Raw genomic sequence first — 56983 nt, forward strand, 5'->3', positions numbered from 1 at the left:
ATGACTTTGATGTCCATAATGTAAAAAAAATAGATAATGAAATACTATTAATAGGTAAGCCTTCTAGAAATGAAGTCCAAGTTGTGGCAATCCATATAAATGATATATTATCAAAAGATAAAAGTACTGATGACTTTCTTTTTAGGTTAACCACAGAAGGGGGATACGAAATAGATTATCTATATAGTTCCTATGGTAACCCCCAATATGGTAAAAAAGAGATTACAAAACCAGATTCTATATCAATTCCCAATAAAGAAAATAATTTAGAACAACTAAAAGAAGAAAATAAAAAATTAAAAGAGAAATTATCTAAATATATCCCCATGGAAAATAAGAACCTATATGCAGATAAGTGTACTAATGGTGATAATAATATCCCCGATTTAGAATATATGCTAGATAAAGGAGAAAGTATCAATCTAACCTTTAATTATAGATCTAAAGACTATAATCGCCCACTATATCATCCATATTGGAAGAAAAACTATACCAAAGGAGTAGTCTTTTTACCTAAAAAAATTTGCGAAAACCTTTATAATATATTTAAAATTCCCAGTGATCCTAAAAAACAGGCTAAACTATTTAATAGCCTAGCTTTCTTTGAAAATTATAATGATATAGATGAAGATAAAATTGGTTTTCTCGTATATAACTTTAATATAGAAAAGGGAGTTGTATATGATAATAATATTATATTTTTAGGCACCCCATCAAGGACTGGGGCACAAATGGTTTCCTTTAGTAGAGAGATGTTAACTAGAAGTAGTTATAGTATTAGTTTATCGAGTCCTGATTTTAATGAAGTTGGGTTTATTGGTATTGAGTTTTAGAAAAACACTTTATTTTTCTTAGATAGGTTGACCCTCAGTTTTGGTCATCCTAGTATTATCAGAAGAATAGTTACAAATTGATTAGTCCTCTATGTATTGTCTGCATATCTAGCTACTCCATTATAAGAGCTAAAAGATGTTATGGTACCAATTTCAGCAAGAGTACCACTACTGATAATAGGCCCGATACCTGGTATAAAAATAAGAGAGTTATATTCAGTAGTATTGTTACCTTTAATGGTCTTTTTCAATAGCTTTATCGATTGTTTTTACTTCATTTTCTAAAGCTTTAATAATATTGAAGAAAGATACAACTGGTACATTTAAAGGTTCGTATAGTATTTTCTTTTAAAATTTTCCCTTGACATATTACCAAGTTGCTTTTTTTACATTTATGTTATAATGATCAAGTATATTTATAACTTTTTTAACGTAAAAAAGACTCGGATATATTCGAGTCTTAAAAGATTTAAAAAAACTTATTAAATATAACACAAGTTAAATTCTTTAGCATTTTGTTGATTTGTTTCTTAAATTATTTTTTAATAAAATTAAATTTAGAGGCTTTTCCGATAATAAAAAAGATACTTAAACAACATATCAAAACAACAAGATTCATAATAATTGAAACACCATAAAAACTATTTTCAATGAACTTTATTGCCTTTATAGGAAAAAATACTATTGGCACTATATTAACATATGTATTCATACCAGTTGTTCCATCCACTATTCCAATAACCCAGTTTACAGGTGTATGCTGATTTATATTAGAATAAAGAAGTTGGGCTTGAAAAGCTGTTAAAGAAACATATGTTACAACAAGCACTATAAGACCTATTATTTTATTGTTTAAATACTTTATTAACGATATTAAAGCTAATAATAAAGATAAAAAGCATAAAATTGAAATAAATTTACTTATTGTATAAAGAAAAGCTAATTTAATTGGGGAATTAACAGTATTTGGTTGTAAGAAAATCATATATCTAATAAACTCAATAAAAAAGTATCCCATCATATAACATGTAAATACCGCGGATTTCATTATAAGAACTTTATGTCTATTATTTGAAATCATGTGTAATAAGCAATCCTTTCCTAAATAAAAGAAAGAAAAACACTCGTATGTAACGAAAAGTACTATTGCTATCCAAGAAAGCATTTGCCAAAAAGAATATACTGTGTCTGTAATACCTACAATAGGTATTACGTTAAAATATTTACAAGTATCAAGGATAACTTCTATACCCAATAGAGCACCGAAAAACTTGCTATATTTAATAAATTCTGTTTTCCAAACTGTCATTTTAATTTCTCCTTAAAGATTTTTTCTAAACTCAAATTGTTATTATGTTTTAAACTTTTCACACTTTCATGTAATACTATTTCTCCATCCTTAATCATTATAACTTCATCAAATAAGGATTCCACATCACTTATTAAATGTGTACTAATAATAACAACACTATTAGGATATCGTTCTTCCTTGATCATTGTCATTATATCATCTCTAGTAAGGGGATCTACTGATGCTAAAGGTTCATCAAAAATATATACATTTACATTTCTGCAAAGAGCGAGAATCATATGTATTTGCTCTATCATGCCTTTAGAACATTCAGCTATTTTTTGTTGGGGACTTAATTTTAACTTTCCAAATAACCTAATAGCCTTATCATAATCAAAATCATGAAATGCATCTGAATAATATTCTATAGCTAACTTTAATGTCATAAATCCATATAAAAATGGTTTATCAGGTAAATAAGAAATTTTTCTTTTATCTAGTCCACTTATTGTTCCTCGATACTTGTTAATAAATCCAGTTAATGTAGTTAATAGTGTAGTTTTCCCCGCACCATTAGGACCAAATAAACCAATAATAGAATTATTTATATTTATATTTATGTTTATATTTTTTAAAATATGAGAACTCCCTAATTTAACATTTAAGTTATCTATTTTTATCATAGCTTTACCTCATTTCTGAAATTAAGTAAAACATAATAATTATTATGTTCTCCCCTTTGATAATCACTACTTATGAACAAAGAACCAAGGTCCTATTTACATTTAAAATTTAGGTTTATGATTACTTTGTATCAATAGATGTCACTGTGGTTACAATTTTACAATATTTATTTTTCGATTTAAATCCCTTTTACATATTTAACCTTTGAAATGTAATAAACAAAATGTTTATAATGAAGTTAATTAATTTAATAACTTGTAGGGTATATGTTGTCTGTTTACTTATAATCGAGTTACTACAAAATAGAATAATTATTGCCGTTTTTTAACTCTCATAAAACCAGAACTACACTCCCCGTTAGCTCTCTTGCAAACCATGGATCCGACAATCTACCTGACAAACATAAAAGAACACATTTAACTGTGTTCTTTTATGTATTACATATTCATTTATATAATATACCTATTTTCACAATAAAACTTTCTTTATTCTCTTCTATCTCAAATAATCCATCATACTTTTCTACCATATACTTCACATTTTCAAGCCCAAAACCATGATTTTCATTATTATCTTTTGAAGTCATATATTTCCCATCTAATCTTAATCGACCTCCTTTTTTACTGTTAGTTAACTTTATAATTAAGTATTTGTTCTGTTTGTACATTTTAAGCTCTATATATTTGTTTTTTGTGTTATGGCATGCCTCTATAGCATTATCTAAAATATTTCCTAGTATTATTGACATATCTACAGGGTCAATAGTCATACTAGCAGGTAAATCTATACTAAATTTCAACTCTATATTTTTTCCCTCTGCCACTGATAATTTATAATTTAATATAGCACTTATAACTGGATCTCCAACAGTTACTATGTTATTCACTTTCTTTATAGACTTTATAAGCTTTTCAGTATATTTTGTTAGCTCTTCTATATTATTTTTTTCTGCAAGAGCATGTATACATCCTATATGGTGATTGAAATCATGCCTTTGGGCCTTCAACTTATAAGCTGTTTCTTCCATTCTTCTTATATAATCTACCTGTCTTTTATATTCTTTTTCTCTTATTTTCCACTGAATTTCTTTATTTGAATATTTAATAATTTGTCTGATAATTGTTAATGTAACTATAGTAAATATTATCATAAATAAAAAGATGATTTCTAATTGGTACTTACTAGTACTTATGATTTTAGAACCTGAGTATATTTTTAAAATTAAAAACATAAAAACAATGTTAATCATCAATACAACTATTATTTCATATATGTATATTTTTTTTATTCTGAAACTTTCTATTTTCATTTTCTCTAAAAATTTAATAATTATAAAGTACAATACTTTTGTTATTACTTCTAATGCTACTCTATGGGGTGTCCGTCTATTTACAAGTATTATACCCATATTAAAAACTTTTTCAAAAACAGCTATAAAAGAAATCTCCATAAAGGCAATTCCTATACAATATAATAGTTCTAATACAATAAGTTTAAATAAATGCTCTTTAAATATATGATATTGAAATAATATAGATATTCCTATCATAATAAAAAAGCCTAGTATACTAGGTACTCCTAAAATTATATTAACTATATGTATAGTTAATGCTTGAAAAAATATTATACTTATAATTTTACCCTTACTATTTATTTTTGGAATTAAAAATACTGATAAAAGCATATACATTAGCCCTGATTCAATTACATTTACAATAAAGTCATGCAGCAACCACAAGATAAACATATTTATTTTCCCCCTAGTTGAAAATCTTGTGAGATAAGGTGTTTTTTACCTCACTAATCCACCTTTTACTTACAGGAATATTATACTTTATATCCTTCATATGTATTTCTCTGTTTTTATATGAATCTATTTTATCGTTATTCACTATAAAACTCTGATGACATTGGGTAAAATTATCCATATCTATATTAGCTTTTAATTTTTTAAGGGTCATATAAAACTCTATTTCCCCATTTTTATGAACTAGTTTAACCTTTCTAAGAATTTTTTCAAAATAATATATATCATCATACTTAATCTTTCTTATATCTCCCCTATTCTCTATAACAAATTCTTTTTCCTTTTCTATTCTATAGTATATCTCTTTTAGTCTATTTAAGACCTCAATAAATATATGTTTAAAGTCCTCATACAAAACTGGTTTCATTAGATAGTTAAATGCCCTTACCTCAAAGGCTTTAAGGGCATAATCTTTAAATCCTGTAATATATACAACAATAGCATCTTTATTTATACTGTTTATCTTTTTAGCTAACTGAACCCCATCCATACCTTTCATCTCAATATCCAAAAAAAATATATATGTATCTTTTATACTTACTATATTATCATTAACCTTTTGTAACAACTCTTCTCCGGTATTTGAATTGGTTATATTTACTTTGATATTTATTTCTCCTGCTACTTTTTTTATATAACGATTTATAGTGTTTACTTGTATATTTTCATCATCACATACAACCACATTGTAACTCATTGTGTTATCCCCCTTTTGAATCTTTATAATACTATTTTAACTTATTTCTTGTCATTTTTCTATATATATCCAAATTATTCTCCATAAATATTTAAAAATATATTTTAATTGCTATATATCATTCTTAAGCTATAAAACCCATTTATTCATGCCGAAACCCTACTTTTTACATAACAAAAATGTTGAATTAGAAATCCCTTAATACATAAATAAAAAAATAGTTAAGAATCTATACGGGCTTTACCCATTCTATTCTTAACTATTAACCCTTAACTATTAATTGAATTTAAAACTGTTTTCTCTGCTAAGCTATAATCTTGTTTCTCCTTCATTGTATCAATAAACAAATTATATGTATCTTCTATGATATTTATCTTATCCTCCGCTATCCCTTCCTTTATCATCTCCTCTTTGGCCTCTTTATGGGCCTTTTCATAGAGATAAAAGGGGATACCATCTATCTCTGGGGGCATAAAGTTAAATCTATAGTGACAGTTTAATCTAAACTTATTTATATATTCTATTAGCATTTCCTTATCAGTCATATTTACTTCTCCTTAGTTATTTATATTTTTTACTTTCTTAAGTCTAAAAAAGTCTTCCCTTTCCTTTTCTTCAAGGGTTTCCTGTATAAACTTTATTCTATCTTTATATTTTGGTATTTGTATTTTTTCTAAGGCATTGGCCCTCTTTTGAGTTTTCTTTATTTCTATGGCTAATTTATAAACTGAGTTTTCCACTTCAGCAAGTTCGTATATAAGGTATCTTACTTCCCTAAATTTGGTTACTGCTATATCTAACACAGGATTGGTTCTGAAAAAACCGTATTGGGTGTCTAGTTTGTCTTTTTTATATTTTACATTGGGGATCTCCACACCCATTATACTCTTTAAAAGTATTTCATGTTCCCCTTCCTTCATTATGGATAGGGCTAGTTCTTCTACATTATTTACTCCCATGGTTATATTAACAAGTTTTAGGGCTTCATAGGCATCATTGAATTTTTCTGATACCTTGCTTTGTATATCCTTAGCTTTATCTATTAGGGACATCATTTCCTTTATTAGTACAGTTCTCTTTCTATCTAATAGTTCAAAGCCCTTTTTAGAAAATTCTAGGGAGCTTTTGCTTTTTAATAGATTTGCCTTTGTTGGAGAAACTTTTTGAGATATAATAAACCACCCCTTTTGCCGAAGCGGAGCTTCGGAATTGTTAATTTTTTATTGTTAATTGTTAGTTTTGGTGGGTCAAGGTTTTTGCCTTGGAACCGCTTTCGGAATTTTAAATTGTAAATTATAAATTAGTTTTGTTTCATGGTTTAGTTTTGGTTCTTTAGTTGTTTTATTATTCTAGGTTTATTTTCGGTCCATTACCGCCACTTTCAGGGCGGCGGACTGGGCATGCTCAGTCCCTACGTCTATTTAAAGAATAAATAATAGATAATAAAGAATAAATGTTGTGCAAAGTGGCCTAAGGCCACTTTGTTCCTTATCTATTCTTTATTCTTCATTCTTTATTCTTTATTCTTTGCATTTAAAAAATCTGGATCTATTCTATCTAGTTCATCTTCAGGTAATATCCTTAAAAGTTCCCAAGCTAAGTCTAGGGTTTCATTTATGTCCCTATTTTCTTCGTGACCTTGGGTTATGAATCTTTTTTCAAATTCCCTCCCAAAATCCATATATTTTTTATCGGTATCCGATAGGTCGTCTTCCCCTATTATTTGGGATAAGGCCCTTACCTCTTGAACTTTAGAATAGGATGAAAACAATTGATTTGCTACATCGGGATGATCCTCCCTTGTAAAGCCTTCCCCTATTCCATCCTTCATAAGTCTTGATAACGATGGTAATACATTTACAGGGGGATATATATTCTTTCTTGACAATTCCCTACCTAATACTATTTGTCCCTCGGTTATATAACCGGTTAAGTCAGGAACTGGATGGGTTATATCATCGTTGGGCATAGTTAGTATTGGTATTAATGTTATGGAACCTTTTCTATCCTTGAGCATTCCCGCCCTTTCGTATAGTGATGCCAAATCAGAATAAAGATATCCTGGATATCCCTTTCTACTGGGAACCTCTTCTCTAGCGGAGGATATTTCCCTTAAGGCTTCACTATAACTGGTTATATCGGTCATAATAACTAGTATATGCATATTCTCTTCAAAGGCAAGATATTCAGCTGCAGTTAATGCACATCTAGGTGTTGTTATCCTTTCAGCTATTGGGTCATCTGCATGATTTATATACATAACCACCCTATCTAATGCATCGGATTTTTCAAAGCTTTTTCTAAAAAAGTCAGCATCATCATGTTTTACCCCTATGGCCGCAAAAACTATTCCAAAGTCATTGTCTCCCTCGGAACTTATTTTAGCCTGCTTTACTATTTGGGCTGCAAGTTCGTTATGGGGTAGACCATTACCTGAAAATATAGGTATTTTTTGTCCCCTTATTATTGTTGTAAGGGCATCTATTGATGATATCCCTGTCTGTATAAAGTCCCTTGGATATTTTCTAGCCACAGGATTTATAGGTCTACCGTTTATATTATGCTCTTTTCCTCCAAATATTTCTCCCCCATTATCTATGGGCTGTCCTATACCATTAAAGGTTCTACCTAATATGTCCTTAGATAAGGATAGTTCAAAGGGACTACCGGAGAAACTAACGGAGGTGTTATTTGTTGATAATCCTGTTGTACTTTCAAACACCTGTATTATAACCACATCTTTTTCTATTTTTATAACTTTACCTGTTTTTATACTTCCCTCTACCTTTATCTTAACAACTTCTCCATAGGATACATCTTCTATCCCTGATAGTTGTATAAGGGGTCCTTCTATTTTATCAAGTACTAAATACTCCTTTTTCAATATATCACATCCTACTATTCTGAGTATTTTCTTTCTAGTGAATCATAAAAACTATCTATCTTTTCATTTATTTTATCTATTTTTTCTAATTTATCATTGGGAATATCATATTTCATTTTTATAACCCTATTAAATATTTCATCATTTCTAACTTGGGATATTGGTATTCCCTTATTTGTTGCATCATTACTTCTATTATATAAATGTTCTATGGTTTTTAACATTTTATATTGCTTTTCTATTGGTACAAAAGTATCCTCTTTATGAAAGGCATTTTGTTGTAAAAAACCTATTTTTATAACCTTAGAGATTTCTAATATAAGTCGCTGATTATCAGGTAGGACATCTTCCCCTACTAGCATAACTATTTCCTGTAATTTTTCTTCCTCTTGGAGTAATTGTAACATTCTATTCCTCACATCTAAGGCATCTTCACTGACATTGTCACTATACCAACTATCTAAGGTTTTAGTATATCCACTATAACTGGTAAGCCAATTTATGGCAGGGTAATGTCTAGAGTAAGCCAGTTCCCTATCTAGGGCTAAAAATACATTAACAAAACGCTTGGTATTCTCCGTTACCGGTTCTGAGAAGTCTCCTCCAGCTGGGGATACTGCCCCTATTATGGTTACTGAGCCTTCATTATCATTTAATGTATTTACATAACCTGCCCTTTCATAGAATTCTGCCAGTCTAGATGGTAGATATGCAGGATATCCTTCCTCTGCAGGCATCTCTTCAAGTCTTCCCGAAATTTCCCTTAGGGCCTCTGCCCATCTTGATGTAGAATCGGCCATTATGGCAACATGATAACCCATATCCCTAAAATACTCTGCCATAGTTATCCCAGTATATATACTGGCCTCTCTGGCTGCCACAGGCATGTTTGATGTATTTGCTATAAGTATAGTTCTTTTCATAATAGGTTCATTTGTTTTAGGGTCTATTAGGTCAGGGAAGTCCTCTAAAACCTCAGTCATTTCATTTCCCCTTTCACCACAACCTATATAAACTATGATATCTGCATCGGACCATTTTGCCAGTTGATGCTGGGTCATTGTCTTTCCTGTTCCAAATCCTCCAGGGATAGCCGATGTACCTCCCTTTGCTATTGGAAAAAACATATCAAGGACTCTTTGACCTGTTATAAGTAGTTTGTCTATGGGTATTCTTTCCTTTACCGGTCTAGGATTTCTTATGGGCCATTCTTGATACATTTTTAGTTTGTGATTTTTATTGTTTTTATCCTCTAGCCTTATAAGTATCTCTTCTAAATTATACTCTCCATTCTCCTTTACTTCTATGACTTTTCCCTCTTTATGTGGTGGAACCATTAGTTTATGATCTATTAAACTAGTTTCTTTAACTACTCCATATATATCTCCTGGCTTTAGGTAGTCCCCCTTTTTTACATCGATGGAAACTTTCCATTTTTTATCGGGATCTATTGATAACAGACCTATTCCCTCTGGTATAAAGTTATTTGATATTTCATTTATTTTTTTAAGGGGTCTTTCTATACCATCAAACATATTCCCAATCATTCCAGGCCCTAACTTTAAAGACAATGGTTTTCCCGTACCAATAATAGGCTCTTCTACCCTAAGACCTTCCGTTTCTTCATAGACTTGAATTGTTCCTATGTTTCCATCTATTGATATAACCTCACCTATTAACTTTTTTTCTCCTACCATTACCATCTCTCTCATTTTAAAGTTGGACATGTTTTCGCCCTTTATAACCGGGCCATTTATCATTGATATTATTCCATTAGTCAATGGCATCACCTGCTTTTTCTAGGGCATTATATAATATATTTCCTATTTTCTTTTTATTGTCTTCTATTTTACTCTTCATAGTATCATCTATCCTTACTGATTTATTACTATTTATTATTACCCCACCCCCTATTATATCCTCATCTGTGATCTTTGCTTTTACATTATAACCTTTATCCATTAATTTCTTTTCTATAGTATATCCGTATTTATTTTTATCCTTTTCCGTTAAGTAAACATATATATCTTTATCATCTAAACCAGACAGAGAATCTAATATATTCTCTAATAAATAGTCTTTATAGTCTTCTTTATCTGTATATATTCTGGCCTTTTCAGTAACATCATCAACTATTTTATCTAGTAGCTCCTTTTTCTTTTCTAATATGTTTTTTTTAGCATTTACATTGGCTTTAGATATCATTTGCCTTTTCTTTATTTCAGCAGACTTAACCTTTTTATCTATTATATTTTTGACCTTAGCCTGTATTTCTTCTTTATGACTTTCTATTATTTTTTGATTTTCCTTTTCTATTTCTTCTAACTTTTCTTGGGCTTTTTTCTGTTCCTTTTCAAATACTAACTTTGAAAATGTGTTTAACTTCTTTTCAATGGTAATCATTACACTCACCTCATATATTAAGACCTATGGACTCTTTTATGTATTTAGTTATAAAATCACTATCATCACCAAATCCATGTCTATCGGGAATGGTAACTATAAGGGGGAAGTCCCTTTTAGTTTTTAATGTCATAACTTCATCTTCTACTTTGTTATGTATGTTTTCTGTTATTATAATAATACCTATATCCTTATGATTTACTAATTCCCTTAATTTTTGTAATATATCATCTCTTTTCTTTACAATAACTCCATCTATTCCACCAAGTCTCATCCCTACTACAGTATCTCTGTTATCACTTATTAAAAAGGACTTCATATTATAACCTTCCTATTATAAGTATTGATACTATAAGTCCATATATAGCAATACCCTCGGCAAGACCAACAAATATCAGGGTTTTACCTAGTATCTTAGGATCCTCTGACACTGCACCTAATGCTGATGAACCAACGGCACCAACTGCATACCCTGCACCTATTGTTGCAAGCCCAGTAGATAGAGCCGCTGCTATATAACCAAGCCCCGATGATGAAGCCGCTGGTGCAGTTGCTGCAAACACAATCTTAGGTGCTAATGTTATTATTGCCATAGTAAGTAGAGGAATGAATGTAAATAGATTAAATCTCAATATTTTCTTTAATTTAGATTTATTAGTTTCCATTTCTCTATATAGTAAAAATAAACCCGAAGATATAGTTAATATAACTATTAATGTTGTTGATATTGTTATAAAAGTCAATTAAATCACACTCCCTTTTTATTAGAGAATAAAGAATAGATAATAAAGAATAAATATTGTGCAAAGTGGCCTAAGGCCACTTTGTTCCTTATCTATTCTCTATTCTTTATTCTCCATTCTTTCCTTTAAATTTTCGTTGCTTCAAATTCCTTGCCCTCTCCTTTATAATACTTACTAAATAACTCATAATACTGTAACCTTAGTCCTTGAATTGCTACTATTAAACCCTCTAGACCTATTATTATTATGTTTCCTAATATTAGCATAAATATGCTCCCTAAGTTATTTCCTATAAGATTTGCTATTGTTTCAAAGGCTATAAAAAGGCCCACATGGGTTAATGCAAATGCTCCAACCCTTATAAATGATACTGTATTACTTAACATACTAAGTAAAGTTTCTAATATGTCAAAACTACTCTCTATATAATAGCTTGATTTAGACTCATGATATAATGGCCTTTTATTAAATATAATATTTGTTAAAGGTTCCTTTATAATCATTGTAATAATGCCCAATATAAGTACTGGTATTAAAGCTATATTAGGTATATTGATTGTAACTACAAAGTTTTTAACAAATATAAATAAAAGGGTTAAATAAAATATAAGCCCCGTTATTCCATTTCGTCCAAATAACCCCTCTTTATAATCTTTCTGTTTTAGAGAATTTATTATACTATATAAATAACTTACAAGGAGTAAAAATACACCTATTATTATTGCCCCTATTAAAACTTTATTTATATTTTCAAAGGGTTTTATTAAAAGGGCCGGCAATATATGTTCAAATCCAAATAAACTGCCATAAAGGCTGCCAAAAACCATAGAGCTTATTCCAAGTCTATTTAATATGGAGCCTATTACTACTGACTTATTAGTTTTTTTCAGTATATATCCTAATATAAATAGTACAAAACCTTGACCCACATCTCCAAACATTGCTCCAAATAAAAACATATATGTTATACTTAAAAATGCCGTTGGATCAAGTTCATTATAGGACGGTACCCCATACATTTTAACTAAATATTCAAAGGGTTTAAATAGCTTTATATTATTAAGTTTTGTAGGGGGTTTAAAGTTGTTTTCCCTTTTATCTTCTCCTTTAAACATTATTATTAAGTTTTTATATTTTTCTAATCTTTTTCTTATTTTTTCTTCATCCTTTTTAGATACCCATCCCGATAAGTAAAAAAAGTGTTTAGTGGACACAGTATGCTTTTTTACTTTAGATACCTTTTTCTTCATAATTACTTTACTATAACACTTGTCTAAATCATCTTTATATTTTTTCTTTAACCTTGATAATACTTTGCTATTATCTTCTATTGCCTCTTCTTTTTTTATCTTTGTTTCTTCAAGCTGATTTAAAATATCCCTAGGTTTTCCAGTTAACTCTTCTGGGATATGTATATTGTGAAAGTTTAACGATCTTAATATCCTTTCCGTTTCTATCTTTAATTCTGCTGGATATATTACTAAATACACATCATCTTTACTACTACTTCCTGTATGAATTACTATTGCAGAAATATTCTCATAATTTCTTCTAAGTTTTAGTTTATCCTCCTTAGCTAATATACCAAAGCTATAATCAAAGTATTCTAGGTTCCTAAGTTCTTCTATATCTACATCTAAATCTGTTACATGTTTAAAGTTCTCATAAAACCTATTTATTTCACTTATATCATTCTTTAATCTAACTATTTTATCGTGATAAATTATTAATTCATCATATATTTCATCTAAGCCAGTGACACAATCTTTTAAATTATAACCTTTATTAACATGGTTTATATTAAAGGTGAATTTATCATCGTATATTTCTTTTAACTTATTTATTTTTTCTAAAATGTCATCACAGTTATCGCATTCATTTATGGGCTTTATATAGTTCATTTCAACTAATTCATCAACATTTTCTTCCGATATATTTAAGGTAAAGTTACTGCTTTTTATTTCGTTTAAAGCATTTACTATATCAACATTTCCCATAAGTACTATGTCTTTAGATATATCATTTATATATTCTTTAACCCCCACTATATTCATCATTGACATTTTTTCTACTGCCATTTATAAATCACTTCCCTTTAACCGCCTTACAAGATATTTTTTTGCTTCCCTTTTATCTAGATCATATCTAATGGCTTCAATTGTAGAAATTATATCCCTTACTTCAAATTCCAATAAATGCATATAGGCTATAGACTCTATTATGTCCATTTTTCCTTTACGATAGTAATCTTTAAATTGAAAATACAAATATCTCTCTATCCTTCTTTCCATAAATAAATCCACTGTATTCTCATTATCAAATAAGAAGCCGTATTTTCCATCTACGATTTTTTCCATTAATTCTTTTTCATTATCTGAATAGCATAACTCTTTTATATGGTCATATCTCATAGAAGATCCTTTTACTATAATGTAATTTATTAATTCCTCAGATGACAATTTATAAAATTTAATGCCCCTATATATCCATTCAAGATTTAGTAAGTCTATATTTTTACCTAATAAATCCTTAAATATTTTTTGATCATTTTTATCCAATTTAGAACTCTGGTCATATAGAGACTTAAAATAGTATCTGTCTAGTCTCATTTCCATATAAAATGTGAGTTTTCTTCCCTCTTCATTTAAATAGGGTTTTAGCATATCATAATAGTTTGTATCCTTAAGGTTTTCAACAAATTCTTTTATGTCTTTACTTTTGGATAGCTTATCGTGGTCCACTGTGCTATATATCCCTGAATATAATACTAATCCCCGTACACTCTCTAAATCTTCTCCCCTTATAAGGGTTCTTATATATAGTTTTAAATCTTCTATTTCATATCTAATAAAAAGTATTCTAAAAAGCTTTCTATATTCATCTGTAAAAAAATGAATCAATTTTTCATATTGATTTACTATATGCTTTTTAAGGAGTAACTCTAGTTTATCCCTATGTATATCTTTTATATCAACACCCCTTAATACATTTTTGTAATAGGTTTTATTCTTAAGATACTCTGCCACTTCACCAACTGAATCCTTCATTATAAGGTTATTAAAATCTTCAGCTTTAAGCATTTTTCCAATCAAAACCCTTACTTTAGTGTTTATTGAAGCAAAACGGGTTACATTAGACAAGTTATACCACCCCAATTAATTAAATAATTCATTAAATACATTATCCACTATCTTTTCTCTATTAATAGAAAATATTCTATCTAATATATTATGCTTTTCTTTATTGACCTCTAATATACCCTTTACCCTTTCTTCTCCTTCATTAATAATCCTATTATATTTTTTTGATGCTTCTTTTTCTGCCCTTTCTATCTCTTTGTGTTCCATATCATCTAATTTTTTATTTAGTTTTTCCCTATTTTCTTCTATTTTAGTCTCTAAGTTTTCTTTAACTTCTTTAGCCTTTTCGTCTATCTTTATAACTTCATTTATAATATGTTCCAAGATTTCACATCCTTTTTATATTATTATTTCAATAGATAATAGTATATTATGTCTTTTACCCAAATATAATTCTTTTATGCTCCTTAATGCCTCCTAAGTTCTTACTGTTATATTTATGCATTTCTATATTTCTTTGTTTATTCCTTTATTTAGTATTTGTTTTTTTGCAAAAAAATAAAAGGACAAAGGTCCTTTTATTTATTATTTTTTAAAGTCTCAACATATTCCATTTCTTCCCCATCATAATTATTATATCTAAGTTTTTTAAGTAGCTCTTCTTTACTTTCCTCCGTATTTTCATCAATATAAATTGAACTTTTCTCTATATTAGTTATCTTCCAGTTCTCATCCTCTTCTCTAAAGGTATACATCTTATTTATAATCTCCTCTTCATTATCACCATAGTCCTTTATAATATTAGAAAAGATATATTTAACATTTAAATCCTTGTCATAATATACTTTAGATATTTTAACTTTAGAACTATCATATAAAAGTTTCATTCCATTTTCTAAGCCTTTGAAATGCTCTTTATATTCCTTTAAGTCTTCTATTGATTTTCCCTTTAAGTCCTTTCCCTTTATTTCTTTCCCATCTATCATGAAAAATGCTGTATCATCGTTTTTATAGTTATAGTCCTTAGATATTATATCATTTATTGACTTAATATAATTATCGTATGTTATTTGAAATGTATCAAATAGATAGTTCTTTTTCTCTAGGGTTTTTATATTTCCTATAAGCTCATCCTCATTGTTACTTGTAACTTTATCTCCACAACCTACTAGAATAAAGATTAAAATTATAGATAATATTAATATTTTTTTCATTATTATCCTCCTTGTGTGGTTTTTATTGTATTAATTTCATTATATCACCATATTATAACATTTGCAATTATCCATTAAATCTAAATACTATATTAATATTTAAAATAATATTATATAATAGAGTTGGGAGATTAGGAATCTACCCAATAACCATAAAGCTAAACTAAATAGACCTAAACTAAAATTACTTTATAATGGAGCTGTTATTTTGGGTAAATTAAATAATAGATTTAAAAAGTCATTTTTTATAGTCAACAAAATATATCTTCTTTTAATAATATTTTTTCTCTTTATAGCCAATGCTGCATTAGGGTTTATTGGATTTTTATTTACTTTAGCTACTTATATAATAAATATATTTAAATCTAAAATACCTATTGAAGTCAGTGGAGATTTCCATTATGATACCCACGTTTATAAGGTTACAAATAAAGAAAAACTGAAAATGGATATATGGTATCCCAATAAAAATAGTAATAGCTATCCTGTAGTATATTTTGCCCATGGTGGTGGCTGGATATCGGGATTTAGGAATCAGCCTAACAATGTATCATGGTGTAAGTTTTTAGCATCAAAGGGCTTTGCTGTTGTATCTATTGATTATAGGTATGGGTTAAAAAATCATATGGAAGATATATTATTGGATTATAGCCATGGATTAAAGTTTATAAGAACAAGATATAAAGAGTTAAATTTAGATATTAATAATATTATTACCATGGGTTTGTCGGCAGGGGGGCATCTAACCCTACTTTACAGTGCCTATAACTCCTATAAACAAACTAGTAATATGAAGGGTATCAAAGGGGTGGTGGCATATTATTCCCCATCGGATTTAACAGACATATTTGATGACGATAATAAGTCACTTTTTGCTAGATTTGCAACTAAAAAAACATTGGATGGAGATCCAAAGGAAAATATAGACCTTTATAGGTTATATTCGCCAATAAATTGGATATCTAGTAATATGGTTAAAACTTTAGTTGTCCATGGTAAAGAAGACACTGTTGTTCCCTTTAGGTCCTCTGTAAAACTTATTAACAAATTTAAAGATTTTAATATTGATTATAGATTTTTAAGTCACACTAAGGGTGACCATACATTTGAATTTAAATTAAAGGATTATAAAACGGTTAAAATTATTGAAGAAACGGTTAAATTTATGAGGAGCTGTATATAAGATGACAATAAGTTTTAAATATGAAAAACGAGATATCAAATATTCCTCTGGCTATATTTTCAAGGGCAAACACTATAGATGTAGTTATATAAAATATAATACATTATATAATAATCCTGCTCCAGGAACGGAACATGTTGAACTTTATAACTTTCATCCTAAGGGAGATATTAAAGCATCTACTTTAATTCTTCATGGTTTAGGTAGTAGAAACATTAAGTTTTTATTGTGGATGGGTCCCCATCTTGCTTCAGCAGGGGTTAATGCAACTGTATTAATATTTCCTGGAAATCATACAAGGGTTGAACATGGTTCTGTGAGTGGTAAAAGCTTTTTATACCCTGATATTGACGTTATGTATAGGTTTTGGGAACACTCCGTGGTTGATGTTATGTCCTCTATAGATTTGTTAGAGAACTTAGGCTTATGGAAGGACAACAATTGTCTTTTAGGATATTGCCTTGGAGGGATGGTTTCATCTATGGTTTCTGCTATAGATAAAAGGATAAATCAAACTATTTTTATGACAGCTGGAGGACATATTCCTAAAATACTGTTTGAATCCCCTGCAACTAAATTTGTTAGAAGAATGTATAAGAAGGGATTTAAAGCTGATAATTATTTAGATAATAAGAAAAAATTATATGAAAAATATAAAAAAGACTTGAAGATAGTTAATAAACTATCATTAAGTAAGTTATTAAGTAATGATACTATTCACCCTTTGCTTAAAATAGATCCCCTATCATACTGTCATTTACTAGATGAATCTAGAGTCACAATAGTTGATGCATTATTTGATAGGACCCTACCCCTTGATAGTAGAAAGTCATTATATAAAAGGATAAAGGGTTCAAAAAGATACATAATCCCAATGGGTCATGTTAGTTGGTTACCCTTTGAATATTTACTTGCAAAATATATACTACATAAGGTTAATATATATGATAAACAAGCTAAGAAGATGTTACTTACTAAGGAAAAGATAGAAGACCCCTTAAGCGATGACTTTAAATAGGAATACTTGTCCTATTTAAAGTAGTCTTTTTGCCTCTATCATTCGTTGAACTGCAGTTATTATAACAATAGTGGCATATATATATGTTATTATTCCAATATAGCTATTTAAAAGGATCATTAGAGTAAATAATATAAATCCTTCCGTTCTTTCAGCTATTCCTGCTTGATAGTAAAAACTCTTTATTCCCTTTTTTTCTGACAGTGCCCCTACTGTTAAAAATACAGTTATCGATAATAATATGGAACACATTAGTATAAGAAGATTAAACCTTATATCAGGATATCTTAACGATAACCCTATTATTACAGACATTTCAACTATTCTATCAAAGGTTATATCCATAAGGGTTCCCCATGGGGTTGGACTATTTGATTTTCTTGCCATAGCACCATCCACTGCGTCTAAATATCCTGATAACCATAATAGTATAACTGACATTATATTTTTACCATAATATATAAAAAATCCCGATGATATACCTATTAAAAATGCTATAAAGGTAACATGGTTTGCATTTAAATTTAATTTTAATAATAATTGTGAAGTTTTATTTATTATTGGATTTACATATTTTCTTCCATGGGTATCTAACATTTATATTCTCCTTCTTCTATAAATATTATTTTTTCTTTGTTGGGACTTAATAATATACTATCTCCTTTACGTAATTTAATATCTTCTTTACTAATAACATCTATTATTGTATCTTTTACCTTGACATCTATATATAATAGTCCTTGCCTAAAGGATATATCCTCTATTATACCCTTTAATTCCCCATTACCTATGGTAAATGTCTCTGGCCTTATTATTATATAACCTTTTCCTTTACCCTTTAACGTTATCTTAAAGTGATTACTTATAAAAAAACCATCATGAAATCTTCCGTAAAATATATTATTTATCCCTAGAAACTTAGATGTATATATGTTATTCGGGTTTTCATATAAATCTCTAGGAGTTCCTATATCTATTACTTTGCCATTATTCAATATAGCCATTTTATCAAATAACATATATGCTTCATCCCTATCATGACTTACAAATACTATTGTGGTTTTATATCTTTTATGAATATCTAGTATTAATTTTCTCATATCATCCCTAAGACTTGGATCAAGGGAACTAAAGGGTTCATCCATTAATATTATTTCTGGATTAGTCACTAAAGATCTAGCTATTGAGACTCTTTGTTTTTGCCCCCCACTAAGGGAGTCAATCCTTCTATTAAAAAAACCTTTTAATCCAACTATCTTAAGGATATTTTCTACCTTTTCTATTCTATCTTTCTTATTTTCCTTTTTCATTTTAAGACCAAATTCTATGTTTTCTCCTACCGTCATATGGGGAAAAAGCAGAGGATCTTGAAATATAACAGATATATTCCTGTTTTGGGTAGTTTCCATAGTTATATCAATGTTATCTTTATATATTTTACCTTTATCCACAGATGATAAGCCTGCTATTAGGTTTAGTAATGTTGTTTTTCCACATCCAGATGGTCCCACAATGCCAAAAAATTCACCCTTTTTTATTATTAATTTATCCACATTCAGTTTAAAGTCTTTCTTATAGAACTTTTGTATATTTTCTAGTGTTAATGTATACATAAAGTTATCTCCTTTTACCTTTATTATCTTTTTTATAATTATAACTTATCCCCAGTTATTATAAAATAGTAGTTATAAACTGTGGATTATATTGTTTTATGTGGATAAGTTATAATTCTCTATCATTAAATGATAACTTTTTCTTTAGAAGTAATGATACGACAAATAATAACACTAAAAGTAATATAGATATAACAAAACTAGTGGAACCTATATCTGTAGATTTATCTCCAACATTTGTATAAACAAATATCCCCGGTATTGTCCCTATTATAGTTGCAGCTAAAAAATCTTTATATTTTACATCTGAAAGCCCGGCACCATAGCTTATTATGTCAAAGGGAAATAAAGGGATGAGCCTTAACACTAATATGATAAAAAATCCTCTTTTTTCTATTATCCCTCCTATTTTAGATATATCCTTTTTTATAAATCTATCTATAAACTTCTTCCCCAGTATTCTTGTTATAAAGAAGGATAAACTAGCTCCAAATAATGCCCCTATCATTGTATATATAAACCCTTTAAATAAACCAAATATCATTCCACTGGATATAGCTAATATGGAATCAGGAAATAATGTTAAGGGTACCAATGTAAATAATATTATATAAACTATAGGGGATAAAACTCCAAAGGAAGTGACATATTCCTTTATATCACTGGCCGAGTAGCCCTTTAAAATGTTATTCTTATTTACTATAAATATTATAGCTCCTAAAATAACTATGGTTAAGATATATTTAATTATATTAGTACCTTTCTTCATTTTCATTAACACCTTCTATTATTTTTTTACCCCTATATCTATTTATCCACTTAGCTAATGTTCCTTCATTAACCTGATCAAAATCTATATATATATTATCATTAAATATAAGATCAATGATATGTATACCCTTTTTCCCTGCTTTTCTCATAGATTCAACACATTCTTGGCAATAGGAGATAATATACTCTGTCTTAGCCATATTTGCCCTTCTTTTCATTTGAGTTATTGATATATCCTTATTTGTAGACCTTATCATTCCTCCAGAGCCACAACACAATGTTTTCTCCTTAGAGTATTCCATTTCTTCTATTTTAAAGCCTAAATACTTTACTATATTTCTTACTGCTTCGTGAATCTTAGGTTCATTCCTTGTTGCACATGGATCATGGATACTAAACACAATACTACTATCTTTACCTATGCCCTTTATTATCGTTGGTAAGCCTATCTCATCTATAACTTCCCATAATGTCTTCACCCGTAAACCTTTACTATTTTCTTTTATTGTTTTATAGCAGTTTTCACAGGCAACTATAACCTCTTCTATTCCATTTTTAACAAACTCATTATTCACTATATTATAATATTTATTAAACTTATCTACATCCCCCATGGAATATGTTGGGTTTCCACAACAATTTAGCATTATTCCAATGTCCATTTTTTCTTTTAGAAAGTTATAAGCCTTTATAATTATCTTAGGATTGTAGGCGGTTAAACTACAACCTGGGAAAAATACGGTTTTTGTGGATTTTTTTATTCCCCTTATGTTTGTGGAAAAGACCTTAGAAAAACTATTTTTTTGATGGAATCTAATGGGTCTATAATTTAATTTTTTAAGATTCTTTTTATCTTCATTAACTATATATTTTCTTAAATCTAAAAAAATATCCTTCAAACTTATACCTTTAGGACACACCTCACCACAATATCCACATAATGTACAGGAATAGGGTATTATTTGATTTATTTCTTTATTGTTTATAATGTTCTTAAGTAAATCCTTAGGATTATTAGTAAACTCATTTAACATAGAGCATCCTTCCATACATTTATTACAACCAATACAGTTTTCTTTAGAATACTCTAGTTTTTCTAATATATTATTATTTAATTTCATAATCTCATCCTTTAAAGCTTAACTTTAGATTTTTTATTCCACATACTTTTAATCATAAATATTAATATAGATACTGCAAATAATATCATAAGGCCGAATACAAACATTTTAGTTCCACCGGTTAGCATACCTCCAACATAGGAGTAAATAATAGTTGCCGGTAACTGACCTAATCCTGTAGCCCAAAAGAAAGACCAAAATCCTATCGATGTAAGTCCGGCTCCATAACTTACCACATCAAAGGACATAAAGGGTAACAATCTTGCTATTAGGATTGCATAACTGCCATATCTTTCAAAAAATTTATCAACACTTTCAAGGGATGTTTTACCTGCAAGTTTCTCCACTGAGTCCCTTCCTAAAAATCTAGCTATATAAAAACATACCACTGCCCCTGCCATGGCGCTGGACCATGAGAGTATAGCTCCTTTTACCCAACCAAATATGGCTGCATTGGAAAATGTTATTAAAAAAGCTGGTATTGGAGCCGCTATTGATTGAAATATCATAAGTAGAAAGGAAACTACAGGAGCCCATATACCGAAGGATAATATATATCCCTTTATTATATCAAGATTTCCTGTTGTGCTGGCCATTTTAAATACCATAAAAACCTTTTTTATAGTGGTATTTATGGGATCAATAAATATACATATAGCCACTATTACTGCTATTATAGCTATCCTTATTATAGTTTTTTTAATTACACTATTTTTCACAATCTATATCCTCCCTGTATCATCAAATAAACCCTATATATTAATTAAAAAGCCCTTCCAATAGTGAAAGGGCTTTATTTTACTCAGCTAAAAGTTCATCATAGGACCAACCAGCTTGTCCATTTTCTAGTATATATAATCTATCTTCACTTATATCCTTTTCCTTTAAATAGTTATATGTTCTTTCTGCACCGCCACCGCCACGGGGACATACTATAATAATAGGATTATCTGAAGCTTCTAAATCCTTCATTATGTTATCTAGTTTAGCCTTATCTGTATCTTCTTTTACTGGATATGCATTGGTTTCTATGGCACCTTTTATATGATGCTTATCAAAATCCTCTTCAACTTGAATATCTACTATTAAAATATCCTCATTACTTTCTATAGCTTCTTTTAATTCTTCTTGAGTATAGTAATTAAACCCCTCTTTTTGTCCAGTTTCTTTACTACATCCTGCAAACACTAATGATACTGATAATAATATTAAAATTACGCTAAGTACTTTTTTCATCTCTATTGCCTCCTTTTTATTTTGTCCAAAGAAAGTATAACAGAATGATAGCCTTATATGAAATAGATTGTTTCTATTGTTCCTTATTCATTTATAGATATTTCTTATAGAAAACTTTGTTTGGAAATTTTACCTTTTCTAATTTATAATTAAGATAGGGGTGATTTCATGGCAGTGTATTATACTGATATATATAATAATGTTAAAAGTTTTAATCCTAGGGATTTGTGGAATGATAAAAATATAAGTTTCAATAATGTACAGTTGATTTTAAAAGATCAATGGCAGTTTCATAAAGATACACTCTATATAGGTAAATCTTCAGATATAAATAATAATATAGAAGAAATATCTATGCTATTAATAGATGATACCAATTATGATGACCTTTCAAATAATAATTTATTATTATTTCCCTTTAATACAAATTTACCTTCACTTTTTAATACAGTTAATGACCTTTTTAGTACTAACTTAGATATTCTTAACAGTTCTAATATTCTATTAAATGCTGTACTTAAAAATAAAAGTCTAGATTATCTTGTAAAAACATCTTCTGACTTATTAAATAATCCAGTAGTTCTTATAGATACAAGTTTTAAGGTGATAAGTCATTCGGATATAAATGATATAACTGACCCATTATGGGTTAATAATATTAATTCTGGATACTGTTCCTATGAGTTTATCGCTGAAGTAAATAAAATGGATTCAGTAAAAAAATCTCCAACAAATGAAAATCCATTTTTAGTAACTTGTAGGGCAAATGATATAAAAAAGTTAACAAGTAAGATATTTATAGATAACAAAATGGTAGGTTATGTTATTATGCTAGAATGTAATGAAATAATAGCATATAAACACCAGAAGTTATTAAATATAGTAAGTAAAGTTCTAGCCGATGAATTAAAAAAGGATAAATTTTATAAAAATATGAGGGGTCTAATGTATGAAAAACTTTTAGTTGATTTAATAGAAGATAAGATCAAGGATAAAGATATAGCAGTTGAAAGAATTAAAGGTTGTGGATATAACTTTAATAAAGATTTAGCCCTTTTAGCATTGGACTTATCGGACTATAAGAATAAAGGTCATAGAAATGATTATCTAAAGGACTCTATTGATAGTATTTTCCCAATGGGTAAATCTATATTTTATAATGGCTATATATTATATCTGATATATATTAATGATAAATTTATAGAAACTAAGCTAAATAAACTAGAGCAGTTTATCAAAGAAGAAAAATTATATGTTGGTATAAGTGATACATTTGAAAATTTATTAAATCTAAATCTCCATTATAGTCAAAGTATAAATGCTTTAAAGTTTGGTAAAAGATTTGATAATAGTAATGTTTTTTATTATGGTAACTATAAATTACATCACCTATTAAGTAATGTCAATGACAAAGACTTAACTAAATATTGTCAACCCGAAGTAATAAAACTAAGAAAATATGACAATATACATAATACAAATTATTATGAAACACTGTATCATTACCTTATTAATAATAAAAATACAAATTTAACGGCAGATAAACTCTTTATCCATAGAAATACAATTAATTATAGAATCAATAAGATACAGGAAATAATTGATATAGATTTTAAGGATGGGGAGGCAACCTTTAATATACTAGCTTCATATAAAATCTTAAATTATCATTATAAAAAGGATTAGCTTTTAAGCTAATCCTCTTCTTACATAATAGTCTTTATAAACATTCTAATTACATCTGCTCCACCTATTGTTGTTCCTAAAACACTTCCTAGGTTTGCAAATACTACGACTAATAATACCCTTGTCACTTTATTTTTCCAAAATCCCTTTAGACTAAATACATCTTCATTTAATTTTTGAAAGTCTTCTACCTTAGGTTTCCTAACTAAGGCTTCCACTAATCCTGCAAACCATCCTGCCGCTATTGTTGGATTTAGGGAACTTATTGGAGCTGCAACAAAGGCAGTTAATATTGATAAAGGATGTCCAAAGGCTATTAATGTTCCTATGGCAGATAATGTCCCATTCCAAAGTACCCAACTTATTGTTTGATCTATCCCTGTTTGAGCATTATTATAAAAGGTGTATCCTATGATTGCTAATATTATTATTGGTATTGACCAACCTATTATCTTACCTGTGTTTCCCTTTTTAGGAACCCTAGATAACTCTTCTATATCTTGGTCTTTATAAATCTCTTCCTTTACCCCTGGCACATGACCTGCACCTAGTATTGCCACTACTTTTTTTCCAGGGGCATTTTTTATCTTATGGGATAGATACTTGTCCCGTTCATCTATAAGTCTCATTTTAAGCTGGGGAAAAGACTCTCCCATTTCCTTTAATGCCGATGTTAGCATATCCTCTGATTTTAATTTTTCAAGTTCTTCCTCTGTTATTTCTTCATCGTCAAATATACTAAAAATTATTTGAAAAAATAGTTTTAACTTGCCAAAGAAGCTTATACCCCTCCAAACCCTTCTAAATGTAGTTTGTATATCCCTATCGGCTAAAACCAGGTCTGCATCTATTTCCTTCGCTGACTCTATACCCTGTATCATTTCTTGTCCAGGATTGATACCAAACTGTTTAGCCATACGTTTTTGAAATGATCCCATCACTAAATTAACTAATAATAATAATGCCTTTTTTTCCTTTATAACCTTGAATATGTCCATCTTTTTCCATTGATCTTTGTTTACCACAGAACCATATCGTTGGTCATCCAGTTCCACACATACGGAATCCGGCTGCTCCTCTTCTATTACTTCCTTTACCTGTTCTGCACTTTTTTTAGAAACATGGGCAGTACCGATTATTATTATCTCCTTATCACCTATATTTAGCCTATCTATATTTTGTTCTTCCATAAACATTCCTTCTTTCTAAAATTATTTAATTATATCCATAGCCTCTAATATCTTAGGCATAACCTGTTTTTTTCTTGATACAACCTTATCAACAAATATTCCCTGTTCTCCTTTAGTATCAAAGGCAACATTTATGAGGGCACCTTGATCACATTTATATAATAAATAGGAACCTTCTTTTAGTATATCAGTTATTAACAATAGAGTTAAGTAATATTTGCCATTATTGTGAATATCGTTTATAAAACTTAAGAATTCATTCTTTCTATTAAATACGTCTTCTATATCAAGGGTAAATACTTGGGATATACCCACTTTCTTATCTCCAATATTGAACTCCTTAAAGTCTTTAAAAAATATTTCATCTATTTCTTGTCCCTCTAAGGATGTCCCCGCCTTAAACATATTCATAGCAAACTTTTCTATATCCAAGTTCAATATAGTATTTAATTTTTTAACTGCAAGTCTATCTATATCTGTTGTTGTGGGAGACTTTAATAATAGGGTATCTGATATTATTCCTGATAACAGTATACCTGCTATGTTTTTATCAATTTTAATATCATTTTCCATAAACATATTAAATATTATTGTTGATGTACTTCCCACAGGGTTATTTCTAAAGTTTATAGGAGTAGTGGTCTTTATATCCCCTAGTTTATGATGATCTATTATTTCTAATATATTAGCTTCCCTAAGTCCATTTACACTTTGGGAGTATTCATTATGATCAACTAATATAACTTCTTTCTTATTTGGTTTTAATATATGTCTTCTTGTTATGATCCCTAAATATTTATTATCATCGGTAACAACAGGATAATTTGAATGTCTGTTTTGGGAAAGTTCTTCCTTTACATCATCTAAATATTCATTTTCATTGAACTTTATAATATTATTATCCTTCATTATTGATGATACATAATTACACTGATTTATAAGCTTAGATACAGTGTATGTATCATTTTTTACAGATATAATATTTACCTTTTCTTTAATCCCTTTATTTATATATTTAGATGGTAGTGTTTTATTTCCTGTTACTATTATTAACTTTACATTACATTTTATGGCATAATCAATTATATCATATCTATCCCCTACTATTACAATACTATTTTTGTTTAATATACCATCATCCTTTAGTGTATTATAATAAAATGCAGCAACAGATATTTGACCTTCTATTTCATCATCTATTTTAACTAATTCTTCTCCATCTAAATCATTTACTATATCTGATATGGCTGTTTTTAACTTATATACATCTCCCTTTATAAGTTCCATTGCTATATCCTTCATGGTGACTAATCCTAATAATTTATTATTATCATCAACCACCGGTAGTACCTTTAATTTATTTTTTTCCATAAGTTTATATGCATATAATATTGTATTTCTAGGATTTATACTTATTATTTTATCATAATTTAAATCCTTTATTTGGGTCTTTACGTTTTCTAGTAATCTTGGTTTATTAACATTAAAATAATTAAGAATAAATTCAGTTTCTTTATTTATATCTCCTAACACACATGGAATAGTATCCCCTTTTAATTTATTCTTTAGGTATGACAGGGATATGGCCGATACCACTGAATCTGTATCTGGATTTTTATGTCCAAAAATATATAGCAATGTAATCCCTCCATAATATAACTTTAGTATTTCATACTATATTATTTTATCAAAATATGCTATTATTTCATAGTGAAAACATAAAGGGACCTAAGTACTTTTGGAATTGACAATTGACAGTTGACAATTGTCAATTAAATGTAGTTTTACTCACTTTGTTCGTAAAATATTATATTCAAATCGGCTTCAACCAATTTGTACCTTAATTGTCAACTGTCAATGGCTAACTGTCAACTAAAATAAAGGGACCCCAGGGTCCCTATTAGTCATTTAACGTATATGAACTTCCCCAATTATTTAAAAATACATGCTCTGTTACATCTTTTTTATGATGATGGGTTGGAGTTTGTTGTATCTCTCCTATTGGGGTCATTGCCACAACTCTGTATTCTTTTGGTATATTTAATATGTCCCTTACCCTATCTTCATCTAATGCTCCTATCCAACAAGTACCATAACCTTCGTTTGTTGCTGCTAAAACGAAATGTTCCATTGCCACTGCACTGTCCACTAAGTAGTATTCCCTGTCGGCCATTATTCCAGACTCTGAAGGATCTGCCACAACTATCATTGCCATAGGGGCACTTTTCAAAGCATTTTTAGCACTGTCTGTATCATTCATTATTGTTTCTGATAGTCTATCCTTTTCATTTTTATTATTTACTAATATCATCTTATAACTGGTGTTGTTTTTCCAAGATGGAGCCCTCATAGCTGCATTTATCATTCTAGATAGTTTTTCTTTATTAACCGGTGTATTAGTAAAGTCCTTAACACTGGTTCTATTTTCTATTACATTATAAAAATCCATAATCAAACCTCCCTTATAAATATTATTTACAAAAGATATAAGATTAATGTAACTTTAATCTGAAATTATATTTTCTATGTGGCTATATATTTTACTAACTCCAATCCACCACTTATCATCTTCTGCATATCTTCTATTAATCCAGATAAAGGGATCCATAAATAATGGTCGTTCCTTTAAAGAATTGGTAATAGTTTTTGCTGCTATTTCTGATGAATCTTTAATATTAGTATTATATTTTATCCAACTTCCAAAAACATTAAAGGGATTATTAGCTATTTCTTTCCCATATTTATTGTCCCTAGGTACAAAACTCTGTTCTTGACCGGTTATTGAAAAAAGTATAATTGGATTTAGATTATATTTTTTAGAGGTTTCTATTATAGTAGAAAAATATGGTTCATCTGTCAATATGGAATCTCTACTATTTAAGTATTCTTTTAATTTGTTTTTATCTATATCTTTATACATGAAAAAATCTGGTATATCTTTATGGGTGTTTTGGACAACCACTTTAAGTGTACTTAGTGTGACTGAGGTTATATTTGACTGATCTATATCTTTCTTTAAAGGGAAATTACTTTTTGTAATAAATATTATTAAGAGTAGAGACAATATAGATGTAGCTATAAACTTTTTATTTAAACTATTATTTTCTAGTATAGGCTCTATGTCCTTACTTTTATTATTTTGATTTTCCATTTTAGTTTCTTTAATACTATTCTGTTGAAATATATAATTTTTTAATTCATTACTGGTTATTTTATTATCGAGATTTTTATTAATCCAATTGGTTAAAGTCTCTATATAGTTATCTTCCTTATTATCCATAGATAACATTTTATCTATAACATCATACTTTACTAATCCCTCTTTATTGTTAATTATCATATCTTTAACCAGTTGTACTTTTATACTTTCTCTATATTTTTCACTAATTCCATCTAAATTATTATCGACTATTCTGTAAACAGAGTCTGAAAATATGGACATACTATGTTTTTCATCTATATTTTTTCTAGTATTTTTTATATAATTTCTTATGGAAATAATATCCTGTTTGTCTAATATTTTTTCTTCCCTTAGTTTTTCTATGTCTTTCATTTCCCCACATCCCTAAAATAGGCTATATAATAATAAACGACTAGATGGGCTAATTTTGTTAGTTTTATATGTATAATATTATGTAGGTGGTCAATATATTGAAGCCCTTAGGTCTTCTTCTAGAAGGCTTATTTATGCTATACTGGTCATTAAAGCTGGGGGATTACGAATCCCCCAGCAACTAAACTTTATTACCAATCCTTCGGCAATTAAACTTTATTACCAATCCTTCGGCAACTAAGCTTTATTACCAATCCTTCGGCAATTAAGCTTTATTATAAATCCTCTAGCAACTAAGCTTTATTGCCAATTCCCCAGCAACTGAATTTTATTATTATATACTATATGGCTTTAAAATCCTTCTGAATATATTCAGAACCTCCACCATGGCTACATCATTTTTTATAGAAATTTTAACTTTCCTGAATACAAAAAAGGTAAACCAAACTTTATGGTCTACCTTTTTCTATTTGTAACTTATATAGCTCTTGTTTCCTCTTTAAGCCAAGCTTTTTCTTCTTCCGTTAAGAATGGTGATAGTTTATCATATACCTCTTTATGATAACTGTTTAACCAGTCTCTTTCTTCCTCTGTAAGTAGATTAACATCCACACCATCTAAGTCCAATGGGCAATAGGATATTGTATCAAACTTCATAAATTGTCCAAACTCAGTTTTTTCATCTTCCACAACCAGTAATGTATTTTCAAGTCTAATTCCATGTTTATCTTTTTTATATACCCCTGGTTCATTGGTAAGGATCATACCCTTTTCCAGTTTAACCTTATTTGGTACTTGACTAAAGTTTTGAGGCCCTTCGTGGACATTTAATAAGAATCCTACTCCATGTCCTGTACCACATTTATAATCTATTCCATATTCCCAAAGAGGTTTTCTAGCTAAAATATCTAGATTAGAACCTGTGGCACCATATAGAAACTTAGCTATGGTTAGGTTTATATGTCCCTTTAATGTAAGGGTAAAGTCCCTTTTCATTTCATCGGTTATATCCCCCAGTACTATTGTTCTTGTTATATCCGTTGTTCCATCTAAATATTGTCCACCGGAGTCTATTAAGAACATAGCTTCATCTTTAAGGGTATACTGACCTTCCTTAGTTGCTTTATAGTGCATCATGGCAGCATGTTCTTTATAAGCTGCTATTGTATCAAAACTTGGAGATATAAAATCTTTTTGTTTACTTCTAAATTCAGTTAACTTCTCATCAGCTGATATTTCTGTTATATTTCCATCTTTAACATTGTTTTTTAGCCAATGTATAAACTTAACTATTGCAACACCATCTTTTAAATGACAGTTTCTTAAGTTTTCAATTTCTGTATCATTTTTTACTGCCTTTAACTTGGTAGTTACTTCTGAATCTTTTATTTTATCCCTATTAAAAGGTATTTGCTTATACATATAGTAATTTGTTCTAAGGGGATCAAATAATATACTATCGGTTATTTTCTTTAAACTATTTTTAAGTTCAGAGTATTCTTTTACCTTTATATCATCTTTTAATAACTCTTCTTTTATATCTTCAGATACCTTATTAGTATCCATAAATATATATGCTCTGGTCTCAGTTACTAAGGCATAGGATATAAATACTGGACTATTGTTTACATCATTACCCCTAAGATTAAATAACCAAGCTATATCATCTAAGCTACTTATTAGATAATTTTTAGCTTTTTTCTTTTTCATTTCATTCCTTACTTCTTTTAATTTTTCTGCTCTTGACTTTCCTGCATATTTTACGTCATGGATAAATACTTTGTCCTTTGGTATCTCTGGTCTATCTTGCCATATTTCATCAACTAAATCATAATCACTATTTATATCTATACCATTTTTATCAAATTCTTTTTTCATATTGTTTACTCTAGTAACTGAAAATAACTTTCCATCAAATCCAACAGTTTCACCACTCTTTAGTGTATCAACTAAATATTCGGTTATTGTTGGAACCTTTGGCTCCCTCATCTTAAATAGTCTTATTCCAGAACCTTTAAGTTGGTCTTCAGCTTGGATAAAGTATCTTCCATCTGTCCATAAACCACCATCATCTTTAGTTATAACAACTGTTCCAGCAGAACCTGTAAAACCTGATATCCAAGCTCTACCCCTCCATCTATCTGCAACATATTCACTCTGATGGGGATCTGAACTTGGAATTATATAAGCATCGATCCCTCTTTCTTCCATAAGGTTTCTTAATTTTTTAACCCTTTCTTTAATATCCATTATTTTGCCCCCTTCTTTATTAGTTAAAAATTATTTATATTTATTACCAAGTATTAAAAATACACTTGATGTCCATGTAAATGCTTTGTCCCTTAGGCCTTCACCGGTTTTGGCATTAAAGTTTTCTGCCATACCATTTTTATTTACCATATTTAAAAATCTATGGGATATCTCTCTTGCTAGTTTCCCATGACCTGACCTTTCTAAACCATCGACAATGATTATTGTCGATGGTGCCCATATGGGACCTCTCCAATAGCCATCATCCCTATAGTATTTACTATATATACTCTCTGTTGATAGTCCATGCTCTGTTAAAAATCTATCCTCTATATCATCTGCTATCTTATTTGTTATTTCTTTAGGTAATAATTGTCCTAAGATTATTGGTACACACATTATAAGACTATCTCCATCATATTTAATGTTATCATTTAAATCCTTTGGAACAAAATTATTATCTATATAAAAATACTCTATAAGAAGATTTATATAATGTTTCATGGCTTTTTCATAGTAATTTGCTTCGCTTTTCAATCCTATCTCCCCTGCCATATGGGATAAGGTTTTCATATTAAGTATTAAAAATGATAATAAGTCTGGACTTTTTACTGGGCTACCATTGTCAAATATGGTACTATTATCCCACCCTGCATCATTACCATGATCATAGGATGGAATATTATTATAATCATAGTCTGTATATTTAAACCAATAATCTGTCCACTTTTTAAGGGGACGATATAGTTCCTTTAATCTATTGTTATTAAAGAACTTTGGATTTTCCTTTATCATATAATCTATTGTCCAGCCATGTATTGGTGGTTTTGTAAAACTGAAGGAACTGTATTTATCGTTGGCAAAGTCAGGTAATAATCCACTGTCATCTTGCATATCAAAAAATATCATTAACTGGTCATATGCTAATTTAGGATTGTTTTTTATAAGGGCCATTGCATTAAAGCAATTATCCCAGCTCCATATATTGGTCATCCAATTTTTTGACATATACATAGCATCTCTGGTTAGGTTATTATCTTTATTAACAACACATGACCATGTTATATAGCTTGCCAATTCCTTTCCCCTCTTATACTTATGGGAAACATCTAGTACATTGTCAAGCCAATTTTTATAACTTTTTCTAACCCTCTCTTCACATACTAGAAAGGATGAATCATAATCTTCATATCTTGGCACTGTCTTAAATTCTTCTATTATTCCATAAAAATATTCCTTAGGAGTAAATATAAATTCTATATATTCACTTCTTTGAATATTCCAAGGGGCTTTAACCTCTATACTGCCATGTTTATTAGTAATGAGATATTTAATATCATTTGTGGCACTATTAATCTTATATTTATCATTTCCTATATTTATACAATTATCATAGTAACCACATTCCATTGTTAGTTTAAGCCCTATCCCTTTACCATATACCCTAAGATTATTGACATTATCTATACAAAATTTAACATATCCATTATCACAGCTTAATGTTAATACATGTTCCTTCATGTCCACTTCATAGGGAACATTATCCCCATTATTATCTACTGTTTCTATCTTAAATACTTTACCATTGTTTGTATTTATATCTCCACCTCTAACGGTTCTTATATACAAATCATCACTATCCCATAATGTAGATATGGCAATATACGAACCATATCTACTAAAGGGAATTTTTTTTATATCAAACATTTCTAACCCTCCTATATAAAGCCTTAGGAGATAATTGATTTTTATCAAATGCCTTTATTTTAATATTAAACTCTATATCCTTTGGTTTTAAAGTATGTCTGTCAAGGGCCCTAGGACCACAACTGTTGCTACCCAATCCATTTTGACCATAATCTATATTTACAGATATAAAGTCCCTTTTCATTAGCTCATTTGTGTGCTTTGCATTTTCTAAATCCTCTGTAGTATAATAGTGTCCACTAAAGTCAAAACTTTCCCCTGTTATAAATAGGCCCACACCCCTTATATCACTAATGGCTAACCATCTTGTATCGGTGTGATTACCATTTTCTTGAGGATATACATAATCTACAAATAAATCATCAACTGTAGCCTTATATGTTCCCATTGGATTTGACTCTTTGCTGTCTACATATGACTGTCCACTTCTTCCATGCCAATGGAAGTTATTTATGCTTTCCTTTACTTTAAAGTTATAACCTAACCTAGGCATAGCTTCAGGCCTTTTTCCAAAGGGTTTTAGCTTAGTACCTATATCCACTACTCCATTTCCATATATAGTATAGGTTATATCACTATTATAACCAAAGTCCCTATTAGGTGGTGCCGATATCCCTTTTATATTTATAATACATTTATCATCTTCTACTGTATAGTTACTATCCATTACATAGGATTTCATAAGATGGATAAATTGTTTCTTCCACTCTTTAACTAGGTACATATCATTATCTATGGTGGCTCTCCAAAAGTTTAATGTTAATCCATCAACCAGTAGACTTCTACCATTGTATATAAAACTTTTAAATTTACCATATAGTAAATCAAACTCTATATTAAAGTCACTTCCATCTATTTTTAGTATATTGTCTTCTTCTGTTATTCTTAATGTCTCCCCCTTAAGACTATTTCCAAATGATTTGTTTCCAATGGGTAATAGGAAATTTTCTATACTAACTATATGTCCAGCACTGGCATAACTTTTATCCCTATTCAATACAAACTTTATCTCCATATAATAGTCTGTATCTTCATTATAGTTATTTAAATCTATATCTATATTTATATCTTTATCTGCTCCAGGATTAATATGACCAAAATCAACTTTTCCAGACTCTAATATCTTGCCATCAGATTTTATACTATATACCATATCTAAATGACCAAGATCTATAAAACTATAGTTGTTTTTTATATTTACTAGTCCTTTAGTTAAGTCTATAGCTTTAATTTTAATTGGTTCAATTATTTTTTTATATTCGTATAAACTGGGGCTTGGAGTTCTATCGGGCATTACAAGACCATCTATAACAAAGTTACTATTATTTGGCTTATCTCCATAGTCCCCTCCATATTTATAATATACTTTTCCATTTTCATCTGCTGTTTTAATACCATGGTCTATCCATTCCCATATAAATCCTCCGTGGAGCCTATTATATTTTTCATAGATTTCTTCATACTCCTTAAGACCACCGGGACCGTTTCCCATAGCATGACCATATTCACAATGTATATGGGGTTTTCCCTCTTCTTTGCCTATCTTTTCTAACTTTTCAAAGGATGAATACATGGTACTATATACATCACTTACTTCACACTTTACATCCCCTTCATAATGAATAGGTCTTGTATCATCTATTTCTCTAGTTTTCTTAGCCATGGCTTTTTGATTACAACCAAATCCTGACTCATTACCTAGGGACCACATTATTATAGATGGATGGTTTTTATCCCTATTTACCATCCTCTCCATTCTATCCACATAAACCCCTTCCCAATCTGGGTCATCACTTATTAAGCTTAAGTTCCCTATTTCCTCAAAACCATGACATTCTAAATCAGTTTCATCTATAACATATAAACCATACTGATCACATAGATCATAAAACCTGGGATCGTTGGGATAATGGGATGTCCTTACTGCATTTATATTAAAACTTTTCATCATCTCCACATCTTTTACCATGGTGTCATAGGGTACATATCTACCGAGTTCAGGATGGAAGTCGTGGCGATTAACTCCGTGTAACATTATTTTTTTACCATTTAAAAGTAGATTTTCACCCTTTATTTCTATTTGTCTTACTCCAACTCTTTGGCTTATATGCTCTATTTCTTCATTATCTATTAATGTTACAACTAAGTTATAAAGATAAGGATCCTCTGCTGACCATAGTTTAGGGTTGTCTATTTTTATGTTATGATCTACAGTCTTTGATTTATTATTAGAAACCATTATTGCTTCTGAAGTTTCTTCTATTATTAATTTATTGCTTTTATCAAATAATCTATATTTTAGCTTATATTTTTTACTATCATTATACAGATTTTCTATTGTAGTTTTTATATTTATATTTCCATTTATATAGTTATCATCCAATGTGGTTTTTATATGGATATCATTTATATGTCCTTTATCCCTTTTAAATAATGATACATCTCTAAATATACCACTTAAATACCACATGTCCTGATCCTCTAAATAACTTCCATCGCTCCACTTAAGAACCTTTACTGTAACAGAGTTTTTACCCAAGTTTATATACTTTGATATATCAAATTCACTGGGGAGCTTACTGCCTTTACTATAGCCAACAAAATTTCCATTTACCCATAGATAAAATGCGCTATCTACCCCTTCAAATCTTAATATACTCTGTTTATCATCCCAGGAGTGGTCTATATAAAATGATGTTCTATAACAACCTGTGGGATTGTTTTTAGGTACATGGGGTGGATTTATTGGGAAGGGATATAAGAGATCTGTATAATGCATATCCCCATAGCCTTCCAATTGCCAGTTACTTGGAACTGGTATAGTGTCCCAGTCTTTATCAGCAAAATCCCTTTTATAAAATTCCTTCGGTAGTTTATCAGGATGATCTGTAAAAAGGAATTTCCAGTCACCATTTAACAATTTAAATCTATCATTAACTCCCCTTTCGTAGCTAAGGGCATCTTCTATATTGTTATAAGATATAAAGTAAGCTCTACTATCTAACCTGTTTTTATGTATTATATTTAGATTTTCCCAATCCTTTTTTTTCATTATGACATCCCCCTTTGCTTAGTTAAGAATTATTTATTTCACCTTTTCTATTTCCCCTTATAAACTTCCATTTTGTTTCTGCTGTTATTATGGATATAAAAACCACAACAGAGCCTATAATCATTTGCACAGTAAAGGGGTCTCCTAAGATTATAACTGATAATAAGCTTCCAAATACTGCTTCAAGACATAATATTATTGCAGTATGGGTTGATGTTGTATATTTCTGAGCAACAGTTTGAATTAAAAATGCAACCAGTGTACTAAATACCCCCAAATACAATATTGCCATAATACCTTTAGTAGTTACACTATTTGGTATAGGTTCAAATATAAATGATAGTACTATGGACAGTACTGCTGCCGTTATAAACTGTATAACTGTAAGGATCACTGGGTCATGCTTTTTAGCAAATAATCCTATGGAAACTATATGACATGCAAACAATAGGGCACATAGTAGGGTAAGACTATCCCCTTTATTTATATCTATCCCTTTATTTAAAGTAAGTAGTCCTATTCCTATAACCGCTAGAAAAGCTGCAATAAAGTTATATCTGTCTGGTTTTTCTCCTTCCACAATCCAATATAAAAATGGAACCATAACAACATTAGTCCCTGTTAAGAATGCCTGTTTAGATGGGGTTGTATAATATATCCCCATGGTTTGGGCAGCAAAGGCTGAAAATAGGAAAAAACCTATTATAGCTCCAGCCACCACATCATTTTTATTTGCTTTCTTTAATCTCTTAAAAAACACTATAACCATAAGTATGGAAGCTATGGAAAATCTAAAGGCATTCATATACAAAGCGGTAATGGAATTTGATGCTATCTTTGTGGCTACAAAGCCACTTCCCCATATGATAGCTACTAAAAGTAATGATAAATCTGCATATAAACTCTTATGATCTCTTTTCATAAATCCTCCTTTAAAGTCACTATTTTTCTTTGAATTTATTTGGAGTGTTAACAGCAAGTAATCTCACTATTTTATTTGTGTAGTTAGACCAATTATGACTTACATTTGAACTAATATGGGCACTATCACCTGGATATAAATCATATCTTTTATCTCCAACATACAGGGTTAGTATCCCTTCTAATATATATATAAACTCTTCACCTTCATGACTATATCCTTCCACATCCTCGTCATCGCTACTGGGAAGTACTTCTATAAGTCTTGGAAACATATCTTTATCCATTAGACTATTTGATAGTTGATAATGAATAAATTTTGAATTATCTATTTTAAATATTTCCTTCTCATGATGTCTAACAATATCATCCTGTTTATTCTTGGGAACTACGAAGAAGTAACCTAAATCTATTTCAAAAACATCTGCTATCTTTTGTAAAGAATCTATTGCTATAGTTGTAAGACCCCTTTCAAGTTGAGATAAAAAACCGGTTGATAAATCTGTTTTATCACTTAAGTCTTTAAGGGTCATATCTTTACCTTTCCTCAGCTCCTTAATTTTTTTCCCAATATCATCATGCATAAAATTCCTCCTTATTTTTTATAAAATTTATCTATATTATCTATTATATTATATCAGATAATAGATTTCATCATTTTTATGAAAAAAGTTTATATTTATGAAATTTGACATTAGCTATTACTATGGCTAAAATATACTAGGTGATATAAAGTGATAATGACATATTAGAAAGGGGACATAAAATGAATACATATACTACAATGGGAGTATGTACAAAACAAATTTCCTTTGATATTGAGGATAATAAGGTTTATAATGTGAGTTTTTTTGGTGGGTGTCCTGGAAATCTAGAGGGAATAGCCAGTCTAGTAGAGGGCATGGATATAAATGATGCAATAAATAAACTTAAAGGTATAAAATGTGGACCTAAAAGTACATCTTGTCCAGACCAATTGGCAAAGGCCCTTGAGGAGTATATTAAAAATAAGGTAGCGTAGGATTGAATAAAAGGGCCAAGGGCCCTTTTATTTTGTTCATGGTTCAGAGGCAAAATATCTAAAAGAATTTTATTATTAAAATCTTTTTACTTTAAACTATGTTATACCAGTTAGTTGTTTCCATTATTTATTGTATACTTTTTATAAAATAGTATATATTCTTTTCAATTTTTCTTATTTTCTTTATATTTTATTGTCTTTTTACAATATCTTTAATAATCACTGCATATTACCTATTTAAAGGGAATTATTATGTATTAATGACCTTACATATTTTTGTATTCTATAAATTAATCTTATTTTTTAATAGCCTAATTTAATGGAGTTCTACATATGCAATATATACTAATTACATATATTATTTTTTTAATACTTTTGTTATATATTACAAATATAGTTGTGTTAACGTTTTCATATGTTGATTTATATATTTTTGTAATATACACTTATCTTTAAAATCAGATCTGATTCACTTTCAGGAAAACTTTTTCCTGTTTTTTTAGTTGTTTTCGTCATAATTTTAACATTTTTATTTAAATCTAAGGAGGAATATAATGGATAGTGATAAACCAGTAGATAGTAAGGACTCAGGAATAGATATGTTGTATGAAATCAATGATAAACCTCCTATTCCTGTGGCAATATTATTAGGATTTCAACATATCATAGCTGCCTTTGGAGGTATAGTTGCAGTTCCTTTAGTTATAGGTAGTGCTTTAGGACTCTCTGTATCCGATGCTGCTTTTTTAGTTAGTGCGTCAATTTTCGTGGCAGGTATAGCTACCTTTATACAAGCTAAAGGCATAGGACCTATAGGTGCTCGAGTTCCCTGTATTATGGGTACTGACTTTACATTTGTTGGTCCATCAATTGCAGTTGGACAAACTATGGGTATGGGACTTCCGGGAATATTTGGTGCAACAATTTTAGGATCCTTTACAGAAATTATATTAAGTAGATTTATAAAACCACTAATGAGATTTTTCCCACCGGTTGTTACCGGTACAGTTGTTACCCTTATAGGTCTGACCTTGCTTCCAGTCTCCATAGATTGGGCCGCTGGAGGAGCAGGTGCTGCCGATTATGGAAGTCTAACTAATGTAACTTTATCTATGATAGTTATGGCTATAGTTATTGTATTAAATAGGTATGGTAAAGGAATATTCAGTAGTGCATCTATTCTTATAGGTATAATAGTAGGATATATAATAAGTTATCCTTTAGGATTGCTTGATTTCACAGCTGTTAATGATGCCCAGTGGGTTGCTCTACCTCAAATATTTAAGTTTGGTGTTGATTTTAAATTAGCGGCGGTTGTACCATTTTTAGCTGCATATTTAGTTACATCAATTGAAACAATAGGTTGTTTGATGGCAGTTGGAGAAGCTTCAAATAAAAGTTTATCCAGTGATGAGCTAGGTTCTGGACTTTTAGCCGATGGTGTAGGTAGTTTTATAGCAGGTTTCTTTGGTGCTGGTCCTAATACATCCTTTAGTCAGAACGTAGGGCTTATTCCAATGACAAAGGTTGCAAGTAGATTTGTTGTTATTATATCCGGTATAATATTAATGCTTTTAGGTATATTCCCTAAGGTAGGTGCATTAATTGCCATAATGCCAGACCCCGTTTTAGGTGGTGCAGGTATTGTTATGTTTGGTATGGTTGCGTCTTCTGGTATAAAAACATTAAGTAGGGTTAAGTTAAATAACCGTAACCTTCTTATTATAGCGGTATCAGTTGGCTTAGGATTAGGTATAACTGTAAGACCTGACTTTATCGCTAATCTACCAAATTGGTTAAAGATGTTATTCTCATCGGGAATAAGTACAGGTACTATAGTTGCCCTTATACTGAATATATGCCTTAAAGAGGAAAAACCTAATGTAGAAAAAAATATCAGTAAGAAAGTAGCTTAAAGAAACTCCAAATAGGATTTATTAAAATTATTGACAAAGTAATAAAAAAGAAACTCCAAAGAGAGTTTCTTTTTTATTAAATTCTTGCTCTCTACACAAAACAAAGGTTCCTTTGTTGTAACTTTAAATTTTCGTAATATTCTTGATTTTATAAAATATAATTGATAAAGTATAGTTGGATAATTATAAGGGGGTGTAGTTGTGAAAGTTGAAATGTCAAAATATTTATTTAATACTAAAGACATATTAAAAGAACTGATTTCTAAATTGTCAGAAGATTATAATTATGTTTCAGTGTTAGGTACCGACATATCAGGTAAAAGTTTCAGTGTAACAAGAACAGGGATCGATATCGGGGATTCCCACTTGACGGAACGGGGGTTTGTTTTAAGAGTTCATAATGGTATTAACTACTCAGAGTTTTCCTTTAATAAAATTGATAATATAGACAGTCTCATTGAAAATGTAAAAAACAAAATTAATGGTGACTTAGAAAGACTAAAAAACTCTAATATCAAAATTAGCTCCTATCCTATTATAGAGGAAGAGAAAATAGAAAAATCTTTTCATGGAGATGTAGAAATTCTTCCTAGTGAAGTAACTGATAGGGAAAAGATAGATAGGATGACAAACATTATGAATAAAGCTCTATCTTCTTCAGAACATCTTATTGATTTTAGGGTTGGCTATAATGAAATTCATATATCTAAGGTTTTTGTATCAACTAAAAAAGATCTAGAACAAACATACATAGCTTCTGAAGGATACCTTGCTCCTATAGTTCGAAGGGACAATAATACTAAATATAATTTTGAAGGTTTCTCAGGACTTAAAGGAGCTGAAATATTAGATGAAATGGAAAGTGGATATGAACAAGCAATAGAAACTGCTGTTAATCTATTGGATGCTAAGAAGGTTAAACCAGGGGAATATGATATAATTTGTGCTCCTGATATTACTGGACTTATAGCCCATGAGGCCTTCGGTCACGGTGTTGAAATGGATATGTTTGTTAAAAATAGGGCAAAGGCTGTTGAGTATCTAGATAAGGCTGTTGCTTCTGATTTAGTAGTTATGCACGATGGAGCTAAAGCGGCTAAACAAGTAGGATCTCACCTTTTTGATGACGAGGGAACTATGGGTACAGATACAGTTATTATAGATAATGGAATCCTTAAAACCGGTATATCAGATTTATTATCTGCCCAAAGGCTTGGTACCAAGCCAACAGGAAATGGAAAAAGGGAGTCCTTTGAAAGAAAGGCCTATGCCCGTATGACCAATACCTTTATTTCCCCTGGAAATGATGACTTAGAGGATATAATAGCATCAATAGATAAGGGTTATTTACTTGAAGGATTAATGAGCGGTATGGAAGACCCTAAAAACTGGGGTATACAATGTATGATCCTCCAGGGTAAAGAAATAATAGATGGAAAATTAACTGGAAATATTATAAGCCCTGTTATAATGACAGGATATGTTCCCGATCTATTAAAGTCTATATCCATGATTTCAAAGGAAGAAGATTTTAAACTCTTCGGTTCTGGTATGTGTGGAAAGGGTCACAAGGAATGGGTTAAAAACTCTAATGGAGGCTCCTATATTAAAGCTAGGGGGAGGTTAGGTTAATGATAGATAATATTAAAAATATACTATCAACCATTGATGTAGATGGTTGGAAAATAATAGAGACTAAAACTAAATCTACTGAACTATTCTTTGTAAAAAAAGAACTTGATATGAATAGGGGAAAAGATGTACATCATATAAAGGTCTTTGTCTATAAAGATTTTGTAGAAGATAATACAAAATATAAAGGCTCATCATCAACAAATATATCACCTACTATGGATGATACGGAAATAAAAGAAAAGTTAGAAGATGCGGCCTTTGCAGCAACCTTTGTTAAGAATGAATATTATCCTTTAGTAAAGCCTGTTGATATGGATGTTAAAAATATGAATAGTACATCTAGGCCCATATCAGAGTGGGTAAATGGACTAGTAGACGGTATCTTTAAATACGATACATTAGAAAAGGGAAGTATTAATTCATCGGAATTATTTATAAATGATGTATCAACAAGGATAGTTAACTCTGAAGGAGTAGATGTTTCCTATGAAGGTTATGAGGGACAATTGGAGTTTATTACAAATTGGACTGAAGATGGGGAAGAAATCGAACTATATAGAGATATTAAATTCTCTGATTATAATCCTGATTATTTAAGTGAGGAAGTAAATCACATGCTTAATATGTCAAAGGAAAAAGCAATGGCGACTAATACTCCAAACCTTGAAAAACAAACAATCCTATTAACAGGAGAACCTGTTAAAGAATTTTTTAACTATTATTACCAAAGGGCTAATACCAGGGCCATATATGAACAAATATCAACAGAAAAACTTAATGAGAGTATCCAAGGAGATAGTATTAACGGGGATTTAGTTACAATAAAACTGGATCCTGTTATGAATAACTCTTCAAAGTCCAAGCCCTATGATAATGATGGTTTACCCCTTAAAGAAGTTACAATAATAAAGGATGGAATACTAAAGTCCTACTGGGGTAATACTAGATTCAGTAGTTATTTAGATATAGAACCTACAGGTGATATTGAAAATATAGTTGTAGAGGGTGGAAGCAAATCAGTAGAAGACTTTAAGAAAGAACCTTATTTAGAATTACTTGCTTTTTCTGATTTTCAAGTTAATCCAATAACAGGGGATTTTGCAGGAGAAATAAGACTTGGAAGATATTTTGATGGTGAAAAAACAATTCCAGTATCCAGCGGTTCAATCTCCGGTAACATAAAAGAAGTTCAAAAGAATATGTATCTATCCAAGGAGATTAACCAAGATAATAACTTTATAGGTCCAAAAACAATACAGCTATTTGACATAGATATCTCAGGAAGTTAAAAAACCTGGGACAAAGGGCCAGTCCCTTTGTCTTAGGTTTTATCTATTATTTATTCCTTTTTTACTTAATATATTTTCTATATCCTTCATTTGACCTTTATCCACTTTAAACATAGGTCCATTCATAATGTTATTTAATTCAAGTCTAATCTCATAAACTATTCCATTTTTTCTATGGGATTTTATCCATCTATATGATTTCACATCCTCCCATTTTATAAATCTATTAAATGCAAAAATTCCATCTTCATATATTGGGGTTGACCTTGTATAAGTATATTCGGTTGTGGCATAAATTGATATAAACTGCCATAAGGGAATCATAACATTAAATTCAAACTCTTTAGATATAATCTCTGATATTAATATAAATAAAAGAAGTATTATATAAAATCCAAATATCCATCTAGCTAAACTTTGATAGGATGATACTGCCTTTACTTTTCTTATATGATATATTATATTGTTTTTCCCTTTGAATTTAATATGGTTTTTAATAATTGGAATAGCCATAATTGATATAGATAACGTAATCAATAAAATACTGATTAACTCAAGTATTGATATTTCTCCATTTAGAGAATAAAAAACAGATATAATTGTAGCTATTATAGTTATGGCATAAATAGTTATCATAAAGTAATTTTTGTGGTCACTATGTATACTATTTAGTTCCCTTCCTACCACTTTTGCATTTCCCATTTGATCTATTGACTTATCTACCGCTTCATTTTCACTATACCCCATATCAATATAGTCTTCCGATATGGCTAATATATGATCTTTTAACTCTTCTTTAGTATTATTAACAACCTCTTGATCTTTTATATAGTTTGAAACTCTACCTAGATAATCATCTATTTTTTTATATTCCATCTTACATTCCCTCCCTTAGCACTTTGTTTACAGTTTTACTAAAGGTATTCCACTCTTTTTCTTTGCTAGAAAGCTCTTTTTGCCCTTTTTTTGTTATTTTATAATATTTTCTTTTTCTAGAATTTTCTTTTTTCTCCCAGTAGGCTTCTACTAATTTTTTCTTCTCTAAGGAATGTAGTATTGGGTATAATGTACCTTCTTTTAATTTAAAAACACCATCGGATATAACATTTAATTTTTTTATAAGACCATATCCATACATGGGTTCATTGGACAAAAGGGATAATATCAATGTTTCAGTACTCCCCTTTAATAGTTCTTTGTTCATAGTACCCCTCCTATACTTAGTAATACTATGCCTCGAAATCCTATGTATAGATTATCACTTACTCTTTTCATTGTCAATAAAAAAACCTGGGACAAAGATACTGTTCCTTTGTCCCAGGTTTTATCAGTAAATGTGACAAGCCACTCTATGGCCATCTTCCACTTCTTTAAACTCTGGCTCTACGTTGTTACACTTTTCCATTCTAAATTTGCATCTAGTTTTAAACCTACAGCCTAAAGGAGGATTTATAGGACTTGGTACATCGCCTTTAAGTATTTGTCTATCTCTACTTTGGGCCAAGTCAGGGTCTGCTATAGGTATTGATGACAATAATGCCTTTGTATAAGGGTGAAGTGGCTTTTTATATAGCTTATCACTTCTAGTTAGCTCAACTAATTTTCCTAAATACATAACCCCTATTCTATGGGATATATGTCTTACCATTGATAAATCATGGGATATAAACAAATAAGTTAAACCAAACTCCTGTTGTAAATCCTTTAGCATATTTATAACTTGAGCTTGTATAGATACATCAAGGGCAGATGTTGGTTCGTCACATAATATAAACTTAGGTTTTACAGATAAAGCCCTAGCTATTCCTATTCTTTGCCTTTGACCTCCACTAAACTCTTGAGGATACCTATATATGTCTTCTTTATTTAATCCAACCTTTTGTAATAACTTAAATATAATATCTTCTCTATCCTTTTTACTAACCCCATAACTATCTAAGGGTTCATTTATAATATCCTTTACAGTCATATAGGGATTTAATGATGCAAAGGGATCTTGAAATATTATTTGCATATCTTTTCTATACGGTTTTAATTCCTTATCGTTTATAGATGATATATCCTTACCATTAAATATTATACTTCCCTCTGTGGGGTCATATAGTCTAGTTACAGTTCTTCCCAATGTGGATTTTCCACATCCCGATTCCCCAACAAGACCTAGGGTTTCCCCTTTATTTATATCAAAGGTAATATCGTCAACTGCTTTAACATATTGGTTCTTATCGTTAAAAAAACTTTTTTTAACTTTAAAGTATTTTTTTATATTTCGTATTTCCATTAAAGGACTAGTCATCTAAATCCCATCCTTCCCATTTAACCAACACATGGATTTATGTTTTTCATCTATTAAAAATCCCTTAGGTCTTTTATCTTTGCATATTTCCCTTCTATATTTACATCTACTATAAAAAGGGCATCCCTTAGGGGCATTTAATAAATTAGGTGGAGAACCATCTATAGGCATAAGTCGGTCTTCATCTCCTAATTTGGGTATTGAGCCTAAAAGCCCTTTTGTATAGGGATGGTTAGGTTTATAAAATATATCCCGAACTGATCCCTCTTCCATAACAAGACCTCCATACATAACTAGAACTCTATCACAGGTTTCTGCAACAACCCCTAGATCATGGGTTATTATAATAATAGATGTCTTGGTTTTATCCTTTAGTTCCTTCATAAGTTCTAATATTTGAGCCTGTATTGTAACATCAAGGGCTGTTGTAGGTTCATCGGCTATTAATAAATCCGGTTCACAGGATAGTGCCATGGCTATCATTGCTCTTTGTCGCATACCTCCACTAAATTCATGGGGATAATTATCTATCCTAGTCTTAGGAGATGGTATACCAACTATATCTAAAAATTCTATAGCCTTTTCTCTGGCTTTTCTTTTATTTAACCCCTTATTTTTTATTAAAACATCAGTCATCTGTTCTCCAATTGTATATACTGGATTTAAAGATGTCATAGGATCTTGAAATATCATTGCGATTTTATTACCCCTTATATCCCTTAATTTCTTTTTGGGATAATCTATTATATTTTCACCATTAAATATTATTTTTCCATCTTTAATTTCCCCTGGCTTCTTTATAAGTCCCATTATTGACATGGAAGTAACACTTTTACCACTTCCCGATTCACCTACTATTCCTAAAACTTCTCCTCTTTTAACAGCAAAATCTACTCCCCTAACAGCTTGTACTTCCCCAGTTTTGGTATAAAATGAAGTTTTTAAGTTTCTAACCTCTAATATTTCTTTCATCGGTTGTCCCCCCTTGATTCAAGGGTATTTCTGATAGTATCTCCTAATATATTAAAACTAAGAACTGTTAGTAAGATAAACATCCCTGGAAAAATTCCCAAGTATGGTGCTTCATCCATATACCCTTGGGATTTACTTAACATACTACCCCAAGAGGCATCGGGAGCTTGTACACCCATTCCTAAAAAACTAAGGGCCGACTCAGTAAGTATTGCCCCAGCTATACTTAAAGTAGCAGCAACAATAACTGTAGGTAGTACATTGGGAATTATATGCTTTCTTATTATCTTTAAATTTGAGACACCTAAACTTTTTGCATACAATACGTATTCATTACTTTTTATACTTAATGTTTCTGCCCTAACTAATCTCGCCGTTCCCATCCAACCAAGTAGACCTATAATTAGAACTATTATTCCAATACTAGGCTTAAGATAGGCATTTAAAACAAGTATTATAAAAAAACTGGGTATTGACATCAATACATCAACTCCCCTCATTAAAAAGGAATCTAATCTTCCTTCAAAATATCCACTTATTGAACCTACTATAGTGCCAATAGTTGTGGATATCAACATTGATAAGAAACCAACACTAAGGGATATTCTACCCCCATATAATATTCTAGTAAAATAGTCTCTTCCCATTATATCAGTACCAAATATATTAGTTTTATTTGGAGACTTTAATCTACTTGACATATCTATTTTATTAGGTTCATAGGGTGATAAAAATGCCAATATGGATATAAGTGTAAATAAAATTATTATAAATAATGCTACTTTTCCTAATTTGTTGTTAAATATTTGTTCCTTAAGTCCTCTTATTAGTTTTCTATACATGCCATCACCTCATATTCCCAATTCTAGGGTCAACTATTCCATACAATATATCTGCTATTAAATTCCCTACTATAAGTAATAGGGCCGTTAGCATGGTAGTTGCCATTATAACTGGATAATCGTAATTAAATATGGAGTCAACTCCCAGTCTCCCCATACCTGGCCATCCAAATACAGTTTCCGTTACGAAAGCTCCCGTTACAATAGAGGGTAAACTCATACCTAGTATTGTTATTATAGGAAGCAACACATTTTTTAACACATATTTAAACATAATTTTATATTTTGAAAATCCATAGGCTTCCTCTGTCCTGACATAGTTTTCATTAAGTTGTACAATAGTACTAGAGCGAACATACCTGGTATATACCGATATACTTGAAAAACTTAATACAGTACAGGGAAGGATACCATGTTTTATAACATCTAGTACAGAATTCTCAATCCCTATGGTTCTCATTCCAACACTTGGAAGCATTCCGAATTTATATGCAAATATATATATAAGTAATATACCAAACCAAAAACTAGGTATAGATATTCCCACATAAGATATTGTTGTTATTATATTATCTATAAGCTTTCCTTTCTTTTTTGCTGTATATAAACCTAGGGGAATTGATATAAAAAGGGATATTAAAAGGGAGCTTCCCATAAGTCCTACTGTCGCCGGTATTCTTGATTTTATAACCTCTGTTACCGGTCTAAAATCTATTAATGAGTACCCTAGATCTCCCTTTAATACTTTTCTAATCCATTTGATATATTGTATATGTATGGGATCATTAAGTCCTAGTCTTTCCTTAACTGCTTGTATCTCCTTGGCATTCATCTTAGGTGATATGTAGCTAGTCGATGGATCCCCCGGTGCTATATGCATAAGGGTAAAGGATATTATGGATATTACAAGTAACATAATAGCTGCCTGTATAATCCGTTTTAAAATATATTTTGTCATATTTCACCAACTTTCCCGTTAATTTAATAAGACAGTTCTAAGAGAACTGTCTTATTTTTTATTATTCAACCATATATATTTGAGATAAATCATTGAACATATGAATAGGAGCAGGCTCTGCCTCTTCTAATCCTTTAAACTTAGGATTAGCTGCAACTATTGCATAACCATAGGATACTGAATACATTGGAGCATCGTCCATTATCTTTTGTTGTATATCCTTATATAACTGTTCTCTTTTCTCTTTGTTTGTCTCTTTTGCTGCCTCATCCCATAACTTATCTACTTCAGGATTACTATAAGAATTCACATTATTCATACTACCTGTTTTAAATACTTGGGCATATGATGACGGCTCTTTACCATATATGTATCCATTAAATGCCATGTCATACTCAGTATTATGCTCTGTATCAAATAATGCATTATAGAAGGATGCCATATCCATTGCCTTAAGTTCCACATTTATTCCCACTTCTTTTAGATATTGTTGAACTAATAGTTCTCTAACATCATCTTTACCTATATAAGCCATAGTTAATGTAACATCTTTAAGACCACTTTCTTTTAATAGCTCCTTAGCTTTTTCTGGATTATATTTATATTTTTCTACATCATCGGTCTTATAAAGGGTCTTATCCGCAAAGAATGAATAGGCAGGTTTTGCATATTCAGTTGATATATAAGTTGCCTTTAATATTTCCTCTCTATCAAGGGCATAGGATATTGCTTTTCTTAATTTTTTATTTTTAAGTTCTTCATTATTTTGATTAAATATTATATAGTCCAATCTATCTTCATCAAATGCTAGTATATTTGCCTTTTGGTCAAATTTTTCAACATTTTCAGCTCGGATACCCATAATATCTATTTCTCCATTTTTAAATGCTATTTCAGCTGAAGATGCCTCAGGTATTATTCTATATACAACTTCATCTAAATGGGGAGATCCCTTAAAGAAGTCTTTAAATTTAGCCAACGTTATAGTTTCTCCTGGCTTTCTTTCTTTAAATTTAAATGGCCCCGAACCAATGGGATTATTATTAACATCATTTGCCTGAATATTTTCTATTCCACCATATACATGTTCTGGGAACATTCTTATTCCACCTATTGTATCTAAAAATCCAACCTGAACCTCTGGTAATATAAACTTAACAGTTAGATCATCGATTTTTTCTAATTTAATTTCACCCTTTGAGGTTATAAAACCATCTCTCAAATGACTACCTTGATTTTTATCCATTATAGTATTGAATGTAAATACTAAGTCATCTGCAGTTATTTTCTCTCCATCATGCCATTTTAAATTGTTTCTCAATTTAACAGTATATGATAGATAATCATCAGATGGTTTAACCTCTTCCGCTAACCAATAATCTACGTCGTCACCCTTTAAATAATATAGTGGTGAAAATATATGGTTTACTAAAGTTAATGTAGTCCTATCATTTCCATATAGAGGATGTATCACTCTAGAGTCAGAACTAACCCTAAATATCATTCTTCCCCCTTCAACTTTCTTAGGTTCACTAGAATCTTTATTACTATCTTCTTTTTTAGCTTCTTCTTCATTACTTCCTGTTGCTGAAGTTTCCTTTGATTCATTATTTGATGAATCATTACTTCCACAACCAACAAATATTAGGGAAGTTGTCAACACTAAAATTAGTAAAATACTTATTGTTTTTTTATTCATTCCACTACCTCCATTGCTTTATTTTTTCAACTACAGGAATTATAGCATAGTTTTAGTAAAAGTATGTTACCAATTCTTAATTATAAAGTCTTTTAATAATAGTGAAATTTATATAGATTTTATCTATGTAAAACCTAGGATAGTCCCTCGGTGTAAGGTTTTTGGGACAGCAAAAAAGCAGGTACGGGGGATACCTGCTTTCTTTCGAATCTATATATATTGTTAAAAAGGGGTTTGGGAAAGTTTAAGTTTTTAATATAACTTGTTTCTATATATATTAAACTATATTCTAAGGCTTTTTAATATGTAGAACATTAACAAATGTTGTAGAATAAAAGAATAATAGTTATTAATCTATTTGTTAGAACTATAACCTATACCCCTACTAAATACCTATTTATTAAGTCTTTAAAAATTTACAGACAATTCATTGGTATTTGTTAAATATAAATAAAGGGCTTATTTTACCACAAAAAAAGATCACATAAAAGTGATCTTTTTTATTTCATATCTTCCATTGCCTTTATAGCAGCTTCCCTTGCAGCTATAATTTCTGCTTCCCTTCCTGATATATAAAGTCTTCCATACTTACCTAACGGTTCAAAGTCTACTACCTTAATATCCTCGTGTTTTTCCGCTTCATTTACAGCCTTAGTTATATACGCTGCCGGTTCTACTTCCATACTAAATACGCTTTCCCCTGGAATTAATAAAGACCCGTTTCTAAATCTATTTATAAGTTGAGCTTGATAGGGGTCTATATTATGTATAATCTGTTCCGATACAATAATAGGTTTTACCCTATCTTCCACTGTAAGACCACACATATTAAGTATAACATTTCCAGCATCTTTAACCGACGCCACATCTGTTGAATGGACCTCTATCATTCCAAATTCCCTTTCTACAAATTGAAATCCAGGTTTTACATTGGACCTTTTAAGGGCAGCATCCAATATAGTTAATATGTGACTACCGGGCTTTAATTCTATGTAAAGCTGGGCCATGCCGGCTAAAGCAACGTCTCCCTTTACCACCGTACCTGTAAGGGCTGCGTACTGGGGTTGCATATTATCTATAAATGAGAAGGCTCTTAGTGTTAAATTTTCTTTCATTTTATCACTCCATTATTTATAATGAATAATTACTCTATACTTTACTTATGTTACCCAAAAATAAAGATTACAAATCTACATTATCATTTATTATACCATCTTATAGCCATTTGTTATTGGTAAAGATATATAAAGCTTATAATGCCTATGTACAATATTTATATTATTATATAAGATCTCTAAAATTTACCCTTTCAAGTTCATATATTAATGTATACTGTGCCCTCTTTAGAGCATTTTTTATGCTACATTGACTAGTTTTATTATTACAACCATCCTCTTCACTTAAGCATCTATTTATATATATAGGTCCATCTATTAACTCTATGACATCCTTCATAGTTATATCTCTGGGATTTTTATTTAATGTATATCCACCATTTACACCTCTATAGGACTTTGTAAGTTCACCTTTAGTTAGTTTTCTCATTATCTTAAGGGTAAATCTTATTGGTATTTCTTCATCTTCTGATATTGTTTTAGCATCGGCAATATTACCCTTTCCCAATCTAGAAAGATACAGTATTATTTTCATGGCACAATCTGCTTCTTTAGTCATTTTCATGTTTTATTCCCCACCTTAAAGTATACCTTTTGTGTATGATTTTATTATAGAGTATCGGTTCTGTCAATGATTTGATAGTATAACAAAAGGAAAGAAGGGACCTAGGTCCCTTCTTTCCTTTTGTTATACTGGGGAATAATTCCCTTCTATTTATTTAAATAGTCCTGCCACTCTCCACTAAGTTCTAATAGGTCTTTTCCATAAACTTTATAGAATGAATCTTCTAAGTCATTATTTATACTTATCTTGTATAATTCTACATATTTATCTAATCCATACTCTTTTTCTAAGTATTTAGAAAATGAAATAACTTCAGAATAAAACACGTTTTTATCTATTTCTTTGGGTATTGTATAAAAATTTAAATACTCAAAGGGAATATATTTATCACTATTTATAATATTCTTAGCCTTTTTATGGATTTCAGTTGTCTTTTCATCGTCATATAACAGAGTATAATATAATCCATTTCTTACAAATAAAAAATAATTTGAACCTATTTTTTCTTCCATTAGGTATTCATAAATCCCATATTTATAAAGTCTCTTATCTTTAAATTCATATATTTCATCTAAGGCTGTTGAAGTCCATTTATTTGTATACATATTTTTCATATCTTCAATTGCAAAAACATAATAATCTATCTTTTTATCAATATTAAATCCCAGTTTACTAGTAAATAATTTATATGTTTCTTCCCTCTCCTCTATTATATTATCTATATTGTCCTGTATTTCACCACTTATATCACTATAATGAAATATAAAGTGTTCACTTTCCTTTACTATAAAATCATCCTTAGGTGCAACATTTTTTAGATTTCCATTAATAACCCATTTATTATCTTTTTTTATAAGATTGCCATCATATTTTTCAAACAAATTTACTTCTATAGTAAAATCTTTTCCAATATTTCTCCATAAATATGATTCTATTAAATTCTCTTTCTTTAATGCCCCTGATACCATTAGGTACTTATCTTTATTATAAGGATTTGGTATTATATAGTTAAAATTAGTACTATCATTCACAATAGTTTTATCTCCTATATATAACTTACTATCCTTTACTCTAAAAGGGAGTTTATCTAAATTGTTCTCAAATACTTTCATCTGTGATGGATTTCCAAATATCATTATATGATTCTCTTTCATATCCTTTTCCGTTAAGTCATTCTTACTTTTAACTGAAATATTATTATTTTTATGAACATCTTCTAAACTTTTTTTAATTGTTTCTGATTTTCTTTTTAGTTGTGAATTGCCTTCTATATCTTCATAAACCATTATAGCCCTCTCACCTTTATCAATCTTTCCAAAGTAATCCTTATATCCCATTACACCTTCATCTATCCCCTGTGATACTGTCTCTTCACCACTACACCCCACTATTGACAGTAAAAGTATTGAAGCTATTAATATACCTATTTTCCTCATATTATCATCCCCCTATTATGTTGTCTTCTGTTTTTTCACTTCTGTTTTGTATCCTTTCATAGCCTCCCTTTGTTGTTAATGGACTATATAAGCTAGTTATAAAAATCATATTTATAACTGAAAATATTATAAATAGTTTAAATACACTGGATCCTTTAGTTTCCTTTTTGTATAGAGATACTATAATCAATGATATTATTAAAAATATTATTGGCATTAATATGTTTTCAAATCTTAATCCTGTGAAGGATGGTAAGTTAAAGAATATTACTTCTGATAATATGTTAATAAGTAATGCTATAATTATAAACACCTTATTATCAAGCCATTTATCCTTTTTTATAATCCTCAATATTAAAAGGAATATAAACCCTGGTAATATATAATGGATTTTTATAAAGAATAGTACCACCATATATATTAGATTTTTCATAATATTTCCCATTTTAACTAATACCTTTCCTATACTTCCTATCTCCCCAAAGTCTTTATCGGAGCTTATCCCTATTAAGTCACCATCTTCTATTATTGATACATATTTGTTTTTATCCTGTATAAATACAGCTTTTTCTATATCCTTATCACTTTGATAAACTTCAGTTTTACCCCTTATTATTCCATTATATAGTTCATATATATAAACATAGGATTTATCATATTGATCAATTCCTACTATTGAAAATAATATTGTTTCATCTCCATTTACAATATAGGGGATACTATTTCCTTTAACTGACTCCCTAGTAAAACCTCCCACATCTATCTCCCTAGGTTCTAATCCAGATACCTTTCTACTACCTAAATAAAATGGTAAAAACTTATATTTAGATTCCTCTTTAAAGAATATATATCCTTTACCTACATCTATACCAAAATTAATATCGCTATCCTCTTTTAATTTATATAATTGTTTTATATCTGTTTTTGTTCCCCTTCTATTTATCATAATGTATCTTATATCTTTATCTGCTTTAAATACTATATGGATCCTTCCCTTATTATCTATTAAACCTATTGCCTTTTCTATATCTTTAGCTTTTATTTTATAATTCCTTTTATCACCGATTATACTTATTTCTTTATTATTATAGGTTAATATATATTTTTTATTTTGATTATATAAAAGATTAAAATCATCTATATCTTTAGAAATAACTGAAGTGTCTTTATATAGGTTATTATTATAAAGATAATATATATTTCTTTTGTATTCCTTTACCCTATCTACTTTATTGGCTATGTCTAACCTTTCCCTTTCCTTTACCTTTCCATCCCTTGATAAAGTAACCCTTTCTATATTATCAGTTTTAATAATATACTCTATGTCTTCATTTATATTTAAATCATATATATTAGATACATCTGATGATATTTTAGTTTTCCCTTCCCATGGTTCAGGTTTATAGTCTGTAACAAATTGATTTTCGTATTTATAGTTACTGTTATATATTAGTATTGATAATAATATCAATATAAACAATAATACCGATAGTATTGGTTTATTTTTAAGTCTATCTATTTTATGTAATAGTTTATATATTATAAAAAGTAATATTACTAGGGCTATAAGTATTGGAATAATTATTTTTATATTTTTAAATATTTCTCTTTGATTCTCTGACAAATTAGTAAATTTATTATCTTTAGCTTCCATTCCATAATAGTTTATTGCCTTCATCAATAACCTGCCTATTTGGTCCAGTTTAGTTTTGTCTATATTATCTATTGTATCTTCAGGGGTGTGTATAAGATCCTTGGAGGAGTGTATTAACGTTATAGCCTCTCCTCCCCTTTTTGTAAAACTATAATGATCACTGCTATAGTATGCATCACTTTTTACATTAACTTCTATTTCTATATCTTTAGCTATATTGGCTATCCCATTAACTAGGTCCTTACTTTTATAATTACCTTCTTTATCTCTAGTTGTTTGGAGTTCTAATTTAACATCTTCTCTAGACCCTATCATATCTAAATTTATTACCTTAGTTTTATGAAGGGGAAATAATCTTCTATAGGCATAATAATCAGAGCCAAATAATCCTGCCTCCTCCCCATTGAAGGCTGCAAATACTATCCTTCTTCTAGGCTTTATATTACTTTCCTTTATTGCCCTTGCCAGTTCCATCATCATGGCTGTTCCCGATGCATTATCTAAAGCTCCATTATATACATTGCCCTTTGGATCACTTCCTACATGATCAAAATGACCACTTATTATTATGGTTTCATCCTTTAAGTCCTCATCTGTACCCTCTATATAACCTATAACATTATTCATCTTAACATTTTGAAACTTCACATTAATATTTAAATCAATCCCATATCCCTTATTTGTATAATCCTCTATTTCATCATAGGTTTCTTTAGTTACAGCTAAATATATAAATCCCTTATTAATATCTTCTTTTCTATCTAAGGCAATGGCCCTTGATATTAAATCTCCATCTTTTCCCTTACCATGTTCCTTAATATCAATAGGTCTTATAATTCCTTTAACTCCCTTTTCTGTAAGTTCTTTGGCTATTATTTCATTACTGGCATTTAATTTACTAAGTATTATCTTTTCATTTGTTATTTCATTTAGATTATTTATAACTTTAGCTTTTTCCTTCAGTTTCCCTCCAAAACCATAGTTACTTACTACTTCTGTATAGTCTTTACCGTATGCATAAGATTTTATAATCTCCCCATTATCATCTACTACATTAAATCTAAAGGGGTCTTTATACACTGGATACCTATTTATAAATTCTTGATAGTAGCTATCTTCATTTATAGGTTTTAAACCTATTTTTTTAAAGTGATTTTTTATATATTCTTCTGCCTTTTTATTTCCCTCTGTCCCTGATAATCTTCCAGCATATTTATCGGAAGATAATTCCTCTATATGTTTATATGCATTATCTCCACTAAAACTGTCAATATCTAAAGAACCACATCCCGATAATAGTATTATAACTATTAATGCTAAAGTTAATATCTTTGACTTCATTTATAGTCCCCCTTACCTCCCCTTATATATTTCTTTATTTTTTGTAAGTATTATTATTATCTTATCAATTAATACCTTATTTTTCAATATTAAGCTTTTGTACTATACATATACTTGTAGCAAATGTCAGTTTTAAAGTTTAAAATAACAAAACTACCACCAAAGGTGGTAGTTTATAAACTAACTTCTTCAATAAATATTGATAACTCTTCCAATAGGTTATATTCCTTTTTCTCTGTTCTTACCATAGGCCTTAGGGGATAGTTTGAAGTTTGTCTTATTATTATCCCTTCTTCCTTGTTACTAAGCTTAACAGGAAGTCCTATGGGATATATATATGATGATTCTTTAAATTTTTCATATATATCTTTATGGAATTTAATATTAACTAAGGACTGTACCCTTTCAAATGCCTCATGGGGCAATAATTTTTCCTTCCTAAGTAGATTTTCATAGTAATTTGTTAAACTAATTATTTTCACCATATCATGCTGATACTCTTCCGGCTGTTTTTGGGGACCTTTTCCATCTATTGTTTCATGATGATATCTAACGGTTGTATATACTAAAACCGATGCTGCATGGGTCTTTAGAAATTCAAAACCCTTTTCTTCATGTCCTTTATTATCATTCCTTATTAATTTACCTATATCATGGAGTAAACTGGCCTTTGCTATGGCTTCAATTTTTTCTTTAGTCATCCCAATTTTCATTGCAGTAGTTATAGATAGCAAACAAACATTTAATGAGTGTCCTGCTAAGTCATCTTCAGATAATATTTCCCCTACTGGCAAATTAACAGGTTCATTATTTATTTGTGGCATTATTTTCCTTTTAATTAATTCCTTTAGTTCTGATTCTTCAAAATTGCCCTTTGATATATTTTTATAGATATTATTTAGCTTAGATATTATGTGACTTCTATTTTCTTTACTAAGGGTTTCCTTTAGTTCTATATCTGTATTTTCATCCTCTATATATATTGCATTTAAGCCAAACTTCTTTAATCTATCTAACACTCTATTGGATATTTTGGTCCCTGGATTTATTAATTTTCTTCCCTCCTTAGACCTTATAGCCGTTGATATTTTCCTATCCACTACATTTTCTTTAAGCTTACTAAGTCTCATAAAATTCTCCTCTCTAAACCCTATTTCCGATATTTTCCGATGTTTTTCTACATTTTTCTACATTTATATATTCTATAAATATATACTAAACCCTTTTTATTTCTTTTAATTTATTATTTTTGTTTAATGTTATTGAAATCTAAAACACCCTTAAGAAGGCTAAATTTCAAAAGGTAA

The 56983-nt window shown here is 29.7% G+C and carries 51 protein-coding genes (1 of these 51 running past the window's edge); 8 read left to right on the top strand and 43 right to left on the bottom strand.

Features of this window, described 5'->3' with window-relative positions:
• Positions 1 to 833: the 3' portion of a hypothetical protein gene (locus V6137_RS05355; RefSeq protein ID WP_425446859.1), read on the top strand. It extends 496 nt beyond the left edge of the window; 833 of the gene's 1329 nt are visible here — the last part of the coding sequence; the start codon falls outside the window, past its left edge; it ends in the stop codon at positions 831 to 833.
• Between the two features lie 89 nt (positions 834 to 922).
• Here V6137_RS05355 and V6137_RS05360 read toward each other — a convergent pair whose 3' ends face one another.
• The 16 genes from V6137_RS05360 to V6137_RS05435 form a co-directional block, all read right to left on the bottom strand.
• Positions 923 to 1084 (bottom strand): transposase, encoded by a 162-nt coding sequence (locus V6137_RS05360; protein ID WP_425446860.1) that lies wholly within the window; start codon positions 1082 to 1084, stop codon positions 923 to 925.
• Between the two features lie 284 nt (positions 1085 to 1368).
• Positions 1369 to 2142 carry a hypothetical protein gene (locus V6137_RS05365; RefSeq protein ID WP_425446861.1) on the bottom strand — a complete coding sequence of 258 codons (774 nt, stop codon included), beginning with the start codon at positions 2140 to 2142 and terminating at the stop codon, positions 1369 to 1371.
• Positions 2139 to 2807: an ATP-binding cassette domain-containing protein gene (locus V6137_RS05370; RefSeq protein ID WP_425446862.1), complete on the bottom strand. Its 669-nt coding sequence runs from the start codon at positions 2805 to 2807 to the stop codon at positions 2139 to 2141. The genes V6137_RS05365 and V6137_RS05370 overlap by 4 nt, the downstream gene beginning before the upstream one ends.
• Positions 2808 to 3253: 446 nt before the next feature.
• A complete protein-coding gene (locus V6137_RS05375) occupies positions 3254 to 4555 on the bottom strand; it encodes a sensor histidine kinase (RefSeq protein ID WP_425446863.1) in 1302 nt (433 codons plus the stop codon).
• A gap of 13 nt (positions 4556 to 4568) precedes the next feature.
• Complete coding sequence (locus V6137_RS05380; RefSeq protein WP_425446864.1) at positions 4569 to 5312, bottom strand: LytR/AlgR family response regulator transcription factor; 744 nt, start codon at positions 5310 to 5312, stop codon at positions 4569 to 4571.
• Positions 5313 to 5581: 269 nt separating this feature from the next.
• Positions 5582 to 5857: a hypothetical protein gene (locus V6137_RS05385; protein ID WP_425446865.1), complete on the bottom strand. Its 276-nt coding sequence runs from the start codon at positions 5855 to 5857 to the stop codon at positions 5582 to 5584.
• Between the two features lie 12 nt (positions 5858 to 5869).
• Positions 5870 to 6484 (bottom strand): V-type ATP synthase subunit D, encoded by a 615-nt coding sequence (locus V6137_RS05390; protein WP_425446909.1) that lies wholly within the window; start codon positions 6482 to 6484, stop codon positions 5870 to 5872.
• Between the two features lie 341 nt (positions 6485 to 6825).
• On the bottom strand, positions 6826 to 8196 hold the full coding sequence (locus V6137_RS05395; RefSeq protein ID WP_425446866.1) for a V-type ATP synthase subunit B: 1371 nt from the start codon (positions 8194 to 8196) through the stop codon (positions 6826 to 6828).
• A 14-nt stretch (positions 8197 to 8210) separates the two neighbouring features.
• Entirely contained in the window at positions 8211 to 9977 is a 1767-nt protein-coding gene (locus V6137_RS05400) for a V-type ATP synthase subunit A (protein ID WP_425446867.1), read from the bottom strand.
• Positions 9970 to 10599 carry a V-type ATP synthase subunit E gene (locus V6137_RS05405; protein ID WP_425446868.1) on the bottom strand — a complete coding sequence of 210 codons (630 nt, stop codon included), beginning with the start codon at positions 10597 to 10599 and terminating at the stop codon, positions 9970 to 9972. Before V6137_RS05405 ends, V6137_RS05400 begins: the two co-directional genes overlap by 8 nt.
• Positions 10600 to 10609: 10 nt before the next feature.
• Positions 10610 to 10918, bottom strand: coding sequence for a V-type ATP synthase subunit F (locus tag V6137_RS05410; RefSeq protein WP_425446869.1), 309 nt, complete (start codon positions 10916 to 10918; stop codon positions 10610 to 10612).
• A gap of 1 nt (position 10919) precedes the next feature.
• The gene (locus V6137_RS05415; protein ID WP_425446870.1) at positions 10920 to 11342 is read right to left on the bottom strand and encodes an ATP synthase subunit C; all 423 of its coding nucleotides are present in this window, start codon (positions 11340 to 11342) and stop codon (positions 10920 to 10922) included.
• 125 nt (positions 11343 to 11467) lie between these two features.
• Complete coding sequence (locus tag V6137_RS05420; protein ID WP_425446871.1) at positions 11468 to 13420, bottom strand: V-type ATP synthase subunit I; 1953 nt, start codon at positions 13418 to 13420, stop codon at positions 11468 to 11470.
• Positions 13421 to 14482 carry a V-type ATPase subunit gene (locus V6137_RS05425; RefSeq protein WP_425446872.1) on the bottom strand — a complete coding sequence of 354 codons (1062 nt, stop codon included), beginning with the start codon at positions 14480 to 14482 and terminating at the stop codon, positions 13421 to 13423.
• A 15-nt stretch (positions 14483 to 14497) separates the two neighbouring features.
• Positions 14498 to 14806, bottom strand: coding sequence for a hypothetical protein (locus V6137_RS05430; protein WP_425446873.1), 309 nt, complete (start codon positions 14804 to 14806; stop codon positions 14498 to 14500).
• A 194-nt stretch (positions 14807 to 15000) separates the two neighbouring features.
• Positions 15001 to 15636, bottom strand: a complete 636-nt coding sequence (locus tag V6137_RS05435) for a hypothetical protein (protein ID WP_425446874.1) — start codon at positions 15634 to 15636, stop codon at positions 15001 to 15003.
• A gap of 208 nt (positions 15637 to 15844) precedes the next feature.
• On the opposite strand from V6137_RS05435, the gene V6137_RS05440 reads away from it, so the two are divergent.
• Together V6137_RS05440 and V6137_RS05445 are read left to right on the top strand one after the other, a co-directional pair.
• A complete protein-coding gene (locus V6137_RS05440) occupies positions 15845 to 16819 on the top strand; it encodes an alpha/beta hydrolase fold domain-containing protein (RefSeq protein ID WP_425446875.1) in 975 nt (324 codons plus the stop codon).
• A 1-nt stretch (position 16820) separates the two neighbouring features.
• Positions 16821 to 17837 (top strand): alpha/beta hydrolase, encoded by a 1017-nt coding sequence (locus tag V6137_RS05445; RefSeq protein WP_425446876.1) that lies wholly within the window; start codon positions 16821 to 16823, stop codon positions 17835 to 17837.
• 15 nt (positions 17838 to 17852) lie between these two features.
• Here the strand turns inward: V6137_RS05445 and V6137_RS05450 are convergent, their stop codons facing one another.
• From V6137_RS05450 to V6137_RS05475, 6 genes are all read right to left on the bottom strand, one after another.
• Positions 17853 to 18434, bottom strand: a complete 582-nt coding sequence (locus tag V6137_RS05450; RefSeq protein ID WP_425446877.1) for a CDP-alcohol phosphatidyltransferase family protein — start codon at positions 18432 to 18434, stop codon at positions 17853 to 17855.
• Positions 18428 to 19450 (bottom strand): ABC transporter ATP-binding protein, encoded by a 1023-nt coding sequence (locus tag V6137_RS05455; protein ID WP_425446878.1) that lies wholly within the window; start codon positions 19448 to 19450, stop codon positions 18428 to 18430. Before V6137_RS05455 ends, V6137_RS05450 begins: the two co-directional genes overlap by 7 nt.
• Before the next feature lie 109 nt (positions 19451 to 19559).
• Positions 19560 to 20225 carry a TVP38/TMEM64 family protein gene (locus tag V6137_RS05460; protein ID WP_425446879.1) on the bottom strand — a complete coding sequence of 222 codons (666 nt, stop codon included), beginning with the start codon at positions 20223 to 20225 and terminating at the stop codon, positions 19560 to 19562.
• On the bottom strand, positions 20203 to 21342 hold the full coding sequence (locus V6137_RS05465; RefSeq protein ID WP_425446880.1) for a (Fe-S)-binding protein: 1140 nt from the start codon (positions 21340 to 21342) through the stop codon (positions 20203 to 20205). The genes V6137_RS05460 and V6137_RS05465 overlap by 23 nt, the downstream gene beginning before the upstream one ends.
• Positions 21343 to 21353: 11 nt before the next feature.
• The gene (locus V6137_RS05470) at positions 21354 to 22061 is read right to left on the bottom strand and encodes a TVP38/TMEM64 family protein (RefSeq protein ID WP_425446881.1); all 708 of its coding nucleotides are present in this window, start codon (positions 22059 to 22061) and stop codon (positions 21354 to 21356) included.
• Between the two features lie 79 nt (positions 22062 to 22140).
• Entirely contained in the window at positions 22141 to 22578 is a 438-nt protein-coding gene (locus V6137_RS05475) for a rhodanese-like domain-containing protein (protein WP_425446882.1), read from the bottom strand.
• Positions 22579 to 22746: 168 nt separating this feature from the next.
• Here V6137_RS05475 and V6137_RS05480 point away from each other — a divergent pair, with 168 nt between their 5' ends.
• Positions 22747 to 24264, top strand: coding sequence for a PucR family transcriptional regulator (locus tag V6137_RS05480; protein ID WP_425446883.1), 1518 nt, complete (start codon positions 22747 to 22749; stop codon positions 24262 to 24264).
• 20 nt (positions 24265 to 24284) lie between these two features.
• Here the strand turns inward: V6137_RS05480 and V6137_RS05485 are convergent, their stop codons facing one another.
• The 9 genes from V6137_RS05485 to V6137_RS05525 all read right to left on the bottom strand — a co-directional run bounded on the left by V6137_RS05485 (position 24285) and on the right by V6137_RS05525 (position 37521).
• Positions 24285 to 25454 (bottom strand): TraB/GumN family protein, encoded by a 1170-nt coding sequence (locus V6137_RS05485; protein WP_425446884.1) that lies wholly within the window; start codon positions 25452 to 25454, stop codon positions 24285 to 24287.
• 21 nt (positions 25455 to 25475) lie between these two features.
• Entirely contained in the window at positions 25476 to 27092 is a 1617-nt protein-coding gene (locus V6137_RS05490; RefSeq protein ID WP_425446885.1) for a putative manganese-dependent inorganic diphosphatase, read from the bottom strand.
• A 262-nt stretch (positions 27093 to 27354) separates the two neighbouring features.
• Positions 27355 to 27903 carry a nitroreductase family protein gene (locus V6137_RS05495; RefSeq protein ID WP_425446886.1) on the bottom strand — a complete coding sequence of 183 codons (549 nt, stop codon included), beginning with the start codon at positions 27901 to 27903 and terminating at the stop codon, positions 27355 to 27357.
• Positions 27904 to 27957: 54 nt separating this feature from the next.
• The gene (locus V6137_RS05500; protein ID WP_425446887.1) at positions 27958 to 29007 is read right to left on the bottom strand and encodes a hypothetical protein; all 1050 of its coding nucleotides are present in this window, start codon (positions 29005 to 29007) and stop codon (positions 27958 to 27960) included.
• Positions 29008 to 29484: 477 nt separating this feature from the next.
• Positions 29485 to 31257: an aminopeptidase P family protein gene (locus V6137_RS05505; RefSeq protein ID WP_425446888.1), complete on the bottom strand. Its 1773-nt coding sequence runs from the start codon at positions 31255 to 31257 to the stop codon at positions 29485 to 29487.
• Between the two features lie 30 nt (positions 31258 to 31287).
• Positions 31288 to 32964 (bottom strand): amylo-alpha-1,6-glucosidase, encoded by a 1677-nt coding sequence (locus tag V6137_RS05510; RefSeq protein WP_425446889.1) that lies wholly within the window; start codon positions 32962 to 32964, stop codon positions 31288 to 31290.
• Positions 32957 to 36016, bottom strand: coding sequence for a beta-galactosidase subunit alpha (ebgA, locus tag V6137_RS05515; protein WP_425446890.1), 3060 nt, complete (start codon positions 36014 to 36016; stop codon positions 32957 to 32959). The genes V6137_RS05510 and ebgA overlap by 8 nt, the downstream gene beginning before the upstream one ends.
• A 22-nt stretch (positions 36017 to 36038) precedes the next feature.
• A complete protein-coding gene (locus V6137_RS05520) occupies positions 36039 to 36938 on the bottom strand; it encodes a DMT family transporter (RefSeq protein WP_425446891.1) in 900 nt (299 codons plus the stop codon).
• A gap of 19 nt (positions 36939 to 36957) precedes the next feature.
• Positions 36958 to 37521, bottom strand: coding sequence for a helix-turn-helix domain-containing protein (locus V6137_RS05525; RefSeq protein WP_425446892.1), 564 nt, complete (start codon positions 37519 to 37521; stop codon positions 36958 to 36960).
• A gap of 182 nt (positions 37522 to 37703) precedes the next feature.
• Here V6137_RS05525 and V6137_RS05530 point away from each other — a divergent pair, with 182 nt between their 5' ends.
• The 4 genes from V6137_RS05530 to V6137_RS05545 all read left to right on the top strand — a co-directional run bounded on the left by V6137_RS05530 (position 37704) and on the right by V6137_RS05545 (position 42798).
• Positions 37704 to 37958, top strand: coding sequence for a TIGR03905 family TSCPD domain-containing protein (locus tag V6137_RS05530; RefSeq protein WP_425446893.1), 255 nt, complete (start codon positions 37704 to 37706; stop codon positions 37956 to 37958).
• Positions 37959 to 38512: 554 nt separating this feature from the next.
• Complete coding sequence (locus V6137_RS05535; protein ID WP_425446894.1) at positions 38513 to 39874, top strand: uracil-xanthine permease family protein; 1362 nt, start codon at positions 38513 to 38515, stop codon at positions 39872 to 39874.
• Positions 39875 to 40075: 201 nt separating this feature from the next.
• Entirely contained in the window at positions 40076 to 41506 is a 1431-nt protein-coding gene (locus V6137_RS05540) for a TldD/PmbA family protein (RefSeq protein WP_425446895.1), read from the top strand.
• On the top strand, positions 41506 to 42798 hold the full coding sequence (locus V6137_RS05545) for a metallopeptidase TldD-related protein (RefSeq protein WP_425446896.1): 1293 nt from the start codon (positions 41506 to 41508) through the stop codon (positions 42796 to 42798). The genes V6137_RS05540 and V6137_RS05545 overlap by 1 nt, the downstream gene beginning before the upstream one ends.
• Before the next feature lie 39 nt (positions 42799 to 42837).
• On the opposite strand, the gene V6137_RS05550 is transcribed toward V6137_RS05545, so the two are convergent.
• From V6137_RS05550 to V6137_RS05605, 12 genes are all read right to left on the bottom strand, one after another.
• Positions 42838 to 43674, bottom strand: coding sequence for a permease prefix domain 1-containing protein (locus V6137_RS05550; RefSeq protein WP_425446897.1), 837 nt, complete (start codon positions 43672 to 43674; stop codon positions 42838 to 42840).
• Position 43675: 1 nt separating this feature from the next.
• Positions 43676 to 44002: a PadR family transcriptional regulator gene (locus tag V6137_RS05555; protein WP_425446898.1), complete on the bottom strand. Its 327-nt coding sequence runs from the start codon at positions 44000 to 44002 to the stop codon at positions 43676 to 43678.
• 123 nt (positions 44003 to 44125) lie between these two features.
• On the bottom strand, positions 44126 to 45094 hold the full coding sequence (locus V6137_RS05560) for an ABC transporter ATP-binding protein (protein WP_425446899.1): 969 nt from the start codon (positions 45092 to 45094) through the stop codon (positions 44126 to 44128).
• Positions 45095 to 46066, bottom strand: a complete 972-nt coding sequence (locus V6137_RS05565) for an ABC transporter ATP-binding protein (protein ID WP_425446900.1) — start codon at positions 46064 to 46066, stop codon at positions 45095 to 45097.
• Complete coding sequence (locus V6137_RS05570; RefSeq protein ID WP_425446901.1) at positions 46063 to 46908, bottom strand: ABC transporter permease; 846 nt, start codon at positions 46906 to 46908, stop codon at positions 46063 to 46065. The genes V6137_RS05565 and V6137_RS05570 overlap by 4 nt, the downstream gene beginning before the upstream one ends.
• Positions 46909 to 46912: 4 nt before the next feature.
• Entirely contained in the window at positions 46913 to 47866 is a 954-nt protein-coding gene (locus tag V6137_RS05575; protein ID WP_425446902.1) for an ABC transporter permease, read from the bottom strand.
• A gap of 61 nt (positions 47867 to 47927) precedes the next feature.
• Entirely contained in the window at positions 47928 to 49565 is a 1638-nt protein-coding gene (locus tag V6137_RS05580) for an ABC transporter substrate-binding protein (protein ID WP_425446903.1), read from the bottom strand.
• 500 nt (positions 49566 to 50065) lie between these two features.
• Positions 50066 to 50680, bottom strand: a complete 615-nt coding sequence (locus V6137_RS05585) for a hypothetical protein (protein WP_425446904.1) — start codon at positions 50678 to 50680, stop codon at positions 50066 to 50068.
• 166 nt (positions 50681 to 50846) lie between these two features.
• Entirely contained in the window at positions 50847 to 51245 is a 399-nt protein-coding gene (locus V6137_RS05590) for an RrF2 family transcriptional regulator (RefSeq protein WP_425446905.1), read from the bottom strand.
• A 146-nt stretch (positions 51246 to 51391) separates the two neighbouring features.
• Positions 51392 to 52681 carry a hypothetical protein gene (locus V6137_RS05595; RefSeq protein ID WP_425446906.1) on the bottom strand — a complete coding sequence of 430 codons (1290 nt, stop codon included), beginning with the start codon at positions 52679 to 52681 and terminating at the stop codon, positions 51392 to 51394.
• A gap of 4 nt (positions 52682 to 52685) precedes the next feature.
• Entirely contained in the window at positions 52686 to 55676 is a 2991-nt protein-coding gene (locus V6137_RS05600; RefSeq protein WP_425446907.1) for a M20/M25/M40 family metallo-hydrolase, read from the bottom strand.
• Between the two features lie 173 nt (positions 55677 to 55849).
• Positions 55850 to 56806 carry an HD-GYP domain-containing protein gene (locus V6137_RS05605; protein WP_425446908.1) on the bottom strand — a complete coding sequence of 319 codons (957 nt, stop codon included), beginning with the start codon at positions 56804 to 56806 and terminating at the stop codon, positions 55850 to 55852.
• Between the last annotated feature and the right edge of the window lie 177 nt (positions 56807 to 56983).

It is taken from the genome of Dethiothermospora halolimnae, from assembly GCF_037577855.1.
GTDB lineage: Bacteria > Bacillota > Clostridia > Tissierellales > VENL01 > Dethiothermospora > Dethiothermospora halolimnae.

Excerpts from the sequence above, each read along its gene's own strand:
- V6137_RS05365 (WP_425446861.1), bottom strand. The coding sequence starts at position 2,142 with ATGACAGTTTGGAAAACAGAATTTATTAAATATAGCAAGTTTTTCGGT.
- V6137_RS05370 (WP_425446862.1), bottom strand. The coding sequence starts at position 2,807 with ATGATAAAAATAGATAACTTAAATGTTAAATTAGGGAGTTCTCATATT.
- V6137_RS05375 (WP_425446863.1), bottom strand. The coding sequence starts at position 4,555 with ATGTTTATCTTGTGGTTGCTGCATGACTTTATTGTAAATGTAATTGAA.
- V6137_RS05380 (WP_425446864.1), bottom strand. The coding sequence starts at position 5,312 with ATGAGTTACAATGTGGTTGTATGTGATGATGAAAATATACAAGTAAAC.
- V6137_RS05385 (WP_425446865.1), bottom strand. The coding sequence starts at position 5,857 with ATGACTGATAAGGAAATGCTAATAGAATATATAAATAAGTTTAGATTA.
- V6137_RS05405 (WP_425446868.1), bottom strand. The coding sequence starts at position 10,599 with ATGATTACCATTGAAAAGAAGTTAAACACATTTTCAAAGTTAGTATTT.
- V6137_RS05410 (WP_425446869.1), bottom strand. The coding sequence starts at position 10,918 with ATGAAGTCCTTTTTAATAAGTGATAACAGAGATACTGTAGTAGGGATG.
- V6137_RS05420 (WP_425446871.1), bottom strand. The coding sequence starts at position 13,420 with ATGGCAGTAGAAAAAATGTCAATGATGAATATAGTGGGGGTTAAAGAA.
- V6137_RS05435 (WP_425446874.1), bottom strand. The coding sequence starts at position 15,636 with ATGAAAAAAATATTAATATTATCTATAATTTTAATCTTTATTCTAGTA.
- V6137_RS05445 (WP_425446876.1), top strand. The coding sequence starts at position 16,821 with ATGACAATAAGTTTTAAATATGAAAAACGAGATATCAAATATTCCTCT.
- V6137_RS05450 (WP_425446877.1), bottom strand. The coding sequence starts at position 18,434 with ATGTTAGATACCCATGGAAGAAAATATGTAAATCCAATAATAAATAAA.
- V6137_RS05455 (WP_425446878.1), bottom strand. The coding sequence starts at position 19,450 with ATGTATACATTAACACTAGAAAATATACAAAAGTTCTATAAGAAAGAC.
- V6137_RS05460 (WP_425446879.1), bottom strand. The coding sequence starts at position 20,225 with ATGAAAATGAAGAAAGGTACTAATATAATTAAATATATCTTAACCATA.
- V6137_RS05465 (WP_425446880.1), bottom strand. The coding sequence starts at position 21,342 with ATGAAATTAAATAATAATATATTAGAAAAACTAGAGTATTCTAAAGAA.
- V6137_RS05475 (WP_425446882.1), bottom strand. The coding sequence starts at position 22,578 with ATGAAAAAAGTACTTAGCGTAATTTTAATATTATTATCAGTATCATTA.
- V6137_RS05480 (WP_425446883.1), top strand. The coding sequence starts at position 22,747 with ATGGCAGTGTATTATACTGATATATATAATAATGTTAAAAGTTTTAAT.
- V6137_RS05485 (WP_425446884.1), bottom strand. The coding sequence starts at position 25,454 with ATGGAAGAACAAAATATAGATAGGCTAAATATAGGTGATAAGGAGATA.
- V6137_RS05495 (WP_425446886.1), bottom strand. The coding sequence starts at position 27,903 with ATGGATTTTTATAATGTAATAGAAAATAGAACCAGTGTTAAGGACTTT.
- V6137_RS05500 (WP_425446887.1), bottom strand. The coding sequence starts at position 29,007 with ATGAAAGACATAGAAAAACTAAGGGAAGAAAAAATATTAGACAAACAG.
- V6137_RS05505 (WP_425446888.1), bottom strand. The coding sequence starts at position 31,257 with ATGGATATTAAAGAAAGGGTTAAAAAATTAAGAAACCTTATGGAAGAA.
- V6137_RS05510 (WP_425446889.1), bottom strand. The coding sequence starts at position 32,964 with ATGTTTGATATAAAAAAAATTCCCTTTAGTAGATATGGTTCGTATATT.
- ebgA (WP_425446890.1), bottom strand. The coding sequence starts at position 36,016 with ATGAAAAAAAAGGATTGGGAAAATCTAAATATAATACATAAAAACAGG.
- V6137_RS05520 (WP_425446891.1), bottom strand. The coding sequence starts at position 36,938 with ATGAAAAGAGATCATAAGAGTTTATATGCAGATTTATCATTACTTTTA.
- V6137_RS05525 (WP_425446892.1), bottom strand. The coding sequence starts at position 37,521 with ATGCATGATGATATTGGGAAAAAAATTAAGGAGCTGAGGAAAGGTAAA.
- V6137_RS05530 (WP_425446893.1), top strand. The coding sequence starts at position 37,704 with ATGAATACATATACTACAATGGGAGTATGTACAAAACAAATTTCCTTT.
- V6137_RS05535 (WP_425446894.1), top strand. The coding sequence starts at position 38,513 with ATGGATAGTGATAAACCAGTAGATAGTAAGGACTCAGGAATAGATATG.
- V6137_RS05545 (WP_425446896.1), top strand. The coding sequence starts at position 41,506 with ATGATAGATAATATTAAAAATATACTATCAACCATTGATGTAGATGGT.
- V6137_RS05550 (WP_425446897.1), bottom strand. The coding sequence starts at position 43,674 with ATGGAATATAAAAAAATAGATGATTATCTAGGTAGAGTTTCAAACTAT.
- V6137_RS05555 (WP_425446898.1), bottom strand. The coding sequence starts at position 44,002 with ATGAACAAAGAACTATTAAAGGGGAGTACTGAAACATTGATATTATCC.
- V6137_RS05560 (WP_425446899.1), bottom strand. The coding sequence starts at position 45,094 with ATGACTAGTCCTTTAATGGAAATACGAAATATAAAAAAATACTTTAAA.
- V6137_RS05565 (WP_425446900.1), bottom strand. The coding sequence starts at position 46,066 with ATGAAAGAAATATTAGAGGTTAGAAACTTAAAAACTTCATTTTATACC.
- V6137_RS05570 (WP_425446901.1), bottom strand. The coding sequence starts at position 46,908 with ATGTATAGAAAACTAATAAGAGGACTTAAGGAACAAATATTTAACAAC.
- V6137_RS05575 (WP_425446902.1), bottom strand. The coding sequence starts at position 47,866 with ATGACAAAATATATTTTAAAACGGATTATACAGGCAGCTATTATGTTA.
- V6137_RS05580 (WP_425446903.1), bottom strand. The coding sequence starts at position 49,565 with ATGAATAAAAAAACAATAAGTATTTTACTAATTTTAGTGTTGACAACT.
- V6137_RS05585 (WP_425446904.1), bottom strand. The coding sequence starts at position 50,680 with ATGAAAGAAAATTTAACACTAAGAGCCTTCTCATTTATAGATAATATG.
- V6137_RS05590 (WP_425446905.1), bottom strand. The coding sequence starts at position 51,245 with ATGAAAATGACTAAAGAAGCAGATTGTGCCATGAAAATAATACTGTAT.
- V6137_RS05595 (WP_425446906.1), bottom strand. The coding sequence starts at position 52,681 with ATGAGGAAAATAGGTATATTAATAGCTTCAATACTTTTACTGTCAATA.
- V6137_RS05600 (WP_425446907.1), bottom strand. The coding sequence starts at position 55,676 with ATGAAGTCAAAGATATTAACTTTAGCATTAATAGTTATAATACTATTA.
- V6137_RS05605 (WP_425446908.1), bottom strand. The coding sequence starts at position 56,806 with ATGAGACTTAGTAAGCTTAAAGAAAATGTAGTGGATAGGAAAATATCA.